The following is a 57,671-nucleotide window of genomic DNA, read 5'->3' on the forward strand; positions in this document are numbered from 1 at the left end:
ATGACGGGCTTGTCGACGACCGTCAGCATTTCCTTCGGAACGGCCTTTGTGGCCGGAAGAAAGCGGGTACCGAGACCCGCTACTGGAAAGACTGCCTTACGTATCTTCTTCTGTGCCACGCACACCTCCTGAAGCACAATTCATTGCGCCGATCACAATCCCGTCAACTAGGGCTGATTTACGACCTTACGAACACCGGTGACCTGCACGGGGCAGATATGGTAAAGAGTTTGTTGACCCCGTCCTGTTATCTAATCGTTAAGCCGGACACCACGCTCGGTGAAGTATGAAACTTGAAGAGCAACGGACACGACTGCCGATGACCATTTTCGCCACCAATCGCTTTCGCGGCCTCGCCCTCGCGCTGATCGCAGGGGCAGCCCTCGCGACCAATCCGATACATGCCCGTGCCGATGCGGGTTTCAAGTCTTGGGTTGCAAATTTCTACCCCACAGCCGCCAAGGCGGGCATCAGCCGCTCGACCTATGACAATGCCTTTGCCGGAGTGACGGCACCCGACAAGGAAGTGCTGGAAAAGGCGGCTTATCAGCCTGAATTCAAGTCGCAGATCTGGGACTATCTGGATTCGCGCGTGAACCCCTACACCGTCAAGATCGGCCAGGAGATGCTCCACAGGCATGGCCGCACGCTTGCCGCGCTGGAGAACCACTTCGGCGTCGACAAGCATGTCCTGTTGGCCATCTGGTCGATGGAATCGAACTACGGCGCCGTCTTGGAGAAGCCCGACCGGCTGCACCACATTCCCCAGGCGCTCGCAACGCTTGCTTGGGGAGACCCGAAGCGCGCCAAATTTGCGCGTACGCAGCTCATCTCGGCGCTGAAGATCCTGCAGTCGGGTGAAGTTGCGCCGACGCAGCTGACCGGCTCCTGGGCCGGCGCCATGGGCCACACGCAGTTCATTCCGTCGAGCTACCTCCTCTATAAGTTCGACGCCGACGGCAACGGACGAGCCGACATCTGGAACTCTATCCCGGATGCACTCGCAACCTCCGCCAACCTGCTGGCTAAGAACGGCTGGCAGACCGGCAAGACCTGGGGCTACGAGGCCGTCCTTCCTCGCGGGGCTGCCAAGTATGACGGCCAGACCAAGACACTGGAGCAATGGGCGGCACTTGGCTTCTCCCGGCCCAACGGCAAGCCCTTCCCGCGGGCCAGCGACCGTGCTGAATTGAAGCTGCTCGCTGGCGGCAATGGCCCGGCCTTCCTGATGACGCGCAACTTCTTCGTCATCAAGCGTTACAATGCCGCCGACAGCTACGCGCTCGCCGTTGGCTTGCTCGCCGACCAGATCGCCGGATATGGCGGCATGCATCAGCGCTGGCCGCGGCCAGACGGCACGCTGGACGTCGCCGAGAAGTTCGAGCTGCAGACGAAGCTCAAGCAGCTCGGCTATTACGATGGCGAGATTGACGGCAACTTCGGCTCCGGCTCGAAGGCTGCCATCACCGCGATCCAGCAGCGGCTCGGCATGGAAGCCAATGGCGAGCCCTCCCATCATCTCCTCAAGGCCCTGCGCTGAGTTGACATCGACAGTGTCTCGCCCCAGATCGCAGACTTGAACGCTGGGGCGAGAGCAGACGGCAAAAGCATGAAGGTTTTGCAGAACATGGGCGGCGGACGCATTCTGACCCGAGCGATGGTGGCTTTCCTCGCCCTGCTCCTCGCATGGCCCATGCAGTGGAGCGCCGCGTCCGCGCAAGAGCGGGTGCCGCGTCGCAATCTCCTGGATATGCTGTTTGGCGGCGGTCGCCGCTACATCGATCCCCCGCCTCCCGTTCGGGAAGTGGTTCCGCGGCGTGCGCGCCAAAGGGAACAGAGGCCGGCACGGCGCAACCGTGCTCCGGCAACGCGCGCCTCCGCCCCGCGCCCCGCACCGCCACCCGCCCCCGCAAAGCCCGAGCCGGTAAACAAGCTGGAAAATGCACGGCCCATCCTCGTGGTCGGTGACTTCCTCGCCGGCGGCCTGGGCGACGAGTTGAAGACCGCGTTCGAGCAGTCTCCCGGCGTTGTCGTGGACGAGCGGAGCAACGGCTCGTCCGGTCTCGTTCGCCAGGATTATTACGACTGGCCGCAGCAGCTCCCGGGCATGATCGAGGAGGTCAAGCCGGCGCTCGTCGTAGTGATGATCGGCGCCAACGACCGGCAGCAGATGAAGACCGAGAATGCGCGGCTCGAATTCCCGAGTGGTGCCTGGTTCAAGGAATACGAGGAGCGCGTGCGCGAGTTTGGCACCATCGTGACGAGCCGCAAGATCCCGCTCCTGTGGGTCGGCCTGCCGTCCTTCCAGTCGCCGTCATTCATGCGGGATGCGGTGAAGCTGAACGGCATCTACCGCGCCGAGGTCGCCAAGATCGGTGGCGAATTCGTCGATATCTGGGATGGCTTCGTCGACGAGGACGGCAAGTTCGTCGTCACCGGATCGGACATGAACGGCCAGCAGGCGCGCCTGCGCGGCTCCGACGGCATTAACTTCACCACCGCCGGCAAACGCAAGCTCGCCTTCTACGTGGAGAAATATGCGCGGAGACACTTGGGCGAGATGGCAAGCCCGGAACTCGTGAAGCTCGACGCCAGCAACCTGCCGGAGCTTCAGATCCTGCCGCCCTCGCCCACGTCGGCCGTCCCGGTCCAGCCGATCGGGATGACGGATCCTGCGCTCGACGGTGGCAGCGAGCTTCTCGGTGCTGCACCGCCGCCGCCGCCGACCGTGGAATCGCCCCGTGACATGCTCGTCAAGCGCGGCGAACTGCCATCACCGCCCAAGGGACGGATCGACGACTACGCGCTGCCGAGCATGCAGTAGGGAATGTGCTGGCGGTCAGACCGGCAGGACAGATGCTCCCATCAGAGCCTCGTCGATCGCGCGCGCCGCCTGGCGGCCTTCACGGATCGCCCACACCACCAGGGACTGGCCGCGGCGAACGTCGCCGGCAACCCAGAATTTGTCCACCGACGTCTTGTAGTCGCGGTCGTTGGCAACGACGTTGGCCGATCCGCGGCGATCGACGTTGAGCGTGAGCTTGCCTTCCAGCTCGTTCAGAACGCCTTCCTGCAGCGGCCCGGAAAAGCCGATCGCGATGAAGGCGAGATCTGCCTTGATGATGAACTCCGTGCCGGCAATCGGCTTGCGGCGCTCGTCAACCTCGCAGCACCGCACACCGGTGAGGTGCCCGTCCTCGCCGACGAATTCCAGCGTCGCGACCTGGAATTCGCGCGCTGCCCCTTCGGCCTGCGACGATGAAGTACGCATCTTCGTTGCCCAGAAGGGCCAGACGGCGAGCTTGTCTTCCTTTTCCGGCGGCTGCGGGCGGATGTCGAGCTGCGTCACCTTGACCGCGCCCTGGCGGAAGGCAGTGCCGACGCAGTCGGACGCCGTATCGCCGCCGCCGACGACCACCACATGCTTGGCACCGGCTAGAATCGGATCGGCAGGCCAGCCGACGCTGTCGATGTTCTCGCGTCCGACGCGACGGTTCTGCTGGACGAGATAAGGCATGGCATCATGCACGCCCTGCAGGTCGACGCCCGGAATACCCGCAGCGCGCGGCGTTTCGGAACCGCCGCAATAGAGAACCGCATCATGCTCGGCGATCAATTCCTCGACCGGCTTGTCGACACCGATGTTGACGCCGCAGTGGAAGGTGACGCCCTCGCCCTTCATCTGCTCGACGCGGCGGTCGATGAAATTCTTCTCCAGCTTGAAGTCGGGGATGCCGTAGCGAAGCAGCCCGCCGGGCTTCGTCTCCCGCTCGTAGACATGCACGTTGTGGCCAGCCCGGCCCAGCTGCTGGGCGGCTGCAAGGCCGGCAGGACCCGACCCGATGACCGCGACCTTCTTGCCGGTCTTCGTGGTGGCCGGCTGTGGCGCGACCAGACCGAGTTCATAAGCCTTGTCCGCAATCGCCTGCTCGATCGTCTTGATCGCAACCGGCGCATCCTCGAGGTTCAGCGTGCATGCTTCCTCGCAAGGCGCAGGGCAGACGCGGCCCGTAAACTCGGGGAAATTGTTGGTCGAATGCAGGTTGCGGATCGCCTCTTCCCACTTGCCGCTGTAGACGAGGTCGTTCCAGTCGGGGATCTGGTTGTGCACCGGACATCCAGTCGGACCGTGGCAATAGGGGATGCCGCAGTCCATGCAGCGCGCCGCCTGCTTCGTCACCTCCGCATCCGACATGGGAATGGTGAATTCGCGGAAATGGCGGATACGGTCCGATGCCGGCTGGTACTTCATCACCTGCCGGTCGATTTCGAGAAAACCCGTTACCTTGCCCATGTCTAAACCCTTGTCTCCGCTGCTACCGCAGCCAGTTCTCGATCTTCAATCCCGGCACCCGGGAAAACTCTCTTTCGTTGTCCGTCACCAGCACCGCGTCCAACGCAAGTGCGTGTGCCGCGATCAGCATGTCCATGTCGCCAATCGATTGTCTGCTGCGGCTCAGACTGTCTCTGACTGCAGCGTAGTGAATTTCTGCCGGCGCTTCCCAAGGCAGTACTTCGAAATCACCCAGAACCGCCTCAACCAGTGTCGCCAGACGCTCCGACCCCTTCTTCACAATCCCGTACCTCAATTCGGCGGCGACGATGATGCTCGTGACGAGATCGCCATCTTCGAGAGCTGCGATCCGCTCACCAAACTTGCCCCGTGGGTTGCGAATCAGATCGAAGATCACGTTGGTGTCGAAGAGGTAGCTCACTCAGGCACATCCAGATCCACCGGCCGGAGAGGAAGATCCTCGATCTCCGGAAACTCCTCTCCCAGTAGCTCCGCCTGCCGAAGATATGCCACCAACTCGCCCGGTGTTCGCTTCTGCTTTCCCGGGCGGATCGTGATGATGCCATCCACTTCCTGGCGGATGACGACCTCATTGCCGGAAAGTCCGAAATCGCTCGGAATCCGCACCGCCCGGCTTCGACCGTTCATGAAGATCCTTGCCTTCCGCTCCTTCGCTATCGGCTGCATCGCTACCTCCACCTTGTAATATGACAATGTCATATTACAAGACCTGACTTGTTTCAACTACTCCGCCGCAACCCCCATGCGCATGCGTTCCATCTCTTCCAGTGCACGACGGTATTCCACCGGCATGACCTTGCGGAACTTCGGCCGGAATTCGGTCCAGCGGTCGAGGATCTCCTTAGCCCGCTCCGAACCCGTATAGTGCAGGTGGTTGGAGATCATCTGGTAGAGGCGCTCCTCGTCGTGGCGGGTCATGTCTTCCGATACGTCGACGCGGCCCTTGTGCATGAGATCGCCGCCGTGATGGTGCAGCTTCTCCAGCATGTCGTCTTCTTCCGGAACCGGCTCGAGCTCGACCATCGCCATGTTGCAGCGCTTGGCGAATGTGCCTTCCTCGTCGAGCACATAGGCCACGCCGCCGGACATGCCCGCCGCAAAGTTGCGGCCCGTTTCGCCGAGCACCACCACGATGCCGCCCGTCATGTATTCGCAGCCGTGGTCGCCCACGCCCTCGACGACGGCGATCGCACCAGAGTTTCGCACGGCGAATCGCTCGCCGGCCACGCCGCGGAAATAGCACTCGCCGGTGATCGCGCCGTAAAGCACGGTGTTGCCGACGATGATCGCCTGCTCGGCCTTCAGCTTCGACGTCTCCGGCGGACGAACGATGATGCGGCCGCCGGACAAGCCCTTGCCGACATAGTCGTTGCCGTCCCCGACGAGATCGAAGGTGATGCCCCGGGCCAGGAAGGCGCCGAACGACTGGCCGGCGGTGCCGCGCAGCGTCACATGGATCGTGTCGTCCTTCAGCCCCTTGTGGCCCCAGCGCTTTGCAAGAGCTCCGGAAAGCATGGCACCGGCAGAGCGGTCGACGTTCTTGATCGGCACTTCGAAGACCACCGGCTCCTTGTTTTCCAGGGCCGGCATCGACTTCTCGATCAGCTTGCGGTCGAGGATACCGTCGATCGGGTGATTCTGGCGCTCCGTCCAGTAGGTCGCCTCCTTCGGAGCCTCCACCTTGTGGAAGATCTTCGTGAAGTCGAGACCCTCGGACTTCCAGTGGGCGATCACCTCGTCCTTGGACAGCAGTTCCGACATGCCGATGATGTCATCGAGCTTGGTGAAGCCCAGCGCCGCCAGCATCTCGCGCACTTCTTCGGCAACGAAGAAGAAGTAGTTGATGACGTGCTCCGGCGTGCCCTTGAAGCGCTTGCGCAGCACCGGATCCTGCGTCGCAACGCCCACCGGACAGGTGTTGAGGTGGCACTTGCGCATCATGATGCAGCCAGCCGCGATCAGCGGTGCGGTCGCGAAGCCAAACTCGTCGGCACCGAGCAACGCACCCACGATGACGTCGCGGCCGGTTTTCAGGCCGCCGTCGACCTGCAGCGCCACACGCGAGCGCAGACCGTTCAGCACCAGCGTCTGCTGGGTTTCGGCAAGACCGATCTCCCAGGGGCTGCCCGCATGCTTCAGCGAGGTAAGCGGCGACGCACCCGTGCCACCGTCGAAGCCGGCAACGGTGATGTGGTCCGCACGCGCCTTGGCGACACCGGCAGCAACCGTGCCGACACCGACTTCGGACACCAGCTTGACCGAGACATCCGCTTCCGGATTGACGTTCTTCAGGTCGTAGATCAGCTGTGCCAGATCTTCGATCGAATAGATGTCATGGTGCGGCGGGGGCGAAATCAGGCCGACGCCCGGCGTCGAATGCCGCGTCTTGGCAACGGTGGCATCCACCTTGTGGCCGGGCAGCTGGCCACCTTCGCCGGGCTTTGCGCCCTGCGCCACCTTGATCTGCAGCATGTCCGCATTGACCAGGTATTCCGTCGTGACACCGAAGCGGCCCGAGGCGATCTGCTTGATCGCCGAGCGCTCCGGATTCGGCGAGCCGTCCGCCAGCGGGAAGTAGCGATCGCTCTCCTCGCCGCCCTCGCCGGTGTTCGACTTGCCGCCGATGCGGTTCATCGCGATCGCCAGCGTCGTATGCGCCTCGCGGCTGATCGAGCCGAAGGACATGGCACCCGTGGAGAAGCGCTTGACGATGTCGACCGCAGGCTCGACCTCGTCGATCGACACGGGATTGCGGCCAACTTCTTCCGCCGACTTGATCTTGAACAGTCCGCGAATGGTGTTCATCCGCAGCGCCGTGTCGTTCACCATGGCCGAGAATTCGCGGTAACGATCCTGGCTGTTGCCGCGCACCGCATGCTGCAGCGAGGCAACAGCATCCGGCGTCCAGGCATGGGCCTCGCCGCGCATGCGATAGGCATACTCGCCGCCGATATCGAGCGTGCGGGCCAGAACGGGATCCGCGCCGAAAGCGGCCTGGTGGCGTGCCACGGTCTCTTCGGAAATCTCCTTGAGGCCGACGCCCTCGATCGTGGTCGCCGTTCCGAAGAAGTACTTGTTGACGAGCTCGGACGACAGGCCGACGGCGTCGAAGATCTGCGCGCCGCAATAGGACTGGTAGGTCGAGATGCCCATCTTGGACATGACCTTAAGAATGCCCTTGCCGACCGCCTTGATGTAGCGGCTTACCACTTCGCCGGCATCGACTTCCTTGGGGAACTCGCCGCGGGCGTGCATGTCGGTCAGCGTATCGAAGGCGAGATACGGGTTGATGGCCTCCGCGCCGAAGCCGGCGAGACAGCAGAAGTGGTGGATTTCGCGCGGCTCGCCGGACTCGAGGACGAGGCCAACCGAGGTGCGCAGACCCTTGCGGATCAGGTGGTGATGGACAGCCGCGGTCGCCAGCAAGGCCGGGATTGCGATCCGGTCCGGGCCGATCTGGCGATCGGAGAGAACGATGATGTTGTAGCCGCCGCGCACGGCCGCTTCCGCTCGCTCACAGAGCCGATCGAGCATTTCGGGCATGCCTTCGGCGCCGCGCTCAATCGCATAGGTGAAGTCGAGCGTCTTGGTGTCGAAGTGATCCTCCATGTGACCGATAGACCGGATCTTCTCCAGGTCGCCATTGGTGAGGATCGGCTGGCGCACTTCCATGCGCTTCGCCTTCGCCATGCCCTCATGGTCGAGGATGTTCGGACGCGGCCCGATGAAGGAGACGAGGCTCATGACGAGTTCCTCGCGGATCGGGTCGATCGGCGGGTTCGTCACCTGGGCGAAGTTCTGCTTGAAATAGGTGTAGAGCAGCTTCGACTTCGCCGACATGGCCGAAATCGGCGTGTCGGTCCCCATCGAACCGACCGCTTCCTGCCCGGTCGTCGCCATAGGCGACATCAGGATCTTCGTGTCTTCCGATGTGTAGCCGAAGGCCTGCTGGCGATCGAGCAGCGACACGTCGCGGCGCAGCGCGCGCGGCTCGACAGGACGCAGCTCTTCCAGGATGATCTGGGTGCGGTCCAGCCAGTTGCGGTAGGGATGCTTGGTGGCAAGCTCGCTCTTCACTTCCTCGTCGGAAATGATGCGGCCCTTCTCCATGTCGATCAGCAGCATCTTGCCCGGCTGCAGGCGCCACTTCTTGATGATGGTCTCTTCCGGCACGGGCAGAACGCCCGCTTCCGAGGCCATGATGACGCGGTCGTCGGAGGTGACGACATAGCGCGCCGGACGAAGACCGTTACGGTCGAGCGTGGCGCCGATCTGCTTGCCGTCGGTGAAGGCGACCGCTGCAGGTCCGTCCCACGGTTCCATCAGGGCAGCATGGTACTCGTAAAAGGCCTTCCGCTCCGGGCTCATAGACTGGTTGCCGGCCCAGGCTTCCGGGATCAGCATCATCACCGCATGCGCCAGCGAGTAGCCGCCGCGGGTCAGGAACTCGAGCGCGTTGTCGAAGCAGGCCGTGTCCGACTGGCCTTCGTAGGAGATCGGCCAGAGCTTGGAGATGTCTTCACCGAAGAGCGGCGACGAGACCGACGCCTGGCGCGCCGCCATCCAGTTGACGTTGCCGCGCAGCGTGTTGATCTCGCCGTTGTGGGCGACCATGCGGTACGGGTGCGCCAGCTTCCAGGAGGGGAAGGTGTTGGTCGAGAAGCGCTGGTGGACAAGCGCCACGGCAGATTCGAAGCGCGGGTCCGACAGGTCCTTGTAATAGGCGCCCACCTGGTAGGCCAGGAACATGCCCTTGTAGACGATCGTCGAGGACGACAGCGATACGGGGTAGAAGCCGGTCTCCTGGCCGCCGAACTGGTCGTAGATGCGGTTCGACATCACCTTGCGGACGAGGAAGAGCTTGCGCTCGAACTCATGGTTTGTCGTCGCATCCCGCCCCGCGCCGATGAAGACCTGCAGGTGATAGGGTTCGGTCGCGGCGATCTCCGGCGCCTTGGAAAGCGAGGAATTATCCACGGGCACGTCGCGGAAACCAAGGAACTGCTGCCCCTCCTCCGCGATCACATCGACGATGACCTTCTTGAAGTGCTCCACCTGTTCCGCGTCGCGTGGCAGGAAGAAGTGACCGACTGCATATTCCCCGGCCTTAGGGAGCGTCACGCCTTGCTTTGCCATCTCGTCCCGGAAGAAGCGGTCCGGGATCTGCACGAGAAGACCGGCGCCATCGCCCATCAGCGGGTCGGCGCCAACGGCGCCGCGATGGGTGAGGTTTTCCAGGATGAACAGGCCATCCTTGACGATCTGGTGCGACTTCTGGCCCTTCATGTGCGCGATGAAGCCGACGCCGCAGGCATCATGCTCATTGCGCGGATCATAAAGGCCCTGCGCGGACGGCGCGAACGGACGCGTGACTGCCATCTCGGCCTCTCGGGAACCCGCGCCGGCGGCATGCATGTCAACAATCTTCGTCATCGTCGTTCCTCCTTCGGTCCCGCAGGACAAGGTGGTTGAATTCCATCAGGCCGTCTGCCGCACCGACACCGCCGGCACCTTCGTCGCAGGAGCGTGAAAGCGGACGCAGGCCATAGAAATAGGACAGCACATATGACCTATTTCTCAAAGTTCTATGCCACACTTGAGCGGGCATCACAAGAGCGGGCGCCTTACAATCGAAGGAGCATCCGACAGAAGATTAGCGAGGCATCGACTTCCCTGTAACTTTATTGCCGCTGGACCCGGTTTCAGAGTCTCTTCTTGCCACCCACCGAACAGCCAGGACGCCGGATTGATCCGCGGAGCAAAATGGCTAAGGTCCACTCCTCCCAAGCCTTAAGGAATTTCCCACGATGTTTTTTGCTTCCGACAATTGGGCCGGCGCTCATACTGCGATCAATGAACGCCTGATGCGGGAATCGATCCGCTTTGCCGCCGCCTACGGCACGAGCGATCTCGACCGCGCCATCGAGCAGCGCTTCAACGAGATCTTCGAACGCGAAGTGGCGGTCTTCTTCGTCGCCACCGGCACCGCAGCCAACTCGCTGGCGCTCGCGAGCGTCGAGCGGCCGGGCGGCGTCGTCTTTGCCCACAGCGAAGCTCATGTGATCGAGGACGAGTGCGGCGCGCCCGACTTCTTCAGCGGCATGCGCATGATACCAGTCGAAGGCGCGGAAGGAAAGATCAACCCCTTGAATCTGAAGGCCCGTATGGCGCGCTACCCGCAGACTGCCGTCCACCACGGCCGCGCCGCGGCGATCACCATCACGCAGGCGACTGAAGTTGGCAGCATCTACAGCCTCGACGAAATCCAGGTAGTTTCCGACATCGCCAAGGCGGAAGGCCTGCCGCTGCACATGGATGGCGCCCGCTTTGCCAATGCCCTGGTGGCGCTCGATGCGACGCCGGCCGAGATGACCTGGAAGCGCGACGTCGACATCCTCTCCTTCGGCGGCACGAAGAACGGCTGCTGGTGCGCGGAGGCAATTGTCTTCTTCGATCCCGCAATGGCGAAGGAACTGCCCTTCATCCGCAAGCGCGCAGCGCAACTCTTCTCCAAGTCGCGCTTCATCGCCGCCCAGTTCGAGGCCTATCTGAAGGACGACCTTTGGCTCGAACTGGCCGGCCATGCGAATGCGATGGCGGACCGCCTCCGCGAAGGGCTTCGCGCCTCCAACACCGCCCGGCTTGCCTGGCCGACGCAATCGAACGAGGTCTTCACCGTTCTTCCGAAAGAGATGATGAAGGCGGCCCAAGAGAAGGGCGCCAAGTTCTACGATTGGCTGGAACCGCGCGATATGCCGGAGCCGGTCGGCGATGACGAAGCGCTGATCCGCCTCGTCACCAGCTTTGCCACCACAGCGGAGGATGTGGACGCGTTCTTGAGCGCGATCGCTTGAACCACTGGCGGCGGTTCGCAGGCCGCCGCCAACCTGCTGGCAGGAACACTGCTTTATTCCGCGCGGCTACCCCGGTTTCGAAAGGATTTTGGTCGCGATAGACCACGCATCTCGCCACTGAAAAAGAAGCATCGCCACTCGCCAAGTGCGTTGCCGAGAAGCCTCTCATTCGCCGCGATCACATCCATCGCGTCGATCAGGTCCTTGGGTGGCGCCATGGCGGCAGGCTGGCTTGCCCCAAGCTTTGATGCGACGAGGCGGCGGATCTTGCCCATGTCCAGCAGCGTTCCCGGACAGGTCTTGGAGGTACGGAACTCCTCCTCCACCTCTCCCCGATCGATCAACCGGTTCACTTCGCGCTGGCCGATGATGTTCTCGACCGGGACATCGTATCTCTGCGCCAACTGAGCCAGTAGATCAGTGAGCGTGTCCTTCTGCTTTACGGTAAAATCGCGCCGGTCGCCGTGGCCGACACAGCAGACTCCAATCGAAAAACGATTTAGCCCCGCCACATGCGCGCCAACCTCTTCTTCCGGACGCCCCTCCTGCAAAGCACCATCCGGCAGTGATCCGTGCCGGTCGTCGATGATGACATAGTGATAGCCGATGCCTTTCCAACCCCGTTTGCGGTGCCAGTCGTCGATCTCGCTGACATCGACGTTGGCTATGTCGGCGGCGGCCGTGTGCACCACGAGCTGACGGATCTTGCGCATCACGTTCTTCCCACCACTGCACTCCTTCAAGTAGCATAGATGAAGAATTCAATCAGCCAAGGCGGCGCGAGCAAAAAGAAAACGGCCCCTCAGCGAGGAGGAGCCGTCCGAAGGCCGTAAGGTGACGAGACGCTTAGTTCACTGTCTGGCGGTCGACCTGCGCTTCGATCGTCTTCGGCGCATCTGAAGCTTCGGCGGCGATCGCGATGCGGCGCGGCTTCATGGCTTCAGGGATGTTGCGCAGGAGATCGATGTGCAGCAGGCCGTTCTTCAGCGATGCTGCCTGAACCTCGACGTGGTCGGCGAGCTGGAAGCGGCGCTCAAAGGCGCGCTTGGCGATGCCGCGATAAAGATACTCGCTCTGCTCGGCCTTTTCGTCCTCGCTCTTTTCGCCCTTCACGGTCAGCACATGCGCGTGCGCTTCGATGCTGAGTTCGCTTTCATCAAAACCAGCAACCGCCATGGTGATGCGGTAGGTGTTCTCGCCGGTGCGCTCAATGTTGTAGGGCGGATAGCTCGGCGCCTGATCAGGCTGCCCGCGCGTATCGAGAAGGTTGAAGATGCGGTCGAAACCGACAGTGGAACGGTAAAGGGGGGAGAAGTCGACGTGACGCATGTGTGTCCTCCTGGGAAGCGACGTTTGCGATTTTTCTTCAGATCGCTCCGCACCCCGTAAAGGCGATGCGGCAGCGGTTCAACGGACCCTTTCGGCGCCCGCAAAAACTAGATGGGAATTGCCGTTTTCAGCTTCAAGAGGTCTTTCGCGTCGGCGCCGCGAACGCCTGAATGGCGGATGAATGCCAGGTTCGGCGAAGGTTCAGCCGCCTCTTGCTAAAGCCTTTGTGAGGGTGGCCAGAGCGCCACCGTCGACTGAAGCCAAGTCCCTTCTCTTCAGTCTGCTGCCGGAGCAGAGGCCATCACCTCGCTCCGGCTTTTTTCCTTGACCTTGCCGGACGAGAGCCTATCGCTGGGGGAACCTCGCCGAAAGCCCAGGACCGATGGACGACATCCTTCACCTCACGCCGGACAACCCGCCGCCTGCCAACTATTCCGCCGGCTACTTCAACGGCTACAAGGGCGTCCGCCTGCGCTATGCGATCTTCCGCTCGGAAATCTCCCCGTCCAAGGGCACCGTCGTCCTGATGCAGGGCCGCAACGAGTGCATCGAGAAGTATTTCGAGACGATCCGAGACCTGAACGCCATGGGGCTGTGGGTCGCGACCTTCGATCTTCGCGGCCAGGGTGGCTCGGACCGCCTGCTGAAGAAGAAGCGGAAGGGACACGTGGGGCGCCTTTCACATTACGAACGGGATCTGGAAATCTTCCTCGAGCAGATCGTCCTACCCGATACCCGACTGCCCTTCTTTCTGGTCGCCCATTCGACCGGTGCGCTGGTTGCGCTGTCGGCTGCCCCGAGGCTTTCCAACCGCATCAGCCGCATGGCGCTGGCTGCGCCCTATGTCGGTTTGCGCCACGAGCGCCTGCCGGTCGGCCTGATCCGTCCCATTGCGGCGCTGGCCTGCTGGACAGGCTTCGGGAGCGCCTCGACCGGCGGCGACCGCAGCCAGCGACCGTTCGAAGGAAACCCGCTCACCTCCTCCGCAGAGCGCTTTGCCCGCGCGGCACGCCTCATGGAGGCGCATCCGGAACTCACCATCGGCGCACCCACCTTCCGCTGGCTGCATGAAACCCTGAAGGGCGCGAGGCGCGTGTCGCAGCAGGAGCACCTGACGAACATCACCATCCCGACGCTGCTGCTGGCGCCCGTTCTCGACGGCGTCATCCCCTATGCGGCGCAGGAGGAGCTTTCGCGCAACTTCCGCGCCGGGCAGCTGGTAACGATCAATGGCGCCCGCCACGAGCTCTTCTTCGAGCGCGACATTTACCGGGCCCAGGCGCTTGCTGCGATCGAAGCCTTCATGCCGGGCCTGGACGGCGGCATGGATCTTTCGGAAACCGCCGCTTAAGGCCCCGTCAGCCGGCGAGGATCGCGATCGCCTGCTCGTGCAGATCGGCCGTCGCCGCCGCGATGATGTTGCCGCCCGCCTCCGGCCGGCCACCATCCCAGGTCGTGATGACGCCACCGGCATGTTCGATCAAGGGAATAAGCGCGCCGACATCATAGGGCTTCAGACTACTTTCGATCACCAGATCCACATGACCGGCGGCGAGCAGGGAATAGGCGTAGCAATCGGTGCCGTAGCGAAACAGCCGCACATGCCGTTCGACCGCATGATACCGCTCCGCCTCATGTTCGAGGAAGATATGCGGCGAGGTCGTAAACAGGATCGCATCCGAAAGCGCTCGGCAGTCGCGGGTGCGGATCTGCCGCTCCCCATCCGGTCCGCTATACCAGGATCGTTCCCCGTCGGCGAAATAGCGTTCTCCCGTGAACGGCTGGTCCATCAGCCCCATCACCGAACGGCCGCCGCTCTGGAAGCCGATCAGCGTCCCCCAGACCGGCACGCCGGAGATAAACGCGCGCGTGCCGTCGATCGGGTCGATGACCCAGATGTGCTCGCGGTCCAGCCCGATATTATCATGCTCCTCGCCGAGAATCCCGTGCTCCGGAAAGCGCTCCTCGATCAGCGCTCGAATCGCCGTCTCGGCCGCGCGGTCACCTGCGGTGACAGGATCGAAGCCCCCTTTCAGCTTGTTCGTCACATAGGCGCCGGTTCTGAAGCGTGGCAGAGTTTCCGCTTTTGCAGAATCAGCAAGGGCGTAGAAGAAGGCGCGATCGGGGAGCATGAAGACCTCGTGACGAAATTTGCTGCGCCGTTCTACCCGCCATCGGCTCGGATGCAATGTGGGCGAGATGCAACAGGTGCTGTCCAAATAATAGCCACAACAGCAATATGATTGACAATTGTGCAACGCAACAGTAGCGTGACATCACAGTCTTCGACTGTAATGCCCTCCTTGGGTGTTTCCTCCCTAGACTAGCCGCGCTTCGGCGCGGTTTTTTTTTGCCTGCTGCCGAATCAGCTTCCCTGCCTATTTCTGAATAGTTTAAGACGTCATTCGGCCGCCAGCGCCGTGGTGCTGCCGAATTCCTTGGCAAATTCCGCCATGCGGCGCATGAAGGTGAAGAGCTCCCCGGCGACCGTCTCGAAATCCGGCCCCTTTTCCAGCGTCAGCTCGTCCATGTAGAGCGCCCGGTTCACCTCGATCTGCAACGCGTGCAGCCCCCTCACGGGACGCCCATAGTGTTCGGTGATGAAGCCGCCCGCATAAGGCTTGTTGCGCACGGCGGAGAAACCGAGGTCGGTCAGGATCGCCACGGCCGCACGCGACAACTCGGCCGAAGCGCTGGTGCCATAGCGGTCGCCGATGATGATGTCCGGGCGGATGTCCGAGCCGGCGATGCGGATATTGCCCGGCATGGAATGGCAGTCGATCAGGATGCTGAAGCCGAAGCGGGCATGGGTGCGGGCGATCAGCTTGCGTAGCGCCGCATGGTAGGGCTTGTAGATCTCGTCGATCCGCGACAGCCCCTCTTCGACCGTCAGCCGCCGCCGATAGATCTCCATGTTCTCCGCGACGATCCGCGGGATGGTGCCAAGACCGCCGGCAACGCGAAGCGAGCCGATATTAGCATAGGGCGGCAGCGGCCCGTCGAACATCTTCGGGTCGAGCTCGTAGGGCTCGCGGTTCACATCGAGATAGGCACGGGGAAAATTGGCGGCCAGAAGCGGCGCACCAAGCTCCGGTGCTGCCGCGAAAAGCTCATCAACGAAGTGATCCGCAGAACGGCGGATGGCGACGGAATCAAGCCTGGCGTCGTGCAGAAAGGAAGGGGGATAGTGCCGTCCACTATGCGGGGAATTGTAGACGAAAGGAAGTGTCTGAGCGGTCGGTTCCGTGATCTCGAAATGGTCAAAACCGCCCGCTGCCCGATCCATCTAGCCTTTACCATGTCGCGAACTTCCCGATATGGCATGTTGCCAGTTGCCCCAGGTGAAGTCCATACTATCTATCTGTTCAAAAGATTGCGTCTGCCACCATTAAATGGGCGTTTACCCTGTCTTGGCTAGGCTGGATGCTCGAAATTTCTCGTGATGATGGACGACGGCCCAAGGATGATACAGAAAATTCTTCTCGCCGAAGATGACAACGATATGCGCCGCTTTTTGGTGAAGGCGCTGGAAAAGGCGGGGTACAAGGTCTCCTCCTTCGACAATGGCGCCAGCGCCTACGACCGGCTGCGCGAAGAGCCCTTCTCGCTGCTTTTGACCGACATCGTGATGCCGGAAATGGACGGGATCGAGCTTGCGCGCCGCGCCACCGAACTCGATCCCGACCTGAAGGTGATGTTCATCACCGGATTTGCCGCCGTCGCCCTCAACGCTGATTCGAAGGCCCCGAAGGACGCCAAGGTCCTGTCCAAGCCCTTCCACCTGCGCGACCTCGTCAACGAGGTCAACAAGATGCTCGCCGCCGCCTGAGCCACCAAACGAGGAGGTTCGAGGCCCGTCAAAAAAGCTTCGCATTCGCCAACAAAACCAGTTGACGGCCCGACCACCATATGGTCTATGCGCCGACATCGGATGGGCGTGTAGCTCAGCGGGAGAGCACTACGTTGACATCGTAGGGGTCACAAGTTCGATCCTTGTCACGCCCACCATCCAAGTTTCTGATCAAGGGCTTTCGGCATTTCCGGAGGCCCTTTTTCTTTGTCTGCAAGACGCCGCGTACGAGCTCGGAAGGCCCGCGAAAAGGTTACTGAATCCACCCTCGGCTGCGCCCTCGCCAGACGATCAAAGGTCGAGCATTCACCACCGGAATCGGTAGTCCGCCCGCAGCTTCGCCACTGCGCCCTCACCGCCCGTCTCGTCTCGTAGGGTGGCCTTCACCGTCAGCTGCTGCCCCAGCCTCTGTTCAACGGCCAGACCCCAGTTCACCTTCTCCAGAGAATCGGTGGTGGACGCCTCGGCAAGAACGCTGCTGCCGCTTCGAACACGCGTGACACGAATGGACTGGCTCGCGCGCAACCCGCCCCACGATCCGCCAGACCCGTCATAGCTGACGGCGTAGGCGCTGCGGCGCTCGATATTGAGCGTCGGCGTTGCGATGTGCTTTTTGTAGTAGTTGAGGGTCAGGCTGGCACTGCCACTCACCGCATCCAGCCGTCCGGTTGCAGTCTGCGTCACAGTCCCCGCCGGAGCGCTCTGCTCCTGCAGCTTGATGCTGCCCCACGCCGCCACGGGCGCATCGACCACCGCCCCGCCTTCCCCTGCAACGAGACCTCCATCAAGGCCGAGGGACGGCGCCAGCGTCAACGGCATCCGGACGCCTATGCGGGCAGAATAGGACGTGTCGGAGGCCTTGCTCGGCTGCCAGATCAGTGCATAGTCATCCGCCCGACCTGGCTGGGGCGCGAGCACCGCAATCAGGCATACAACAAACGGGATGGGCTTCATCCTTGGCCTCGATATCGAGTGCCCACACAAGAGAACATGGCATAGCCATCCTCTCTGTCAGACGTTGCAAATCAGGTTACTGCTCCCGAAAGCATAGCTGATTGTACCGCGACACCAATGCTGGAAATCGGAAACCGGAGAAAAGCCGCGCCGCTGTTGCTGCAATGCAGCACGGGTCCAGCGCATTAGTCGGTCTACAGCTTGCAGAGCCACCGACGCTATCATGTACCGACAAACAGCCGAGCGCGTTCCCGGCTTTGCGCCCGGTGGCCGTCAAACCTACAGCAGCGAAGGCCAGCCGCCCTTTCATCCGCCGGAAGTTGCGCCAGTGTGGCCTTGGAACAATTCCCATTACTGCTGCGTTCTCCCGGCCTCGAACGGAAGGGGTATTACCATGTTGAAATGGGCTCTGATTTTTCTCGTCATTTCTATTATCTCTGGCTTCCTCGGCTTCTCCGGCGTATCGGCTGCAACGGCCACCATTGCCAAGGTGCTGTTCTTCATCGCCCTCCTCGTCTTCCTGATCTTCCTCGTCCTCGCCTTCATGGCCGGCAGCCTGGCGTTTTGACGAGCGCCTATCGCTCCTCTCGCCATTCCGCATTGCGCTCCAGCAGCTCGATCTGGATCTGCTGGAGTTCGGCAAGCCTTTCCCACTGCCGTGCCATCTGGTGGTCGATCTTCTCGTGCAGCTGGCGGATCTCGAGTTCCGCCCGCAGGTTCACCATGTAGTCGTTCTGAGGCCGCTGGCGATCCTTATCCTCCTGCCGCTTCTGGTTCATCATGATGATCGGCGCCTGCAAGGCGGCAAGGCACGAGAGCACGAGATTGAGCAGGATGAAGGGATAGGGGTCGAAGGGGGCGGAGCAGGCGCGACACGTTTACTGCCGTCCAGGCGACGAGGATGAAGCAGAAGGTGCCGAGCCGCCCCATGACCCGCCGAAGGACCCCACCGCATCGGCGGCGCGTTCGCCGAAGGAGCGCGGCGGCTCCAGCGCCAGATCCGCGCTCGACTGCACCGTAAGGGCACCCTTCTCGAAACTGTCGAGCAACTGGCGGTCAAGTTCGGACAGCCGCCCCGCTCGTCATTGAGCAGCTTTTCTACATATCTCCGCCGATAGCGCAAGAGGTCCTCCTCGCAGATCAGCGCAGATCAGCGCATCACCGGAAAGACCGGGGACATCCTCAAAGACCATGGGCTGAAGAGACGGCCTGAGACCACCCAGCCGGCGTAGCTTCTGGTTTGGCAGGTTGCGGCAGCAGATCACGCAACGATGCTCGGCGCTGCCGCCACTGACAATGCTATTTTCACCAGGATTCTCAGCAATACCTGAACGTGCCCACGGATATTCTTCGGAGAGTGGAGAATAGTCACAAAAGATGCTCCACCACCTTGACGTTCCGGCGGTTCCATCGTTTCACTCCCTGCGCCGAAGCTCATGGCAAAGGGCCGTGCGGCAGCATAGAACGATCATCACTTGATTCCTTGAAGGCGGGCGAACAAGCATGACAAAGAAGATCATTCCCGTGATCATGGCGGGTGGCAAGGGCACGCGGCTGTGGCCGCTGTCGCGGGCAAGCGCGCCGAAGCAATTCATCCAGTTCGTCGGCGATCGCACGCTGTTCCAGGCAACCCTGTCGCGCGTCTCCGATCCGGATCTTTACGAGCCGCCGGTGGTTGTCACCAACGAGGATTTCCGCTTCCTCGTCGCCGAACAGGCGCGCGAACTGGGCGTCACGCTCGCCGGCACGCTGCTAGAGCCGATGGCGCGCAACACCGCAGCGGCCATCGCCGCCGCCGCCGCCTTCGTGGCAGACCGGTCAGGCGAGGATGCGGTGCTGCAGGTGCTTGCCTCCGATCACGAGATCGTCGCCGACGAACGCTATTTCCAGGCCATTCAGACCGCCCGCGATACGGCCCGCGCCGGCAAGCTCGTGACCTTCGGCATCGATCCCGCCGAACCTGCGACCGGCTACGGCTACATCGAGATCGGCCAGGCGCTGCCCGGTGGCGCCCATGCCGTGAAGGCCTTCGTGGAGAAACCCGTGCTGGCGGAAGCCGAGCGCATGCTGGCACAAGGCGGCTTCTACTGGAACTCCGGCATCTTCATGTTCACCGCAGGCCAAGTGCTGCAGGAGATGGAGGCCTATGCGTCCGAGGTTGCGGCTGCCGCCCGGGAGTCCGTCGAAAAGGCCGTGGCCGACCTCGACTTCATCCGGCTCGATGCCAGCGCCTTCGCCAGAAGCCCGGATATCTCGGTCGACTATGCGATCATGGAGAAGACCGGCAATGCTGCCGTCGTCCCCTCCTCCTTCACGTGGTCCGATCTCGGCAGCTGGGATGCGGTGTGGAAGCTTGGCGCACGCGACGAAGCTGGCAACGTCACCTCCGGCAACGCAACGCTCCTCGACACCAAGAACTCCTTGGTGATGTCGCGCACCAGCCATCTCGCCGTCCAGGGATTGGAAAATGTCGCGGTGATCGCGAGCGAGGATGCCGTCTATGTCGGCAGGCTGGAGAACAGCCAGAATGTCGGCAAGCTGGTCAAGCAGCTCGCCGCCGCCAAGGCCACCTCTGCACTGACCCAGTCGCATCCTACGTCCTATCGTCCCTGGGGCGGCTATACTTCGATCCTGAACGGCGACCGCTTCCAGGTAAAGCGCCTCTTCGTCCTGCCCGGCAAGAAGCTGTCGCTGCAGAAGCATCACCATCGCTCCGAACACTGGATCTGCGTCAAGGGCACCGCGGAAGTGACGGTCGGCGACGAGGTGAAGACGGTGCGCGAGAACGAATCCGTCTACATTCCCCAAGGCGAACTGCACCGGCTTGCCAACCCAGGCAAAATCCTGCTCGAGATGATCGAGGTGCAGACCGGCTCCTATCTTGGCGAAGACGACATCATCCGCATCGTCGACGAATTCGGCCGCAGCTGAGCCATACTCATTCACCTGATAAAATTTGAAACGTGCCGCCAGCGGCACCCTTGTCCCTTCACGCAGTTAATGCTAATGACTGTCCAGTCAGTCACCATATGGATTTGGTAGCGACCGTGCTGGAAAAGCCGAGACGGAAGATCGATCCCGAACAACGCCGGGCGGAGATAATGCAGGCTGCTTTCTCCTGCTTTGCCGAACGAGGCTTTGCTGGCACGCGCATGGAAGACGTCGCGGCGAAGGCGGGCATTGCCAAGGGCACGGTCTACCTGCACTTCCCGGACAAGGAGGCGCTGTTCATCTCGCTCGTTTCAGGTGTGGCGTCGCCCATTCTCGATCAGGTCGGTGCGGCCGTGGAGCAGCAGGCCATGCCACCGCGCCAAATGTTGGAGATGTTTTACCGGTTGTTTCAGCAAGAGGTTCTCGATACCGAGCGCCGCCACCTGCTTCGCCTCATCATCGGCGAGGGTTCATCCTTCCCGGCTGTCACGGAATACTACCACCGCGAGATCATCTCCAACGGCATCCGCATCCTGCGGATCCTGCTGGAGCGTGCCGCCAGCGCGGGCAGCCTCCGCAACCCAGCCATCGTCGAGACACCGCAGCTGATCATGGCGCCCGCTTTGATGACGATCATATGGCGAAGCCTCTTCGAGGCCTATGAACATCTCGATGCAGACCGGCTGTTTGCCAATTTTCTGGATACGCTGTTCCTGCCCGAGAAGGGAGAAACGCCATGAGGAAGATCGTCGCGGTGACGGTCCTCACCGTACTGGCCATTGCCGCGTTGCCGTTTCTGCTCCCGCACGAGGAAAGCCGCCCTTACCAGGGATGGGTGGAGGCCGACATGCGGATGATCGGTGCGGAAAGCGTCGGCCGCCTCACGTCCCTTGCCGTCGAGGAAGGGGCGACTATCACCGCCGGAGAGCCTCTGTTCGCACTCGATGACACCATCGAACGCGCCACACTGGCCGCCGCTGAAGCAAACCTTGCAGGCGCGCAAGCCGAGCTCAACCTTGCCCGCGTGGCGCAGAAGCGGCCGGAAGAGGTGGATGTGTTGCGCGCTGCCGAGCGGGAGGCGGATGCCCGGCTGGCGCTCTCCGTCCGGGAACTGGAGCGGATGCAGGCTCTGGTGCGCCAGGGTAGTGGTACGCGCGCCGACCTGGATGCGGCAACCGCCACCGAAGCGGCCAATCGCGCAGCATTGGACAGCGTGCGCAGCCAGATCACCCTTGCCACGCTTCCGGCACGCGATCAGGCCATCCAGCGCGCCGAAGAAGCCGTCCATGCGGCGGCCGCGCAGGTAAACTCGGCCAAGGCGTCGCTGTCGAAACGATCCATCGTCGCACCAGCACTAGGCACGGTGCAGACGATCTACTATCGACCCGGCGAAGTCGTTCCGGCGGGCCGCCCGGTGGTGGCGTTGCTTCCTCCCTCCGCCGTCCGCATCCGCTTCTTCGTGCCCCAAGACGTGCTGCCGGCGCTTGCTCTGGGCCAAATCGTCCGCGGCACCTGCGATGGCTGCGAGCCGTTCGAGGGCCGCATCAGCTTCATCGCCGACGAGGCCGAGTATACGCCCCCCGTCATCTTCAGCAGAGAAGAGCGTGCCAAGCTCGTCTATGGCATTGAAGCGCTCCCGGCTCGGCCGAAAGCGCTTCGGGTCGGTCAGCCGGTGGATGTGGTGCCGGGGACACTTCGGTGATGCAGCCTGCGGCCGTGGAAAACGTCATTGACGTCCAGCATCTCACCAAGAGCTTTGATGGGCGCAAGGTGGTGGACGACCTAACGATGTCTGTCCGCAAGGGCCGCATCCACGGCTTCCTCGGGCCGAACGGGTCGGGCAAGACGACGACGATCCGCATGCTCTGCGGGCTGCTGACGCCGGACAGTGGATCCGGCACTTGCCTCGGCCTCGACATCCTGACCGAGGCAGAGCGAATACGCCGCCGCGTCGGCTATATGACGCAGCGCTTCTCGCTCTACCAGGACCTCTCGATCCGGGAGAACCTCGAATTCGTCGCCCGCGTCTACCAACTTCCTGCTCCGCGTCAGAAGGCCTCCGAAGCGATCGGGCGGCTCGGCCTCAAGGGACGCGAGAACCAGCTCGCCGGCGAGCTCTCAGGCGGCTGGAAACAGCGTCTTGCGCTTGGCGCCTGCATTCTTCCTGAACCCGCACTCCTGCTTCTCGACGAACCAACCGCCGGGGTCGACCCGAAGGCGCGGCGCGACTTCTGGAACGAGATACACGCGCTTGCCGCCGACGGGCTCTCGGTGCTGGTCTCCACCCATTACATGGACGAGGCCGAGCGCTGCCACGAGATCGCCTATATCGCCTACGGCAAGCTTCTGGCGAAGGGTACGGTGGAGGAGGTCATCGCCGGAACCGGGCTTCGCACCTGGACCGTCTCCGGCCCGGAAGTTCACGCCCTTCAGGCCGAACTGGAGACGCTACCGGCTATCGACATGATCGCCCCCTTCGGTGCAAGCCTGCACGTGGCCGGGCGCGATGAGGAAGCTCTCGCACAGGCGATCCACCCCTTCCGAAGCCGCCCCAGCCTGCACTGGAAGCGCGGCCAGCCAACGCTGGAGGATGCCTTTATCGATCTCATGCGCCAGTCTCAGGACAATTTCCAATGACGGCGGGAAACGGCAGAAACCTCTCCCTTCACCGCTTCTGGGCGATGATGGTGAAGGAATCCATCCAGATGACCCGCGACCGCATCACGCTCGCGACCATGATCATCATTCCGGTCATGCAGCTCCTGCTCTTCGGTTTTGCGATCAACACGACGCCGCACAACCTGCCGACGGCGATCCTGATGCGGGAGAACAGCGATGTCGGGCGCTCAATCCTAGCCGCTCTGCAGAACACCGACTTCTTCGAGATCCGCTCCGTCGTCACCCGTTCCGAGGAGATGGATGAACTCTTGCAATCCGGCGAGGCTCTCTTCGTCGTGGAGATTCCCGAGGGGTTTGAACGCGCAGTCCGGCGGGGCGAGACGCCGTCATTGCTCGTCGCGGCCGACGCCACCGATCCCGTCGCGTCAAGCTCTGCACTGGGCGCTCTGTCCGGCGTCGTCTCGACTGCCCTCTCCCACGACCGCCAGATCACCTTTGCCGAACCGTCGCAGCCGCCGTTCGAGATCGTCCAGCACCGCCGCTATAATCCCGCCGGCTCGTCCACGCTCAACATCGTGCCCGGTCTGCTGGGAACGATCCTCACGATGACGCTCCTGATCTTCACCGCGCTTGCCGTCACCCGCGAGATTGAACGCGGCACGATGGAAAACCTGCTCTCGATGCCGATCACGCCGCTGGAAATCATGCTCGGCAAGATCGCCCCTTACGTGATCATCGGTCTCATTCAGGCGCTGATCATCATCGGCGCCGGGATCTTTGTCTTTGAGGTCCCGGTGTTAGGCGATCCGCTATCGCTGACTGCGATCACGCTGATCTTCGTCGTCGCAAACCTGTCGATCGGCTACACGTTTTCCACCATCGCCTCAAACCAGTTGCAGGCGGTCCAGATGGCGATGATGTTCTTCCTGCCCAACATCCTCCTGTCCGGATTCATGTTCCCCTTTGCTGGCATGCCGAACTGGGCCCAATGGATCGGCGAAGCGCTGCCCCTCACCCACTATATCCGCGTGGTTCGAGCCATCATGTTGAAGGGCGCTGGTATTGCTGAACTTGGCCCGGACACCGCCGCCCTCGCCGGCCTGACCTTCCTTGCGATGCTAATCGCCGTACGCCGCTTCCGGCGCACGCTTGATTAGCCACAGGATTCGAGGCGGTGACGCGAAGCTCACCTTGCTTTCCCTTGTCGCATTGCACACACTCGAATTCAATCTGAACGCGCCGGCCCTTGGGAGCCTGAACAACATATGGCAAAGGCACCGGCAGCGGATGTGGATCGGCAGCGCCGCGAGCCCGGTCTCGACTACATGCCCCTGCCCGGCATCGCCGATGAGATGATGGATGGCGATGGCGGCGTCCGTTCCGTCTGGCAACAATTCACTGCCGCCCTAGCCGGTATGTCGCAGCACCAGCTGCACGAGCGTTTTGCCCGCGCCGATCGCTATCTCCGCGACGCGGGCGTCTTTTATCATTCCTATGCTTCCCAACCGAATGCCGAGCGCCACTGGCCGCTTTCGCACATCCCGGTCCTGATTGATGACCGCGAATGGGCCACCGTCTCGGAGGGGCTGATCCAGCGCGCCGAACTGATGGAGCATGTGCTCGCCGATATCTACGGCGAGAGTCGTCTCGTCCGGGAGGGTTCCCTGCCGCCGTCCCTCATCGGCTCCAATCCTGAATTCCTCCGGCCGATGGTTGGCGTCGAACCCGCGGGCGGCCACTACCTGCATTTCTGCGCCTTCGAGATCGGCCGCGGCCCCGACGGCAAGTGGTGGGTGCTGTCGGACCGGACACAGGCGCCCTCGGGAGCGGGCTTCGCGCTAGAGAACCGCGTTGCCACGACGCGTTCGTTCTCCGACCTCTATGCGGAGATGCATGTCCACCGGCTCGCCTCCTTCTTCGGCAGTTTCCGGGACACGCTCCAGGCGCAACGCTCCTCGCCCGATCATCGCATTGCCGTGTTAACCTCCGGCTCGGCCAACGAGACCTATTTCGAGCATGCCTACATCGCCCGTTATCTCGGCTTCATGCTGCTGGAGGGGGAGGATCTGGCGGTCGTCAACCGGCAGCTTATGGTCCGCACGGTGGCGGGCCTGAAGCCGATCGGTGTCCTGTGGCGCCGGCTCGATGCCTCCTATGCGGACCCGCTGGAGCTCGACCAGACCTCGCATATCGGCACGCCGGGAATGGTCGAGGCGCTGCGATCCGGCTCTTCCATGATGATCAATGCCCTCGGCTCGGGAATCCTGGAGACGCGGGCGCTGCTCGCCTTCACGCCAGCGATCGCGCGCCGTCTGCTGGGCGAGGACCTCAGGCTGCCGTCGATCGCCACCTGGTGGTGCGGCCAGGCGGATGAGCGCGAGCACGTTGCCAAAAACATCGAGCGGATGGTGATCGGTCCCGCCTTCTCCACCCGCCCCTTCTTTGACGACCAGGGACAATCGGTACTAGGCCGCTCCCTGCGCGAGACCGCGCGGGAGAGAGTCGCTTCATGGCTCGCCTCCGATGGAGCAAAGCTCGTCGGCCAGGAAGTCGTGACGCTGTCGACGACGCCGGCCTGCCAAGATGGAAAACTCACCCCGCGGCCGATGTCGCTGCGGGTGTTCGCTGCACGCACTGAGAAAGGTTGGCAGATCATGCCAGGTGGTTTTGCCCGCATCGGCGCGGGAGACGACGTCGCGGCGATCGCAATGCAAGCAGGCGGAACGGCAGCCGATGTGTGGATTGTCAGCGAGAGGCCGGTGGCGACACCGACCCTTTTGGCGCGTGAAGCAAGCGTCGAACGCGCCGCCCCCGGAAGCCTGCCAAGCCGCGCCGCCGACAACCTCTTCTGGCTCGGCCGCTATACCGAACGGGCGGAAGGCTCCTTACGCATCCTGCGCGCCTGGCACCAGCGATTTGCCGAAGCGGCCGATCCGCGCCAGCCGCTTCTGGCAGACGTTGTATGCTATCTCCAAGCGGAGGGCATCGATGCGGGATCGAGCGGTGTACCTGCGTCGCTCCTGCACAGCATCGAAAGCGCAAGCTACGCCGCGGGCAATATCCGCGACCGCTTCTCGCCCGATGGCTGGCTCGCCCTCACCGACCTTGCCCGCACCGCGCGCCGCTTCCACGAAACTGTCGGCCCCGGCGACGATGCAGCCCATGCGATGACCGTGCTCCTACGCAAGCTCGCGGGCTTTGCGGGGCTCGTTCACGAGAACATGTACCGCTTCACCGGCTGGCGCTTCCTGTCCATCGGGCGTTACCTGGAGCGTGGGCTGCACATGAGCCGGCTTCTCGGCCATATGTCTGGTCCGAACGCGCCAGACGGCGCCTTCGATATGCTGCTCGAGATCGGCGACAACGTGATGACCCATCGCCGCCGCTACAACGTCAGCACGACGTGCCTCACTGTTACCGACCTTCTGGCGCTCGATCCGGTCAATCCGCGCTCGATCCTGTTCCAGCTGAACGAGCTGCGCACGGAGATCGAGCAACTGCCGAACGCCTATGTCGACGGCCAGATGTCGCCGGTCTTCCGCGAGATCATGCGCCTGCATTCCGGGCTTGCAGTGATGACGGCAGAGGACATGACGAAGGATGTCTACCTGAAGCTCGAGCGGGATATGGAGCAGCTGTCTGAAACTCTTGCCCGAACCTATCTGGCTTGAGGCACCGATGCGCTACGACCTTTCGCTTCACATGAGCTATGCCTACGACGTACCGGCCTCCAATGCCCGGCATATGATCCGGCTGCTGCCCCTGGAGATTCCGGGTCGCCAGACGCTGCTGGACGGGTCGATCGACGTCTCCCCCTCGCCGGAAGATCGCACGACCTTCACCGACTTCTTCGGCCAGCCCGCCACCTCGATTCTCCTACGGGCTCCTCACGGCCGCCTCGATATCCGCATGCAGGCCCAGGTGCTGGTCGAGGATCTTCCCGCCCCCGCCGAAGTCTCCACGTCCTTGCAGGATCTCCCCAAGGAGCTGGCTGCTATCTGGTCGCTTGACCCGGCCTCCCCGCACCACCTGGCCGCACCGAGCGCCCGCACCCCAGATGTGCCGGAGATCTCTGCCTTCGCCAAGGAGATGGCGCGGCCGGAGCACACGATCCGGGAGGTGGCGGTTACGCTCTGCGACCGGATCCACCGCGAGTTCGTCTACGACGGCAACGCCACCACGGTGGAGACCATGCCGCAGGAAGCCTTCCGGCTGCGGCGTGGCGTCTGCCAGGACTTCGCCCACGTGATGATCGTCGCCCTGCGCAGCCTCGGCATTCCGGCAGGCTATGTCAGCGGCTTCCTGCGCACGATTCCGCCGCCGGGCCAGGAGCGCCTGGAGGGAGCCGACGCCATGCATGCCTGGGTGCGGGTCTGGTGCGGCGAGCCGGCGGGTTACCTGGAACTCGACCCCACCAACAACATTCCCGCCGGCACGGATCACATCGTCGTCGCCTATGGCCGCGACTATGCCGACATCGCGCCCGTCGTCGGTGTTCTGAAGGGCTACGGAACCCAGAAGATCGAACAGGCGGTGGACGTCGTGCCGCTCGACTAGCCGCTCTCCGCCGATCGCTAAAATGCGACGCAATGGCTTAGCCGCTCCTCCATCACTTCTTGCTAATGCTGCGCCGACGTTCAGCTGGATGGACAGGAAGATGGCGATGACACCGTGGCAAGAGATCTCGCGGCTCCTCAAGGACCGCAGCGGCAACTTCGGCATGATGACGGCGATCCTCCTGCCGGTGCTGCTTGGCGCCGGCGGCGTCGCGCTCGACCTCACCAACATGATGATGTCGAAGACGCAGATGCAGGAAGCAGCCGATTCCGCCGCCCTTGCCGCCTCCACGGCACTCGCCACAGGGAAGGCTGAGGACGAGACTGCCGCCAAGAAGCTGGCCAAGGATTTCTTCATCGCCCAGATGGGCAACTACATGGGGTCCGAGGCGGCAAGCGCGCTGGTGAGCACCACGAATGTCGACATCAACACGACGACCAACGGCGGCGGCAAGACATTCGAGGTCGCCGTCGGCTCCACCTACAATCTGGCCCTGACTCCGCTGATGGGCGTCCTCGGCTACCAGACGATGAACATCGCGACGAGCAGTATATCGACGAGCGGGACCAAGCAGGAGCGCTCTGCGCTCTCGATGTATCTCGCGTTGGACCGTTCGGGGTCCATGTCGTTCATCACGGATCAGACGAAGCCCGGCACTTGCGATAACTATACCTCGGGATCCTGGCCTCAGCCGATCAATTCGAAAGATCCTTGCTACGTTCGCAAAATCGAAGCGCTCAAGGCGGCGGCGGCAGTCTTGTTCGCCACCCTGCAACAGGCCGATCCCGACAAAACCCTGGTCCGCCTCGGCGCCACCTCGTACACAGATGCAACGCAAGATGCCCGAGCCATGGAATGGGGCGTGGACGGCGTAGCGGAATACGTAAACAACCTACCCTCCCTTCCGACCGGCGGAACTGATGCCAATGGTGCACTCAAGGATGCGTTCAAGGCGCTGAAAACCAAGAATGACACCGAACGCAACGCCCACAAGGACAAAAAGAACGATAAGTTCGAGCGTTTCATCCTCTTGATGACCGATGGCGAAATGACGGGCGATAGCAACAAATGGAATTCTGGGCTGGACCAGTCTGTACGGAACAAATGCGAAAAGGCCAAGGATGACGGCATTACGATCTTCTCTGTTGCCTTCATGGCACCAGAGAAGGGCAAGGAGCTCTTGACCTATTGCGCAAGCGGTAACGAGAACTACTTCCAGCCGAACACGATGAACGATCTTGTCGCCGCCTTCGAGGCGATCGGCAAGAAGGCCGCCAAGTCCGCGACCCGCCTCACCAACTGAACCACCTCAGGCCTCCCGAAAACCCGCCGCCTCGGCGGGTTTTTCTTTTCCGTGATATCCACCGCCATCCCTCCTCCCCGCCTTTTTTCTGCCGTCTCCATCCGTTTGTTGCCAGCATCCCGCAACGATGCGTAAACTTGGCGCAAGACAAATCAGGACCGATGGACCGAGCGGGACACTCCCATCCTGCTCCACCAGAAGAGTTAGCAACCCTATGGACAACACCCTCTCCACCATCAACATCCCGCAGCCGACGCCGCGCAGCACCAAGCCGGAGATCCTCGCCGAGGAGATCATCGAGCGCCTGACCTACCGCATCGGCAAGGATGTGAAGGTTGCAAAGCCGCATGACTGGCTGACGGCCTCCATCCTCGTGGTGCGCGACCGCATCATCGACCGCTGGATGGAATCCACCCGCCGGGTCTACCGCTCGGGCGACAAGCGGGTCTACTATCTCTCGCTGGAGTTCCTGATCGGCCGCCTGTTGCGCGATGCCGTTTCCAATCTTGGGGTGATGTCGGAACTCAAGGATGCGCTCGCCTCGCTTGGGGTCGACATCAACGTCGTTGCCGGGCTTGAGCCGGATGCAGCGCTCGGTAATGGCGGTCTCGGCCGTCTCGCCGCCTGCTTCATGGAATCCATGGCAACCGTGGACATTCCCGCCTATGGCTACGGCATTCGCTATGTCCACGGCCTCTTCCGCCAGCAGATGGCCGAAGGCTGGCAGGTGGAACTGCCGGAAACCTGGCTTGCCCACGGCAATCCCTGGGAATTCGAGCGCCGGGAAAGTTCTTACGAGATCGGCTTCGGCGGCGCCGTCGAGACGATCGGCGGTTATGACGAGCCGCCGCGCTACGTCTGGAAGCCGGCTGAGCGCGTCATCGCGACCGCCTATGACACGCCCGTCGTCGGCTGGCGCGCCCAGAGAGTAAACACGCTGCGCCTCTGGTCGGCGCAGCCGATCGACCCGATCCTGCTCGACGCCTTCAACGCCGGCGATCATATCGGCGCCCTGCGCGAAAGCAACAAGGCGGAAGCGCTGACGCGGGTTCTCTATCCGGCCGACGCCACCGCCGCCGGCCAGGAGCTGCGCCTGCGCCAGGAATACTTCTTCTCGTCTGCCTCGCTGCAGGACATCCTGCGCCGCCATCTCCAGCAATATCCGGACTTCACCAATCTGCCGGACAAGGTGGCGATCCAGCTGAACGACACCCACCCCGCCGTCTCGATCGGCGAGATGATGCGTCTGCTGATCGATGTCCATGGGATCGATTTCGATCAGGCGTGGGAACTGACGCGCGGCACCTTCTCCTACACCAACCACACCCTTCTGCCAGAAGCGCTGGAAAGCTGGCCGGTGCCGCTCTTCGAAAGGCTGCTGCCGCGTCACATGCAGCTGGTCTACGCGATCAATGCCAAGATCCTGCTCGAAGCGCGCAAGGAAAAGGGCTTCAGCGACGCCCAAATCCGCTCGATCTCGCTGATCGACGAGAACGGCGACCGCCGTGTGCGCATGGGCAACCTCGCCTTCGTCGGCTCGCATTCCATCAACGGCGTGTCGTCACTGCACACGGACCTGATGAAGGTCACGGTCTTCTCCGATCTCCACACGCTCTACCCGATGCGGATCAACAACAAGACCAACGGCATCACGCCGCGCCGCTGGCTGATGCAGTGCAACCCCGGCCTCACCTCCCTAATCCGTGAAGCAATCGGCGATAAGTTCCTAGACGACACGGATGCGCTGCAGGAGCTCGACGCCTTCGCCGATGATCCGACCTTCCAGGAGAAGTTCGCCGACGTTAAGCGGGCAAACAAGGTGCAGCTTGCCAACCTCGTCGGCAGCCGCATGGGCATCCGCCTTGATGCCTCTGCCATGTTCGACATCCAGATCAAGCGCATCCACGAATACAAGCGCCAGCTTCTCAACATCATCGAGGCGGTGGCGCTCTACGACCAGATCCGCTCGCATCCGGAGCTCGAATGGGTCCCGCGCGTAAAGCTCTTTGCCGGCAAGGCGGCGCCGAGCTACCACAACGCCAAGCTGATCATCAAACTGGCAAACGACGTGGCCCGCGTGATCAACAACGATCCGGCTGTTCGCGGCCTGCTGAAGGTCGTCTTCGTGCCGAACTACAACGTCTCGCTGGCCGAGGTGATGGTCCCGGCCGCCGATCTCTCTGAGCAGATCTCGACTGCCGGCATGGAGGCATCCGGCACGGGGAACATGAAGTTTGCCCTGAACGGCGCGCTGACGATCGGCACGCTCGACGGCGCCAATGTCGAGATGCGCGACCATGTGGGCGAGGACAACATCGTCATCTTCGGCATGACGGCGGAAGAGGTCGTCAAGGTTCGCGCCGACACCTACGAACCGCGGGCGCTGATCGAACAGTCGAAGGAACTTTCGCAGGCGCTCGATGCGATCGCCACCGGCGTCTTCTCCCCCGACGACCGCTCGCGTTTCACCGGCCTGATCGACGGCATCTACAACCACGATTGGTTCATGGTCGCCGCCGACTTCGATGCCTATGCTGCCGCACAGCGTACCGTTGACCAAATCTGGACCGACCCTAAATCATGGCATTCAAAGACAATTCGCAATACCGCCCGCATGGGATGGTTCTCCTCTGACAGAACTATTCGCCAATACGCGTCGGAAATCTGGAGAGCCTGATGACGACATCGCCGAAGTCGGTCGACGACGGAAGAGCCCCTGGCGAAATTCCGATGTCGGAGATCGAGGCGATCCTGCAAGGGCGGCATAGCAATCCCTTTGCCGCTCTTGGCATCCACAAGCTCTCCTCCGGCTACCATGTCCGTGCTTTCATTCCGGGCGCGGAAGTCGTGGCCGTCTTTGCGCTCGACGGCACGCGGCTGGGGGAACTGAAGCAACGCCACGAGGCGGGCTTCTTCGAAGGGCCGGTGGAGGCGGAGAACCTCCGCCCCATCCGCTACCGCGCCCGCCGCGGCGACGACGAATGGGCCGTCACCGATCCCTATAGCTTCGGACCCGTGCTCGGTCCGATGGACGACTACTTCGTCCGCGAAGGCTCGCATCTGCGGCTCTTCGACAAGATGGGGGCCCACCCGATCCGCCACGAGGGCGTCGACGGCTTCCACTTCGCGGTATGGGCCCCGAACGCGCGGCGCGTATCCGTCGTCGGCGAGTTCAACAAATGGGACGGCCGCCGCCACGTCATGCGCCTCAGGGTGGACACCGGCATCTGGGAAATCTTCGCACCCGACGTCCAGCCGGGCTCATCCTACAAGTTCGAGATCATCGGCAAGGACGGCGAATTGCTACCGTTGAAGGCCGACCCTTATGCCCGTCGCGCCGAGCTGCGGCCGAAGACGGCCTCCGTTACGGCGGCAGAGCTGAAGCAGGACTGGGAAGACCAGGCGCATCAGGCCCACTGGGAAAAGGTCGATCATCGCCGCCAGCCGATCTCGATCTACGAGGTGCACTCGGGCTCCTGGCAGCGACGCGAGGATGGCTCCTTCCTCAGCTGGGACGAGCTTGCCTCACGGCTCATCCCCTATGTGACCGATATGGGCTTCACGCATATCGAGTTCCTGCCGGTCACCGAGCATCCTTATGATCCATCCTGGGGCTATCAGACCACCGGGCTTTACGCGCCCTCCGCCCGCTTCGGCGATCCGGAAGGCTTTGCCCGTTTCGTCAACGGCTGCCACAAGGTCGGCATCGGCGTCATCCTCGATTGGGTGCCGGCGCATTTCCCGACAGACGAACATGGCCTCAGCCACTTCGACGGCACCGCGCTTTACGAGCATGAGGATCCGCGTAAGGGCTTCCACCCGGACTGGAACACGGCGATCTACAATTTCGGCCGCATCGAGGTCTTGTCCTACCTGATCAACAACGCCCTCTACTGGGCCGAGAAATTCCACCTCGACGGCCTGAGGGTCGATGCGGTGGCTTCGATGCTTTACCTCGATTATTCCCGCAAGGATGGCGAGTGGATCCCGAACGAATATGGCGGACGCGAAAACCTGGAGGCAGTCCGCTTCCTCCAGAAGCTAAACACCCATTCCTATGGCAGCCATCCTGGCGTCATGACGATCGCGGAGGAATCCACCTCCTGGCCGAAGGTCTCGCATCCGGTGCATGAAGGCGGGCTTGGCTTCGGCTTCAAGTGGAACATGGGCTTCATGCACGACACGCTGAGCTACATGAGCCGCGAGCCGGTGCACCGCAAGCACCACCACAACGAGATCACCTTCGGCCTGATCTACGCCTTTTCCGAGAACTTCGTCCTGCCGCTCAGCCACGACGAGGTCGTACATGGCAAGGGGTCGTTGATCGCCAAGATGGCCGGCGACGACTGGCAGAAGTTCGCCAACCTGCGCGCCTACTACGCCTTCATGTGGGGCTACCCGGGCAAGAAGCTGCTCTTCATGGGGCAGGAGTTTGCTCAGTGGAGCGAGTGGAGCGAAGCCAAGGCTCTCGACTGGAACCTTCTGCACTACCACCAGCACGAAGGCATGCGCCGCCTCGTGCGGGATCTCAACTTCTGCTACCGCGCAAAGCCCGCGCTCCACGCCCGCGATTGCGAACCGGAAGGCTTCCGCTGGTTGGTTGCCGATGATGACGACAACTCCGTCTTTGCCTGGCTGCGCCTTGCGCCGGGCGAGAAGCCGGTCGCCGTCATCACCAATTTCACCCCGGTCTTGCGGGAAAATCATCGCATTCCGTTGCCAACGGCTGGCCGGTGGCGTGAAATCCTCAACACCGACGCGGAAATCTACGGCGGCAGCGGCAAGGGCAATGGAGGGCGTGTTCTCGCCGTCGATGCCGGAGGAACCGTTGCCGCAACAATGACATTGCCGCCGCTGGCGACGATCATGCTCGAACTGGAACAGGCATAAGAAGGGGAGGAACGATGGACGACAAGCGATACCAACCACTGGCCCGTGACGCCATGGCTTATGTCCTGGCCGGAGGCCGCGGCAGCCGCCTGAAGGAACTGACCGACCGGCGCGCGAAGCCCGCCGTCTATTTCGGCGGCAAGGCCCGCATCATCGACTTCGCCCTGTCGAACGCGCTGAATTCCGGCATCCGCCGCATCGGCGTCGCCACCCAATACAAGGCCCATTCGCTGATCCGCCACATGCAGCGCGGCTGGGGCTTCCTGCGGCCCGAGCGCAATGAAAGCTTCGACATCCTGCCGGCCTCCCAGCGCGTTTCGGAAACGCAGTGGTATGAGGGCACTGCGGACGCGGTCTACCAGAACATCGACATCATCGAGGCCTACAACCCCGAATACATGGTGATCCTGGCGGGCGACCACGTCTACAAGATGGACTATGAGTACATGCTCCAGCAGCATGTGGATACCGGCGCGGACGTCACCGTCGGCTGCCTGGAAGTTCCGCGCATGGAAGCGACCGGTTTCGGCGTCATGCATGTCGACGGGAAAGACGAGATCGTCGATTTCGTCGAGAAGCCGGCCGATCCGCCGGGCATCCCCGACAAGCCCGATTTCGCGCTCGCCTCGATGGGCATCTACGTCTTCCACACGAAGTTCCTGATCGAGGCTCTGAAGCGCGATGCGGCCGATCCCGCCTCCAACCGCGACTTCGGCAAGGACATCATCCCGTGGATCGTCAAGAACGGCACGGCTGTCGCCCACCGCTTCAACAAATCCTGCGTCCGCTCCGATTTCGAGCGGGAATCTTACTGGCGCGACGTCGGCACGATCGAGGCCTATTGGCAGGCGAACATCGACCTGACGGCGATCCTTCCGGAACTCGACATCTACGACAAGTCCTGGCCGATCTGGACCTATGCGGAGATCACCCCGCCCGCAAAGTTCGTCCATGATGACGAAGACCGCCGTGGTTCGGCGATTTCCTCGGTTGTCTCAGGCGACTGCATAATTTCCGGCTCTACGCTCCACAGGAGCCTGCTCTTCACCGGCGTGCGCGCCAACTCTTATTCCAGGCTCGATGGTGCCGTTGTTCTGCCCAATGTCCGGGTGGGGCGCCGTGCGCAGCTTCGTAACGTCGTCATCGATTCCAATGTAACCATTCCGGAAGGCCTGGTGGTCGGTGAAGATCCCGAACTCGATGCGAAGCGCTTCCGCCGCACCGAGAACGGCATCTGCCTGATCACCCAGCCGATGATCGACAAACTGGATCTGTAGCGCCGCATGAACGTCCTTTCGGTTGCCTCCGAAATCTATCCGCTGATCAAGACCGGAGGGCTTGCCGACGTGGTCGGCGCCCTGCCGCTGGCGCTGAAGGAGCACGGCGTGCATACCCGCACGCTCATCCCCGGCTACCCGGCGGTCATGCGGGCAGTGCGCGACACCTCGGCTTGCCTGCACTACGAGGACCTTCTGGGGCATGTGGCAACGATCCTGGAGGCCCACCACGAGGGCCTCGATCTCCTCATCCTCGACGCACCCTCGCTCTTCGATCGGCCGGGTGGGCCCTATCTCGATTCGAACGGACAGGAATACGGTGATAACTGGCGCCGCTTTGCCGCTCTTTCCCGCGCCGGCGCCGACATCGCGTTGGGTGCGATCGAAACCTGGCGTCCCGATCTCGTGCATGTGCACGACTGGCAGACCGGACTGCTGCCGGCCTATCTGCGTTATTCAGGAAAGCCGGCACCGCCGAGCCTGATGACAATCCACAATATCGCCTTTCAGGGGCGCTTCGGCGTCGACATCTTTCCCCATCTCGACCTGCCGCCGGACGCCTATTCGATCGAAGGCATCGAGTACTGGGGCGGCATCGGCTATCTTAAGGCCGGGGTGCAGGCGGCAACCGCCGTCAGCACGGTCAGCCCCACCTATGCCGACGAAATCCTCACCGGCGAATTCGGCATGGGCATGGAAGGCGTGCTCGCATCTCGCGCAGGTGATCTGCACGGCATCGTCAACGGCATTGACGCCGAGGTCTGGAACCCGGAACGCGACCCGCTGATCAAAGCCAACTATGGTGCAACCAGCCTCAAGAGCCGCGGAAAGAACAAGCAAGCGGTCGTCGAGCGCTTCGGCCTCGAGCAGGACAATGGCCTGCTGTTCTGCGTCGTTTCGCGACTGACCGGCCAGAAGGGCATGGACCTCCTGGCGGAGTGCGCAGATGGCATTGTTGCCCAGGGCGGGCGGCTCGCCGTTCTCGGTACGGGCGAGCCCTGGCTGGAAGACGCCTTCCGCCATGCAGCCGCGCACCATCCCGGCCGCATTGCCATCATCACCGGCTATGACGAGCCGCTGTCGCATCTGATGCAGGCGGGCTCAGACGCGATCCTCATCCCGTCGCGCTTCGAGCCCTGCGGCCTGACCCAGCTCTACGGCCTGCGCTACGGCTGCATTCCCGTCGTCACCCGCACCGGCGGCTTGAACGACACGATCATCGATGCGAATCCCGCAGCCCTTGCCGCCAAGGTGGCAACCGGCGTCAGCTTCGCCCCGACCACGACCGACGGTCTGCGCCGCGCAATTGCGCGAACCTTCCGCCTCTATGCCAACCAGAAGGCTTGGCTCGGCATGCAGAAGCAGGGCATGAAATCCGATGTCTCCTGGGACAAGAGCGCCAGCCTCTACGCCCAGCTCTATTCAATGCTGAAAACGAAAGATCGCTAAGACTATGATCAGGACCGTTCCGACCGCCCCCTACAAGGATCAGAAGCCCGGCACCTCCGGCCTGCGCAAGAAGGTGCCCGTCTTTGCCCAGGAGAACTATGCGGAGAACTTCATCCAGTCGATCTTCGATTCACTGGAAGGTTTCGAAGGCAAGACGCTGGTGATCGGCGGCGACGGCCGATACTACAACCGCGAGGTCATCCAGAAGGCGCTGAAGATGGCCGCCGCCGCAGGCCTCGGCAAGGTCATGGTCGGCCAGGGCGGGATTCTTTCCACCCCGGCCGCATCAAACATCATCCGCAAGTACAAGGCCTTCGGCGGCATCATCCTTTCGGCTAGCCACAACCCCGGCGGCCCGACCGAAGACTTCGGCATCAAGTACAATATCGGCAATGGCGGCCCTGCGCCGGAGAAGATCACCGAAGCGATCTTCGAGCGCTCGAAGGTCATTGAGGAGTACAGGATAGTCGATGCGCCCGATGTCGATCTCGACACCGTCGGCAGCTTCGATCTCGCCGGCATGATCGTCGAGGTGGTCGACCCGGTCGCCGATTACGCGGCGCTTATGGAAGAGCTGTTCGACTTCGGCGCCATCCGCGAGCTGATCTCCGGCGGCTTCCGTGTGGTCATGGATTCCATGGGCGCCGTGACCGGGCCTTACGCCAAGGAGATCATCGAGAAGCGCCTCAGCGCACCAGCAGGCTCCGTTCGCAATGCAACGCCGCTGCCGGATTTCGGCGGACACCATCCGGACCCCAACCTCGTCCACGCCAAGGAGCTCTATGATGACGTGATGAGCGCCGACGGCCCGGATTTCGGCGCGGCCTCCGATGGCGACGGCGACCGCAACATGGTGGTCGGTAAGCAGATGTTCGTCACCCCATCCGACAGCCTCGCCATCATCGCTGCAAATGCCGAGTGCGCGCCCGGCTATGCCGGCGGCATCGCCGGCATAGCCCGCTCCATGCCGACCAGTGCCGCCGCGGATCGCGTTGCCGAGAAGCTCGGTATCGGCATGTACGAGACGCCGACCGGATGGAAGTACTTCGGCAACCTGATGGATGCCGGCAAGGTCACCGTCTGCGGCGAGGAAAGCTTCGGCACCGGCTCGGCACACGTGCGGGAAAAGGACGGCCTCTGGGCCATCCTCTTCTGGCTGAACATCGTCGCCGCCCGAAAGGAAAGCGTTGCCGAGATCGTCCGCAAGCACTGGGCCGAATACGGCCGCAACTATTATTCCCGCCACGACTACGAAGAGGTCGACACCGACGCCGCTAAAGCCCTGATGGACGCGTTGCGCGAGAAGCTGCCATCGCTCCCCGGCCAGAGCTTCGGCGCCCTGAAGGTTGAGACGGCGGACGACTTCTCCTACACCGACCCGATCGACGGCTCCGTCAGCACCAAGCAAGGCATTCGCATCCTGTTCGAAGGCGGCAGCCGCGTCGTCTTCCGCCTGTCCGGCACCGGCACCTCCGGCGCGACGCTGCGCGTCTATGTCGAACGCTACGAGCCGGATGCTTCAAAGCACGGCATCGAAACGCAGGCGGCACTTGCAGACCTGATCGCCGTTGCCGATGAGATCGCCGGCATCAAGACGCGCACCGGCCGTAGCGGACCAACGGTCATCACCTGATCCAGGCTGCGAAGGCGGAAGGTCAAGCATTGGCGACGAGAACGGCATCCTGCAGTTGCGGCCAGCTTCGAATCGAGGTGTTTGGCGAGCCGCGCGGCGTCGGCGTCTGCCATTGCCTTGCCTGTCAGCAGAGGACCGGCAGCGTCTTTGCGACGCTGGCGGTCTTTCGCGCACCCTACAAGGTGACAGGAGAAGCGCGGGAGTATCTGCGGACGGGTGATCAAGGCGGCAGCTTCCGCTTTCGCTTCTGCCCGGTCTGCGGCACCAATCTCTTCCATACAGAGGAAGGCGTGGGCGACAACTCGGTCGCCGTCGCCGTCGGCGGCTTCGCCGATCCCTCCTTCCCGCCTCCCGAGGTTTCCGTCTACGACTGCCGCCGGCATGGCTGGATCCAGATGCCTGACGGCGTGACAGCCTACGAGAAGGATCCGGAATGACACTTGGCACGGCACTGACGCCAAACGGCGCCGACTTTGCGGTGTGGTCCAGGAGCGCAGAAAAGATCGATCTCTGCCTGTTCGACGAGAACGGCGTGGAGAGCCGCCTGCCAATGAAGCGTGGCGAGGATGACATCCACCGCCTCTCCGTGCCGAAGGCGGTTGCAGGCGCCCGCTACGGCTACCGCGCCCATGGCACCTACGATCGGGACCGCGGCCTGTGGTTCGATCCCTCGAAGCTGCTGCTCGACCCCTACGCCACCGAAATCGACAGGCCATTCGTCTACGACCGGCGACTCGGGCTTGAGGGGGCCGATACCGCCACCCTGATGCCAAAGGCAATCCTTCGCCAGCATGATGAGGTCGAAGCCGTCAAGCCGCTCTTCCGCACCGGCGGGCTGATCTACGAGATTGCCGTCCGCCCCTTCACCATCCTCCACCCGGACGTGCCGGAACATCAGCGCGGCACCATCGCGGCCCTCGCCCATCCGTCGGTCATCGCCCACCTGAAGCGCATCGGCGTCGACGCAGTGGAACTGATGCCGATCACCGCCTGGATCGACGAACGCCACCTGCCACCGCTGGGACTGAGCAATGGCTGGGGCTACAATCCGGTCGGCTTCATGGCGCTCGACCCGCGCCTCTGCCCGGGCGGCGTTACTGAGTTGCGCGAAACCGTCGCCACGCTTCACGAGGCTGGCATTGGCGTCATCCTCGACCTCGTCTTCAACCATACCGGCGAAAGCGACCGTGCCGGGCCGACGCTGTCGCTCCGCGGCCTCGACAACCTCGCCTGCTTCCGCCACCTGGAAGGCCAACCGGGCACGCTGATCAACGACACCGGCACTGGCAACACGGTCGCCTGCGACCATCCCTTCGTCCGGCAGTTGATCCTCGACAGCCTTCGCCACTTCGTCCTGCACGCCGGGATCGACGGCTTCCGCTTCGATCTGGCACCGATCCTGGGCCGCGGCCCGAAGGGTTTCTCCGCCGAAAGCGAAACGTTGCAGGCGATGGTGAACGATCCTGTTCTGTCCGACCGCATCCTGATCGCCGAGCCCTGGGACATCGGCTCCGGCGGCTATCAGCTCGCCAACTTCCCGCCGCAGTTCCTCGAGTGGAACGACCGCGCCCGCGATGACATCCGCCGCTTCTGGCGGGGCGACCACTGGACCCTCGGCGAGCTTGCCACCCGGCTTGCCGGCTCGCAGGACATCTTCGCCCGCCACGGCCATCACCACACCCGCAGCGTCAACTTCATCGCAGCCCACGACGGCTTTACGCTGATGGACATGGTTTCCCACGAGGAGCGTCACAACCAGGCCAATGGCGAGGAAAACCGCGACGGCCACCACGACAATTTCTCCTGGAACAACGGCGTGGAAGGGGCGACGGATGACCCGACAATTTGCGAAAAGCGCCGCCGCGATGTAAAAGCGCTGCTTTCCACCCTCTTTTCAAGCCGCGGCGCCATCATGCTGACCATGGGCGACGAAGCCGGACGCAGCCAACAGGGCAACAACAACGCCTATTGCCAGGACAATGAGATCACCTGGGTGGACTGGAACGCCCTTGATCAGGAGCTCATCTCGCATACGGCGGCGCTCTCGGCCCTCCGCAAACGCTTCTCGGTCTTTTCGGGAACCGGCTTCTTTATCGATGCGGGCGACGACATCGACTGGTTTGCTCCGTCCGGTGTACCAATGACCCCGGAAGACTGGCACAAGCAGGATGCTTCTCTGCTGGCGATGACGCTGAAGACGCTCGACAGGACGACGGAGCAGCAGACACGGCTTGCCATCATCTTCAACCGCACTTCGGAAGAGCAGACCGTCGCGTTGCCGGGAGAATGGCTGAGCCTGCCGGATCGAGCACCCTGGCAAGGCATTGCTCCGCCCCGCAGCGTAACCTTCTGCGCTACAGCCTGACGCTGCAATGCACGCGCATGCTACCCATTGGGCGCAAAGTCTGTAAATTGCAGTGCAGGGCGACTGAATCAGAGAGGGAAAATGGCGCAGGAAATATCGCTGGCCGATGTGCCTAGTCTGGTGGGGCAAGTTCTGGGCATCTCGAACTGGATCACCGTCGACCAGCAGATGATCGACAAGTTTGCCGATGCAACACTCGATCATCAATTCATTCATGTCGATCCCGAACGCGCCGCCGCCGAAAGCCCCTTCGGCGGCACGATCGCGCACGGCTTCCTGACGCTCTCGCTCCTGTCTGCCATGAACTTCGATTGCCTGCCGAAGATCCGCGAGCAGACCATGGGGCTGAACTACGGTTTCGACAAGATCCGCTTCATGTCGCCGGTGCGCTGCGGCACCCGGGTCAGGGGGCATTTCACGCTGAGCGGCTGTCGCTTCCGCGGCGCCGGCATGCTGATGACGACTTACGACGTCTCGGTGGAGGTGGAGAACGAGAAGAAGCCAGCACTGACGGCAAACTGGATCACGATCGTACAATTCGACCCGAAGGACCGGCCGCCGGAGGTCTGAGCCGAAACTGAAGCATACGCAGACCGTCCTATCGTCCACAACCGATATGCGAGGTACGAATGTTTCCGCTTTCCCACATGATGAAGTCCTTCATCCGCAAGGGACGCCTGACCGTCATCGATGCCGATGGCAAGCGTCACGTCTTCGGAGGGAAGGTGCCCGGGCCGGAGGTGACGATGCGCCTCACCGACAGGCGGCTCTACCGGACGCTGGTGTTTAACCCCGAGCTTTCCGCCGGCGAGGCCTACATGGACGGGACGATGCGCTTCGAGGAGGGCTCGACGCTTCGCGACTTCCTGACCCTCTTCTCCATCAACCGCTTGTCGCTCGGCTCATATCCGCTGCAGAAGGCGCTCCGCTCGATCAAGATGCGCTTTCGCAAGCGCCAGCAGTCGAACAAGAAGGGTGAGGCACAGCAGAACGTCGCGCACCATTACGACCTCGGCAATGACTTCTACCGGCTCTTCCTCGACGACAACATGCTGTACTCCTGCGCCTATTTCCGCGAACCGGAGGAAACGCTGGAGCAGGCGCAGCGCAACAAGCTGCGGCTTCTCGCATCCAAGCTCTGCCTGAGGGACGGCATGACGGTGCTCGACATCGGCTGCGGCTGGGGCGACCTTGCTCTGTACCTGGCCCAGATCGAAAACGTCCGCGTCACCGGCGTCACCCTGTCTCGTGAGCAGCAGAAGCTCGCCTCGGAGCGGGCACAGCAGGAGGGTCTCGCCGATCGGGTGAAGTTCGAGCTGCGCGATTACCGCGACGTCGACGACAAGTTCGATCGTATCGTCTCCGTCGGCATGTTCGAGCATGTCGGCGTGCAGCACTATGACGAGTTCTTCTCCCACCTGAACGACCTGATGCCGGACGACGGCATCGCCGTCCTCCACTCCATCGGCCACATGAGTCCGCCCGGCATGGCAAGCCCCTGGCTCAGGAAATACATCTTCCCCGGCGCCTATTCGCCCGCCCTGTCGGAAGTGTTCGAAAGCGTCGAGAAGAACAGCCTCTGGGTCATGGATCTCGAGTTCCTGCGCGTTCACTACGCCATCACGCTCTCCCACTGGGCAGAGCGGTTCGAGCGGAATCGCGAGCAGGTGATCGCCATGTATGACGAGCGCTTCGCCCGCATGTGGGAGTTCTACCTCATCAGCGCCGAGATGATGTTCCGCACCGGCAGCCAGCTCGTCTTCCATATGCAGATGTCGCGCAAGCGCGACGCCGCCCCGATCACCCGCGACTACATCACCGACAGGCAGCGGGACTACATCGAGCGGGAAAAGACGCTGAACCTCTCCCCTTGACAGATAACGGAGCGAAACGTGGACAGGCAGGACATGATCCGGCAGGCCTTCGAACGACAGGCTGTCGCCTGCCAAAACCTCGGCTCGCCTTTCACCGCCAGGCTTTTCCGGCTGGCCGCCTGATGGATTTCTGGTTCTTCTACTCGATCGTCCTACCGTCGATTATCGTGATGCTTGGTTATCTCGCCCTTCGCCTCCACGAATGGGATCTCGACCGCAAGAACAAGCACCGCCAGCTGGGCAATTAGCTGCCCGGCGGCCGCGTCAGAAAGTGGCGTCGAGTGCCCCTTCGGCGAGCAAGGCATAGGCATAGTCCGAAAACGACCGCCACACCTCCACCCGAAAGCTTTCTTCACCGGTCCGCAGCAGCACGATCTCTACCTTGCCGAAGATCGTGCGCGTGCAGGCGCCCACGGGAAAAGCCTTGAGCGAGAGATCCAGGGGACATCCGGCGTTGATCGCCGCCGCCGCCCCGGCCCCCTCCACCCATATCGCAGTGTTGCGATGGGATACATCGACGGCCGAACACAGCACGCCGGAGGCCGCGCAGGCGGCCATCAGGCCGCTTTCCCCCTCACCATCGCCAATGACCAGCCATTCGTCCGGCCCGAGCCAGAGCGCCGTTCGCATGTTGTTGGTGGCGGAGGTCTTCGGCTTAGTAGGCAATTCCAGTTCAAGCGCCGAGGAGAGGGCTGTAACATCCTCCGGTCGTGCCCTTAGCGATACACGTTCCGCAGGTGCGGCGGGGATGATGGACACGGAAGCGGCGCGTCCGCGAATGCCTGAAAGCGCCAGAGTACGGGCGGCTTTGCTTGACGAAACCTCAGCCATGGATGCGGCCTCCTTCCTTGTCGAAGAACCCCGTATCGGTCACTTCGACGGCAATCGTCCTATCCTTCATCGGCACGTAGAGCGTTTGGCCGATCCGTGATCGCCCGCCGGCAACAAGGGCCATCGCGATCGACCGGCCGCAGTTCTCCGACCAGTAGGCCGAGGTGACGTGGCCGAGCATGGTCATCGGCTTCGGCTGGTTGGGATCGCCGACGATCTGCGCCCCCTCCTCCAGCACGTCGCTCGGACGGTTGGTCAGCAGCCCCACCAACTGCTTGCGGCCGTCGCGCACCAGATCCGGCCGCTTCAGCCCACGGATGCCGACGAAGTCGGTTTTCTTCTTGGAGACCGCCCACCCGAGCCCTGCATCCTCTGGCGTCACCGTCCCGTCGGTGTCCTGCCCGACGATGATGTAGCCCTTCTCGGCGCGCAGCACGTGCATGGTCTCGGTGCCGTAAAGGCAGGCGCCCATGCCCTTCGCCCGTTCCCAGATCGCCATCCACACCGCTGAACCGTAATCCGCCGGCACATTGACCTCGAAACCCAGCTCGCCGGTAAAAGACATGCGGAAGAGCCGCGCCGGCACGCCCATCACTGTGCACTCCGCCACGCTCATATGCGGGAAGGCCTCGCGCGAGATGTCGAGCCCATCGACGAACGGCTGGATGATCTCCCTCGCCTTCGGCCCCTGCACGGCGATTACCGCCCACTGTTCCGTGGTCGAGGTCAGCCACACCTTCAGATGCGGGAACTCGGTCTGGAGATAGTCTTCCATGTGGTGCAGCACCCGCGGCGCGCCGCCGGTCGTCGTCGTGACGTGGAAGCGATCCTCCGCCAGCCGACCGACGACGCCGTCGTCGTAAACGAAACCATCCTCGCGGGTCATGATGCCGTAGCGGCATTTGCCGGGCTTCAGCGTGTCCCAGGCGTTCGTATAAAGCAGGTTGAGGAACTGCGCCGCATCCGGCCCCACCACCTCGATCTTGCCGAGGGTCGAGGCATCGAAGACACCGGCGACGTCGCGCACCGTGCGGCATTCCCGGTTGACCGCGGAGCTCAAGTTCTCGCCGCGCTTGGGGAAATACCAGGCGCGCTTCCAGTTGCCGACATCCTCAAACTCGGCGCCTTCAGCGGCTTCGAGATCGTGCATCGGCGTCTTGCGTGCCGGGTCGAACAGCTCACCCCGCGAATGCGCCACCAGGGTCCCATAGGTCACTGGTGTATAGGGAGCACGGAAGGTGGTGAGCCCCACCTGCGGGATCGGCCGGTCCAGCATCTCGGCCGCGATCGCCAGCCCGTGCATGTTGGAGAGCTTACCTTGGTCGGATGCCATGCCGTTGGTAGTGAAGCGCTTGATGTGTTCGATCGAGTGCATGCCTTCGCGCACGGCAAGGCGAATGTCCTTTGCCGTCACGTCATGCTGGAAGTCGACGAAGGCTTTGACCCGCGTATCGGGCCCCGCCCCTTCCGCCGCGCCGATCATGCCGCCGCTCCAGCCGAAGCGGCTCTCGGCGCTGACCGACGCAGCACCGCCGCCGGCCGCAATGGCCTCGTGAACCAGCGAAGACGCTTCGTCGGTGCCATTGCAGGCGCCGACCGAAACGCAGTCCTGCGCGTAGATGTCCGGCAGGAAGCGCTGGCTGGCCTCATCCCAACGCAGCTTGCCGCGCGACTGGGAGAACAGGTGCACGGACGGCGTCCACCCGGCAGACACGATCAGAGCATCGATCGGCATCTTGCGGATGTCCATGTTGCCGTTACGGGCGACCGTCATCGACTTGATGCGCAGGCGGCCGCTGGTGTCGGTCACTGAATGGCCGGTCAGCACGTTGATGCCGAGCGCACGCGCCTCCGCCAGAACCGCCTCGCCCGGCCGCTCGCGGCAGTCGACGATCGCGGCGATCGAGACGCCGGCGCGCTTCAGGTCGAAGGCCGCTTCATAGGCGCTGTCATGGGCGGTGTAGACGCCGACATTGCGGCCGACGGCAACGCCATAGTGGTTGAGGAAGGTCCGTGCCGCGGACGCCAGCAAGATTCCCGGCCGGTCGTTGTTCGGGAACACCATATGCCGTTCGATCGCACCGGCGGCGAGGACGACCCGCTTGGCGCGCACCTGCCACAGCCGCTCACGCGGCGTCTCCCGCCCCGGTCGATTGAGATGATCGCTCACCCGCTCGGCCAATCCGAGAAAGCCATGGTTATAGTAGCCGAAAACTGTGGTGCGGGTCAGGATGCGCACGTTTGGCATGGCGGCAAGCTTCGCCGCCGTCTCCTGTGCCCATTCGAATCCGTTCTTCCCGTCGACCGTCGTGGAGGTGTCGAAATGCAGCGCCCCGCCAACCTCAGGCTGCTCGTCGACGAGGATTACCTCAGCTCCCGTCGCAGCCGCGGATAGGGCTGCCGTCAACCCGGCCAGCCCAGCGCCCGCAATCAGCACATCGCAATGGGCGAAGCGGTTGGCATAGCGATCCGGATCCTCTTCCTTCGGCGCCACGCCGAGGCCGGCTGCACGACGGATGATCGGCTCGTAGACCTTCTCCCAGGCCTCCTGCGGCCATTTGAACGTCTTATAGTAGAAGCCCGCGGGGAAGAAGGGTGACAGCAGGTTGTTGACCGAACCCACATCGAAGGCAAGCGAGGGCCAGCGGTTCTGCGAGGCGATCTTTGCGCCATCGAACACCTCCTGCACGGTCGCCCTGACGTTCGGCTGTCTGCGGGCGCTGTCACGCGCAACGTCGAGGAGCGCATTGGGCTCCTCCGGTCCGGCAGACAGGACCCCGCGCGGGCGGTGGTACTTGAACGAGCGGCCGACGAGATGCACGCCGTGCGCCAGAAGCGCAGAGGCGACCGTATCGCCTTCAATCGCCGTATAGCTCTTGCCGTCGAAGCTGAAGCGCGACGTACGCGCCGGGGTCAGCCGCCCTACACCCTTGATGCGAAACGCGCCGAGGTTCTTGGTCGAGCCGTGGGAAGAGCCGCTCATCGCGCGTCTCCTTCCGTCTGCTCATAGGTCTCGACGGTCTTTTCCGTTGCCGACACGCCGGGCACCGGCTGTTTCGGCAACCCGGCCTTGTAGGTCATCAGGAACCGGTCGCTCACCGTATCACGCGCTGCATTGAAGAAACGGCCGCAGCCATGGATATGGCGCCAGCGCTCGTAGGTCAGACCCTTCTCGTTGTTGCGCAGGAAGAAGTATTCGGCGAACTCTTCGTCGGTGATGTCGGCAATTGCGTCGGGCCGCGCGATATGCGCTTCGCCGGCCCAGCGGAATTCCAGTTCCGAGCGATCTTCCTCGCAATAGGGGCAGTGGATCAGAAGCATCTGGGGATCCTTGGAAAAATCAATGCGCCACGGCGGCCGCCGCCGCTTCGTCGATCAGGCGGCCGGTGCGGAAACGGTCGAGCGTCAAGCCTGCCGCGAGCTTGTGCGGCTCGCCCTTCGCAATCAGATGGGCAAAGAGGTTTGCTGAACCCGGCGTCGCCTTGAAGCCGCCCGTTCCCCAGCCGCAGTTGACGAAAAGACCCGGCACCGGCGTGACGCTCTGGATCGCGGAGCGATCCGGCGTATTGTCGGTAATGCCGCCCCATTGGCGCATCATCTTGACGCGCCGGAACATCGGGAAGAGCTCGCAGATTGCATCCAGCGTATGCGTGATGATCTGCAGGCCTCCCGTCTGGCTGTAGGAATTGTACTGGTCGGTCCCGGCGCCGATCACGAGCTCGCCTTTGTCCGACTGGGAGATGTAGGCATGCACGGTGTTCGACATGACGACGCAGGGGAAAATGGGCTTTAGCGGCTCCGACACGAGCGCCTGCAGCGGATTGGAATGCAGTGGCACCCGAACACCCGCCATCTCCATCACCACGGAGGAATGTCCTGCGGCCGACACGCCGATCTTCTTGGCGCCGATGAAGCCGCGATTGGTCTCCACCCCCGTCACCTCGCCGTTCAGCCCGCGACGGATTCCGGTGACTTCGGTGTTCTGGATGATATGCACGCCGCGGTCGGACGCAGCGCGGGCATAGCCCCAGGCGACTGCGTCGTGGCGCGCCGTGCCGCCCCGCTTCTGCAAGGCCGCCCCGTTGATCGGGTAGCGTGCGGTCTTGGAGATATCGAGCGGCGGACAGTAGGCCTTCGCCTGCTCCGGCGTCAGCCATTCGTTGTCGATGCCGTAGAGCCGGTTGGCATTGATGTGCCGCTTGAAGCTCTGCATGTCATGCGTGTTGTGCGACAGCATCATCACGCCGCGCGGCGAATACATGACGTTGTAGTTCAGATCCTGGCTCAAGCCTTCCCAGAGCTTCAGGGAATGCTCGTAGATGTCCATGCTCTCTTCGTAGAGATAGTTGGAGCGGATGATGGTGGTGTTGCGGCCGGTATTGCCGCCGCCGAGCCAGCCCTTTTCCAGCACCGCCACATTGGTGATGCCGTGCTCTTTCGCCAGATAATAGGCGGCTCCGAGCCCGTGCCCTCCACCGCCGACGATGATTACGTCATAGCTCGAGCGCGGCTCTGGCGACGACCATTGCGCCTCCCAGCCTTTATGGGCCCGCAGCGCCTCGCGAGCCAGAGCGAAGACCGAATATTTGCGCATGTCGCCCTTTCAATTCCTCAAAGAACGGAGGTGCCTGAAGGACATACCCATCGCAAATCGACAGGAGCCGCAATAGCGTTTTTGCGACTCCTCACGGATTTGTTTCGACACGAGGTGGTGACAATCTGCCTCTCCGGGTGCGTCCGCCGGCACCAGGCTGTGCTGCCACTTATCCGCGCTGCGACGAGAGGCTATCGCCCTGCCTCCAAAAGAAACCCGCCGAAAACAGGGGCAGCCAGACGAGCACCGGCTGAAACGGCAGACGCAAGCAGTGATAGAGCCCCTGCCACGCGGCGGCATCGCCAGTTCCCAAGGCATCTATTGCTTGCTTCACGTTCGCTGGAAAGACGCAGACGGCGTAGAGCGCGAGGCCGATGCCCGCATATGTCTTCAAAGCAGGAAAGAGCAGGCCGACCGCACCCGCGATCTACGCAAGCCCGGTCAGGAAGATGAGTGCCTTGGGCTCGGGAACCCAGGACGGAGTGATGCTGAGGAACGGATCAGGGAAGGCAACGTGGAGGATGCCGGCCAGGCCATAGAAGCAGGCAAGCAGTACGCGTCAACGGCTGCGCCAGAGCTCTTTTCGCGCCGTCTGCCGAGACACGCCGTCTCCCCTGCCAACCATCAACAACGCTCGCCCTTCGTGGCCGGCCGATCAACACTGCTCATGCCTTCAGCAGCACCTTGCCCTTTCGGCCCGGCTCTGCTGCCGCCGCGGCAGCGCGGTTGATCTCGGAAAGCGGAAAGACCTCCGACACCGTCAACCGCACATCGCCAGCCGCTACCGCCTGGACGATCTCGGAGATGAGGCTCGCCAGCTTTTCCGCACCGAGCCTCGGAGCGATCTTTGCGAGCCAGAAACCCTTCACCTCTGCTTCCTTGAAGATCAGGTCGCTCGCCGACAATTCCAGCGGTCGTCCGGACATGAGGCCGAAGGAAATCAGCACCCCCTTCTGGCCCAGCAGCGACAACAACTGGCCTGCAGCCGGACCACCGACGCCGTCGACGGCCGCCGCAATGGGAGCGCCCTGCGTGATTGCCGTCACGTGATCCCTCCAGCCTTCGTCGGAGGTGGAAACGATGTTGCCGATGCCCAGTGCCGCCAGTTCCTCCACCGCTGCGTGGCGGCGGACAAGGCCCAGCACATTGATCCCCCGTGGGACTGCGAACTTCGCCAGTGCCTTGCCGACGGCACCGTTGGCGGCGTTCTGCACGATCCACCCGCCGCGCTCCACGCCGGCAAAGGCTAGAAGTGTCAGTGCACTCAATGGCATGGAAACCAGCTGAGCGGCGGCTTCGTCGGAGATCTCGTCCGGCACGGGAACCGCCGAAGCGCCCGGCGCAATGTAATAATCCGCCCAGCTCCCTCGGCCCGATGCCGCCACGCGTTGCCCCACTTGAAGATGCGTCACGCCTTCTCCTAAAGCATCGACGGTCCCCACCGCCTCTGTTCCAGCCGGAGCCGGAAGCTCCGGCTTGAACCCGTAATCGCCGCTGACGGTCAGCAAGTCGTGATTGTGGATCGACGCCATCACCATCTTCACCCGGATCTGGCCGGCTGCGGGAGTGGGTAATTCGCTGTCGACGAGTTCCAGAACCTTGGCAGGATCGCCGAATCGGGAATGAGACGCGCTGCGCATTGTTTCCTCCGCTCCAGTGGCGCTGACGAGAAAAAAGCCTTGTGGCTTTCCCTCACCGATATAGAGGCGCAAAGACATCTGGCGACGCTGTCGCTCAACTTTTGATTTTCATCGGCTGCAGCCCCTATGCCATATGGACTTCCGCCGATCTTTCTGATATCTGCCTGTCCCAATCGCACGGCTTGTCGCCGGGCTTACATATTTTTTCGCCTCGAATCGGCAGATCCTGGCGATCAACCAACCAAAGGAACGGGATTACACGTGCAGGTACTTGTCCGCGACAACAACGTTGATCAGGCTCTCCGCGCTCTCAAGAAGAAGATGCAGCGCGAAGGCATCTTCCGTGAAATGAAGATGCGCGACTACTACGAAAAGCCTTCCCAGAAGCGTGCGCGTGAAAAGGCCGAGGCTGTTCGCCGCGTCCGCAAGCTGGCCCGCAAGCGCATGCAGCGCGAAGGCCTAATTGCCGCTCCGCGTGCTGGTCGTTAATCGGCCGCTTTTTCGACGTTTTTGACGTGCTTATGAGGCGGGGGCGACAGGGTCGCCACCGCCTTTACTTTTATCGGACCAAGCATCCGCTTCTGCAAGAGACGAGGAACCGCGCCTGATGGCCTTCAAGACTGCTGCTCCTTCTTCCGCAACAATCGGCTTTTCGGCTATCACCGCATCTTCCCGTGGCAAAACCGCCCTTTCAGCCCTGGCGCTGGCCTCGGCCGTTCTGCTTGCCGGCTGCTCGACCACCTCCCAGACCAGCGATCTGATCACCGTCGACCGCGCACAGGGCTCCGAGCAGAATATTGCCTCGCTGACCTCGGTCATTGCCTCCAACCCGCAGGATCCTGAAGGCTACAACGTCCGTGGCTCCGCTTACGGCCGCGCCGGCGAGTTCAACCGCGCCCTGGACGACTTCAACCAGGCGATCCAGCTGAACCCGCAGTTCTACCAGGCCTATGCCAATCGGGCGCTGGTCTACCGCAACATGGGCAAGCCCGTGGAAGCGGCCAACGATTATAATCGCGCCCTGCAGATCAACCCGAACTACGACGTCGCCTATATCGGCCGCGGCAATATCTATCGGCAGGCCGGCCGCACCGACGAAGCCTTCAACGACTTTAACCGCGCCATTCAGCTCGACACGACGGACGGCCGCGCCTACCACAACCGCGGGCTGATCTACCAGCTGCGCGGCCAGCACGCCCAGGCGATCGAGGATTTCTCCAAGGCGATCTCGCTCTCGTCCACGGCACCTGAGCCCTATAACGGTCGTGCCGTCTCCTACCTGGCGCTGGGTGATGACGAGAATGCCTTCGCCGACATCAACCATGCGATCGAGCTGAACGACAAGCTGGCCGAATCCTGGACCAACCAGGGCCTCGTCTACGAGCGCCGCGGCGATACCCAGCGCGCTGCGCGTTCCTATTCGCATGCCGCCCAGCTCGACCCCAACTACCAGCCGGCCAAGGATGGTCTGGCGCGCACGCGCGGCAGCTAGCCTTCTCCCCTTTCGCAAGAAGGGAAGGCTAGCCGCATAGCTGATGTGTCAGCGCCAGCCAAGTGCCGGCGCGACATGCTTCAGGATCGCCTCGATCACATGCGCATTGTATTCAACGCCGAGCTGGTTGGGCACCGTCAACAACAGCGTGTCTGCTTCCGCAACCGCCTCGTCCTGCCGCAACTCCTCGATCAGCACCTCCGGCTCCGCCGCATAGGAGCGTCCGAAGATGGCACGTGTATTAGCGTCGATATAGCCGATCGAATCCTGATCCCCGCTCCTGCCGAAATAGGCACGGTCCATGTCGTTGACGATGGCGAAGATGGAGCGTGAGACCGAGACGCGCGGTGTGCGCGTATGGCCGGCCTCCCTCCAGGCATCGCGATAGGCGCGGATCTGCTTGGCCTGCTGGATGTGGAAGGCCTCACCCGTCTCGTCGTCCTTCAACGTCGACGACTGCAGGTTCATGCCGAGCTTTGCGGCCCAGACCGCCGTGGCGTTCGAGCCAGCCCCCCACCAGATGCGCTCACGCAGGCCTTCGGAGAAGGGCTCCAGGCGCAGCATGCCCGGCGGGTTGGGGAACATCGGCCGTGGATTCGGCTTGGCGAAACCTTCGCCCTTCAGCACATCCAGGAAGACCTCCGCATGCCGGCGTCCCATGTCGGCCTCGCTCTGACCGTCCTGCGGCTCGTAGCCGAAATAGCGCCAGCCATCGATCACCTGCTCCGGCGACCCGCGGCTGATGCCGAGCTGCAGGCGTCCGCCCGAGATCAGGTCGGCGGCACCGGCATCCTCGGCCATGTAAAGCGGGTTCTCATAGCGCATGTCGATCACGCCCGTGCCGATCTCGATCTTGCTCGTCTTCGCCCCAACGGCGGCGAGCAGCGGAAACGGCGACGCAAGCTGGCGGGCGAAATGGTGGACGCGGAAGTAGGCGCCGTCGGCGCCGAGCTCTTCAGCCGCAACGGACAGATCGATCGACTGCAGCAGTGCATCGCTTGCCGAGCGCGTGCCCGATTGCGGTGAAGGCGACCAGTGGCCGAAGGAAAGAAAGCCGATTTTCTTCATGGGCTGCTCCTTGTGAAGCGCGAACTCAGTTGCAACCTATATGGCACGGCACCACGCGCTTCGTCAGGGCCGAGGGAGGAGCGGGACCACGACGGATTGTTCGATGATTTTGAACGAGAACCGGCGGATTCGTTTCAGTCCGTCAGCTTCAGCGGATTGATCACCGTCAGCCCCGCCACGGACATTCCATTCTGGAGATCTTCCGAATACACACTATCGCAGCCGCTCTCCAAGGCTGCTGCGTCGATCATCGCCTGGTAGGTCGACAACTGGTGACGCCCCGCCAACTGCAAGCCGCGATCATGAATAGCAACCGTCAGTGGCACGACGTCGAGCAACCGCGGATGGCTCTTAGCAACATGGTGAGCTCATCCCAGGAGAAGTTAAGCTTGCGACGCGCAACATGCGAAAATTCATTGAGAACTTGAATGCTGATGGTGCCGCCCTTCCGCACCTCCTCTTCCGCAGCGTTCGCTTTTTCTTCGTTTCCCGATGCCAGATAGATCAGAATGTTCGTGTCGATGAAGCTACCGGCCATTCGCCTCGTCCCGGTCGAACACGAAATCTTCTGTAACCCGTCCCCGATACTGTCTCAGACGCTCGATCAAGGCCTGCCGCGTCGGCTTGCGTGCGACCTCGAATTCATCGGCGTCAACCGCGCGGATCTGAATCTCGTCGCCCTCTTTTAGATTGAGTGCTTCCACCACCGAAGCGGGGAGCCGCACCGCGAGGCTATTGCCCCATTTGGACACCTGCATGATGCACCTGCGGATATACAAGATGGTGTTTGTATATCTACTCGCGCACGCCGTAAAAGAAAAGCCCGGCACCGGGCCAGGCTCTCTTACTATTCGCTACTCACTACTCGCAAGCAATAGCTCAGTGCTTCATCGCCTTGACGATATCTTCCGTCATCTTCTTCGCGTCGGCGAGCAGCATCATCGTACCGTCCTTGTAGAACAGCGTGTTGTCTATGCCGGCATAGCCGGAGCCGAGCGAGCGCTTGACGAAGAGGCAGGTCTTCGCCTTGTCGACATCAAGGATCGGCATGCCGTAGATCGGCGAGGCCTTGTCGTCTCGCGCCGCCGGATTGGTAACATCGTTGGCGCCGATGACATAGGCGACATCGGCTTGCGCGAACTCCGCATTGATGTCTTCCAGCTCGAAAACCTCGTCATAGGGCACGTTCGCTTCAGCGAGCAGCACGTTCATGTGGCCCGGCATACGCCCCGCCACCGGGTGGATCGCGTACTTCACCTCGACGCCGTGCTCTTTTAGCGTGTCTGCAAGCTCGCGCAGAGCATGCTGTGCCTGGGCAACCGCCATGCCGTAGCCCGGCACGATGATGACCTTCTGGGCGTTCTGCATCAGGAAGGCCGCGTCGTCGGCCGAACCCTGCTTCACGGTGCGCTGCACGCCGTCGTCCGCCCCAGCCGAGGCGGTCTCGCCGCCGAAGCCGCCGAGGATCACGGAGATGAAGGAGCGGTTCATGCCCTTGCACATGATGTAGGAGAGGATCGCCCCCGACGAACCGACCAGCGCCCCGGTGATGATCAGCGCCAGATTGCCGAGCGTAAAGCCGATGCCTGCCGCCGCCCAGCCCGAATAGGAGTTCAGCATCGAGACGACGACAGGCATGTCGGCGCCGCCGATCGGCACGATGATCAACACGCCGAGCACCAGCGACAGGCCGACGATCAGCCAGAACTGCGTGTGACTTTCCGTCTGCGTCAGCCCGATGATGAACACCAGGATGGCGATGACGAGGCCGATGTTGATCCAGTGCCGGTAGGGCAGCAGGATCGGCTTGCCGGACATACGCCCGTCGAGCTTCAGGAAGGCGATGACCGAGCCGGTGAAGGTGATCGCACCGATCGCCGCACCCAATGCCATCTCCACCAGCGCCTGACCATGGATGGTTCCGATTTCGCCGATGCCGAAGGAAAGCGGATCGTAGAGGGCCGCGGCTGCGACCATGACGGCGGCAAGGCCCACCAGTGAGTGAAAGCCGGCGACCAGCTGCGGCATCGCCGTCATCGGGATGGTACGGGCGATATAGGCGCCAGCCCCGCCACCGATCGCGAGTGCGACCAGGATCAGGAGAAAACCGCCAAAGCTGGGCGTCGCCAAAAGCAGCGTCGTGACGATTGCGATCGCCATGCCGATCATGCCGTAGACATTGCCCTTGCGGCTGGAGGTCGGGTGCGAGAGACCCCGCAGTGCCATGATGAACAGCACCCCGGAGACGAGATAGAGGAAGGCTGCGAAGTTCTGTGACATATCCGCAGGACCCTCAGCGATCTTTTTTCTTGTACATGGCCAGCATCCGGCTGGTCACCAGGAAGCCGCCGAAGATGTTGACCGAAACGAGCACCAGCGCCACGAAACCGAAGCCCGTGGCATAACCGCTGGCCGAGATGCCGACCGCAAGCAGCGCACCGACGACGATGACCGAGGAGATGGCGTTCGTAACGGCCATCAGCGGCGTGTGCAGCGCGGGCGTAACCGACCAGACGACGTAATAGCCGACGAACATCGCCAGCACGAAGATCGCCAGCCGGAAGACGAAGGGATCGATCGCGCCGCCGGAAACGCCGTGGGCGGCTTGAGCCACCGCATCGGGCGCCTGCTCGGCGGCAACCCGGACCGCGTCCACAGCCTGGTCGAGCCTCTTCAGCGCCGAATTCATCATGTCGCTTGCCATCAGAGCCCCTCCTTCTCGCCTGGCGTCGCCGTATCAAGCTTCTTGCGCACCCGCTTCGGCTTCTCAGTACCTTCGCCCGCCGTTGCAGCATTGCTGGGCTTGCGTGCCGCGGGCTTCTTGGGCGCTGGCGTATCGGATGCCGCGACCGGCGCCGGATCCACGGCGGCGGCTGGCGCGACCGTTTCGCGAGCCGCATTGGCGGCCTCAACAAAATTTGGGTGCACCACCTTGCCCCCATGCGTCAGCATCGTCGCCTTGACCAGCTCATCCTCGGGATCGATCCGGACTTCCTTGCTCTCCTTGTCGACCATCGTCTCCAGGAACGCATAGAGGTTCTTGGCATAGAGAGCAGAGGCAGATGCTGCGACCCGGCCGGGCACATTGGCGTGACCGAGGATCTTGACGTCCTCGACCGTAACGATCTCGCCCTTCACCGACCCCTCGATATTGCCGCCCCGCTCCACCGCAAGGTCGACAGCAACGGAGCCCGGCTTCATCGAGGCGAGCATCGCCCGCGTCACGAGGCGGGGGGCCGGCCTTCCGGGGATGAGGGCGGTGGTGATGACGATGTCCTGCTTGGCGATGTGATCGGCAACCAGCGCCGCCTGCTTTGCCTGGTAGTCAGCAGACATCTGCTTGGCGTAGCCGCCGGCGGTCTCGGCCGCCTTGAACTCGTCGTCTTCGACCGCAATGAACTTCGCGCCGAGCGACGCGACCTGCTCCTTCGCCGCCGGACGCACATCGGTGGCGGAAACAACGGCGCCAAGACGTCGTGCCGTGGCGATCGCCTGAAGGCCGGCAACGCCTGCGCCCATGACGAAGACCTTGGCGGCCGGAACCGTGCCGGCGGCCGTCATCATCATCGGCAGCGCCCGGCCATATTCGTGGGCCGCGTCAATAACAGCGCGGTAGCCGGCTAGGTTCGCCTGCGAGGACAGGACGTCCATCGACTGCGCGCGCGTGATCCGCGGCATCAGTTCCATGGCGAAACTGGTGAGCCCGGCCTCCGCCATCCGGGCAATATCGGCTTCGTTGCCGTAGGGGTCCATGCTGGCAAACACCGCCGCGCCGGACCTGTAAGAGGCTATCTCCTCGGGCTCGGGGCGATTCACCTTGAGGACGATGTCGGCAGAGGCGGCATCACCGGAACCGCCGATACGCGCCCCTGCCGCCTGGTAATCCGCATCCGGAATCCCGGATGCGATGCCGGCACCCGCTTCGATCACCACATCGAAGCCGAGCCCGGCAAGACGCTTCACCGTCTCCGCCGAGGCCGCAACCCGCTCTTCCCCCGCCCTCTCGCGAGGTACGAAAACCAACTTAGCCAAGACACGCCCCTCCCCGTCTCTGCCCTCACAGGCACAACCGCGGTTGTGCCTGCCCTAATCGACTTAACCCGGCGCGCTGGTTAGCGAAGCAGGTAAATGCCGGCGGCGGAAAGGACGAGGAAGATGATCAGCGCGCCGAAGAAGCCGGCACCGCCGAAGAAACCGGCAGCCATCGCGATCATCAGCACCACGAGGTGCATCGTGCCCCACTTGGTGAGCGTCAGGAAGCCCTTATAGGTCTTCTCGTGCTCGGCGTAGTCCATCTGGGCGCCTGTTTCGACGGGGCCGCTGCTGTGGTTATCCATGTATCGTCTCCCTTGCACGGCGCTGAGCCGCCGATCAAGCGCAGCAACGGCCGTCAAATACCTGATCTTGCCCGTCCCAAACCGTTCACCACGGCCGCTGAGGCATTGCTTCAGGCCTTACACAAAGCGGCCACAAAGCGCAATGGCGCCAAATGGCACAGGTGTTCGGTGCGGCCGGAACGTCTTAGGCTACGGCTCGCCTCTCCGTCGCCTGCGCAAAGCGCGCCGTCGGCAGAATCGTCAGCGGCGCCATGCCGGCCATCGGCGACCGATCGAACATCAGCCGGCGCTCGTAGGACTCGGAATCGAAAAAGGCGTAACGCTTCATCAGTTTTGGACGCACCTCCCTCGGACGCGAGGCCAGAAGGGTGAGTTCGAAGCCGTAGGTCTCGGTCATCGTCGGCGGCACGACCGTATCGGCATTGAAGACCCGACGATAGAAAGCGGCATGTGCGGGACGAATGTGCTGAAGCACGCGGTCGGTGTCGAAATAGATGGCTGCCATGATGCTCGGCCGAAGTGTGAGATAGGAGATCGACGGAAGTTCGCTGACCACATCGGGATCCGCCGCAAAGCGTGCAGGATCGATCAACGTCATACCGGCATCGAGAAACGCATTCACGGCCTCAGGGAAAATCCCGCTGGACTGGCATACCCGGTGATCTGGCGTCACGTGGTGAACACGCAACGTGCTGATCAGCTCTTCGTAGTAGTAGACACCGAAGACATAGGCCTGCCGATCAAAGTCAACCTCCTCCAGCATACTTACGGCAGACACGGGCAGCACGTCCCTGGCCTTGTAAGCTTTGTACCGGAGGGCCGCGATCGCTTCGAAATCTTCTTGATCTTCTATTCTGCGATACTCGATGTGATCGAGCACGTTGAGGAGCTTTTGGCTGAAGGTGCCTTCGGAAAGAATCTGATCCATATCAACGCAATACCTGTGATGTTTACCAGGTATTAACGCTGATCGAGCCAGCCCAGGCAACGCTTGAAGTCTAGATTACCGAACTTCTAAAAGACATGGTTAACGGCAGAGAACGCGCGGAGCACTCTTCTTCTAGCGACCTCGTCAGGCGTACGCCCTCAGCCGGCGCCCCCAACTGCCTCCTTGCGCACCGAATTTTCAGATAGCAGTGTCACCAGTTCGGTGGGAGAGACGGGAGCTGAAAAGACATAACCTTGGATGACGTCAGCCAGGCCATACTTGTTGATGAGCGCAAGCTGCTGCTTTGTCTCGACGCCCTCCAGCACAACGGTGAGGCCAAGTTCCCGCGTCAATTGAACAATGCCGCGCAGAAGCTTCATCCGCTTCGACTGCATACCGATGTCTCTTACAAATGCGCGGTCGATCTTGACGATATCTAGCGGAAGCGAGTCGAGATAGCTGAGGCTTGAAAAGCCGGTGCCGAAGTCGTCAATTGAGATCGTTACGCCGATGCTCCGCAGCCGCTCCAGGATGGTGCAGACCGCCGCCGGATCATCCATGAAGAAGCTTTCGGTAACTTC

The 57,671-nt window shown here is 62.5% G+C and carries 52 protein-coding genes, 1 tRNA gene and 1 pseudogene (1 of these 54 running past the window's edge); 27 read left to right on the top strand and 27 right to left on the bottom strand.

Annotation, left to right across the window (positions count from 1 at the left end):
• Nucleotides 1–119: pseudogene (locus MUU54_RS21275) on the bottom strand (UTP--glucose-1-phosphate uridylyltransferase); the annotation flags it as partial.
• Nucleotides 120–319: 200 nt separating this feature from the next.
• Between MUU54_RS21275 and MUU54_RS21280 the strand changes: the two are divergent.
• The gene (locus tag MUU54_RS21280; RefSeq protein ID WP_247245967.1) at nt 320–1,540 is read left to right on the top strand and encodes a lytic murein transglycosylase; all 1,221 of its coding nucleotides are present in this window, start codon (nt 320–322) and stop codon (nt 1,538–1,540) included.
• Nucleotides 1,541–1,609: 69 nt separating this feature from the next.
• The gene (locus MUU54_RS21285; protein ID WP_376742233.1) at nt 1,610–2,824 is read left to right on the top strand and encodes an SGNH/GDSL hydrolase family protein; all 1,215 of its coding nucleotides are present in this window, start codon (nt 1,610–1,612) and stop codon (nt 2,822–2,824) included.
• A 15-nt stretch (nt 2,825–2,839) separates the two neighbouring features.
• Here MUU54_RS21285 and MUU54_RS21290 read toward each other — a convergent pair whose 3' ends face one another.
• From MUU54_RS21290 to gltB, 4 genes are read right to left on the bottom strand one after another with little or no spacing between them, the layout of a single operon-like run.
• A complete protein-coding gene (locus tag MUU54_RS21290; RefSeq protein WP_247245968.1) occupies nt 2,840–4,294 on the bottom strand; it encodes a glutamate synthase subunit beta in 1,455 nt (484 codons plus the stop codon).
• 22 nt (nt 4,295–4,316) lie between these two features.
• Nucleotides 4,317–4,715, bottom strand: a complete 399-nt coding sequence (locus MUU54_RS21295) for a type II toxin-antitoxin system VapC family toxin (protein WP_247245969.1) — start codon at nt 4,713–4,715, stop codon at nt 4,317–4,319.
• Nucleotides 4,712–4,981 carry an antitoxin gene (locus MUU54_RS21300; RefSeq protein WP_247245970.1) on the bottom strand — a complete coding sequence of 90 codons (270 nt, stop codon included), beginning with the start codon at nt 4,979–4,981 and terminating at the stop codon, nt 4,712–4,714. The genes MUU54_RS21295 and MUU54_RS21300 overlap by 4 nt, the downstream gene beginning before the upstream one ends.
• A 57-nt stretch (nt 4,982–5,038) precedes the next feature.
• Nucleotides 5,039–9,730, bottom strand: a complete 4,692-nt coding sequence (gltB, locus tag MUU54_RS21305) for a glutamate synthase large subunit (protein ID WP_376742237.1) — start codon at nt 9,728–9,730, stop codon at nt 5,039–5,041.
• Between the two features lie 392 nt (nt 9,731–10,122).
• Here gltB and MUU54_RS21310 point away from each other — a divergent pair, with 392 nt between their 5' ends.
• Entirely contained in the window at nt 10,123–11,169 is a 1,047-nt protein-coding gene (locus MUU54_RS21310; RefSeq protein ID WP_247245971.1) for a threonine aldolase family protein, read from the top strand.
• A gap of 53 nt (nt 11,170–11,222) precedes the next feature.
• On the opposite strand, the gene MUU54_RS21315 is transcribed toward MUU54_RS21310, so the two are convergent.
• Nucleotides 11,223–11,882, bottom strand: coding sequence for an N-acetylmuramoyl-L-alanine amidase (locus MUU54_RS21315; RefSeq protein ID WP_247245972.1), 660 nt, complete (start codon nt 11,880–11,882; stop codon nt 11,223–11,225).
• A gap of 133 nt (nt 11,883–12,015) precedes the next feature.
• Nucleotides 12,016–12,498 carry an Hsp20 family protein gene (locus MUU54_RS21320; RefSeq protein ID WP_247245973.1) on the bottom strand — a complete coding sequence of 161 codons (483 nt, stop codon included), beginning with the start codon at nt 12,496–12,498 and terminating at the stop codon, nt 12,016–12,018.
• A 382-nt stretch (nt 12,499–12,880) separates the two neighbouring features.
• Here MUU54_RS21320 and MUU54_RS21325 point away from each other — a divergent pair, with 382 nt between their 5' ends.
• A complete protein-coding gene (locus MUU54_RS21325; RefSeq protein ID WP_247245974.1) occupies nt 12,881–13,849 on the top strand; it encodes an alpha/beta fold hydrolase in 969 nt (322 codons plus the stop codon).
• A 7-nt stretch (nt 13,850–13,856) separates the two neighbouring features.
• On the opposite strand, the gene hisN is transcribed toward MUU54_RS21325, so the two are convergent.
• Nucleotides 13,857–14,630, bottom strand: coding sequence for a histidinol-phosphatase (hisN, locus tag MUU54_RS21330; protein WP_247245975.1), 774 nt, complete (start codon nt 14,628–14,630; stop codon nt 13,857–13,859).
• 269 nt (nt 14,631–14,899) lie between these two features.
• Complete coding sequence (locus MUU54_RS21335) at nt 14,900–15,784, bottom strand: N-formylglutamate amidohydrolase (RefSeq protein ID WP_247245976.1); 885 nt, start codon at nt 15,782–15,784, stop codon at nt 14,900–14,902.
• A 177-nt stretch (nt 15,785–15,961) separates the two neighbouring features.
• Between MUU54_RS21335 and cpdR1 the strand changes: the two genes are divergently transcribed.
• Together cpdR1 and MUU54_RS21345 are read left to right on the top strand one after the other, a co-directional pair.
• Nucleotides 15,962–16,327, top strand: coding sequence for a response regulator CpdR1 (gene cpdR1 / locus MUU54_RS21340; protein ID WP_247245977.1), 366 nt, complete (start codon nt 15,962–15,964; stop codon nt 16,325–16,327).
• 104 nt (nt 16,328–16,431) lie between these two features.
• Nucleotides 16,432–16,506 (top strand) — tRNA-Val (locus MUU54_RS21345).
• Between the two features lie 148 nt (nt 16,507–16,654).
• Here the strand turns inward: MUU54_RS21345 and MUU54_RS21350 are convergent.
• Nucleotides 16,655–17,302, bottom strand: a complete 648-nt coding sequence (locus MUU54_RS21350) for a hypothetical protein (protein WP_247245978.1) — start codon at nt 17,300–17,302, stop codon at nt 16,655–16,657.
• 394 nt (nt 17,303–17,696) lie between these two features.
• Between MUU54_RS21350 and MUU54_RS21355 the strand changes: the two genes are divergently transcribed.
• Nucleotides 17,697–17,870, top strand: a complete 174-nt coding sequence (locus MUU54_RS21355) for a DUF1328 domain-containing protein (RefSeq protein WP_247245979.1) — start codon at nt 17,697–17,699, stop codon at nt 17,868–17,870.
• Between the two features lie 7 nt (nt 17,871–17,877).
• Here the strand turns inward: MUU54_RS21355 and MUU54_RS21360 are convergent, their stop codons facing one another.
• A complete protein-coding gene (locus tag MUU54_RS21360; RefSeq protein WP_247245980.1) occupies nt 17,878–18,123 on the bottom strand; it encodes a DUF1003 domain-containing protein in 246 nt (81 codons plus the stop codon).
• 682 nt (nt 18,124–18,805) lie between these two features.
• Here MUU54_RS21360 and MUU54_RS21365 point away from each other — a divergent pair.
• The 18 genes from MUU54_RS21365 to MUU54_RS24670 all read left to right on the top strand — a co-directional run bounded on the left by MUU54_RS21365 (nt 18,806) and on the right by MUU54_RS24670 (nt 42,448).
• Nucleotides 18,806–20,233, top strand: coding sequence for a mannose-1-phosphate guanylyltransferase/mannose-6-phosphate isomerase (locus tag MUU54_RS21365; protein WP_247245981.1), 1,428 nt, complete (start codon nt 18,806–18,808; stop codon nt 20,231–20,233).
• A gap of 98 nt (nt 20,234–20,331) precedes the next feature.
• Entirely contained in the window at nt 20,332–20,973 is a 642-nt protein-coding gene (locus MUU54_RS21370) for a TetR/AcrR family transcriptional regulator (RefSeq protein ID WP_247245982.1), read from the top strand.
• A complete protein-coding gene (locus MUU54_RS21375; RefSeq protein ID WP_247245983.1) occupies nt 20,970–21,935 on the top strand; it encodes an HlyD family secretion protein in 966 nt (321 codons plus the stop codon). Before MUU54_RS21370 ends, MUU54_RS21375 begins: the two co-directional genes overlap by 4 nt.
• The gene (locus tag MUU54_RS21380) at nt 21,935–22,870 is read left to right on the top strand and encodes an ABC transporter ATP-binding protein (RefSeq protein WP_247246016.1); all 936 of its coding nucleotides are present in this window, start codon (nt 21,935–21,937) and stop codon (nt 22,868–22,870) included. Before MUU54_RS21375 ends, MUU54_RS21380 begins: the two co-directional genes overlap by 1 nt.
• On the top strand, nt 22,867–24,009 hold the full coding sequence (locus MUU54_RS21385) for an ABC transporter permease (protein WP_247245984.1): 1,143 nt from the start codon (nt 22,867–22,869) through the stop codon (nt 24,007–24,009). The genes MUU54_RS21380 and MUU54_RS21385 overlap by 4 nt, the downstream gene beginning before the upstream one ends.
• Before the next feature lie 108 nt (nt 24,010–24,117).
• Nucleotides 24,118–26,523, top strand: a complete 2,406-nt coding sequence (locus MUU54_RS21390) for a circularly permuted type 2 ATP-grasp protein (protein ID WP_376742235.1) — start codon at nt 24,118–24,120, stop codon at nt 26,521–26,523.
• 7 nt (nt 26,524–26,530) lie between these two features.
• A complete protein-coding gene (locus MUU54_RS21395; protein ID WP_247245985.1) occupies nt 26,531–27,409 on the top strand; it encodes a transglutaminase family protein in 879 nt (292 codons plus the stop codon).
• Between the two features lie 106 nt (nt 27,410–27,515).
• Nucleotides 27,516–28,712: a vWA domain-containing protein gene (locus MUU54_RS21400; protein ID WP_247245986.1), complete on the top strand. Its 1,197-nt coding sequence runs from the start codon at nt 27,516–27,518 to the stop codon at nt 28,710–28,712.
• Between the two features lie 214 nt (nt 28,713–28,926).
• Complete coding sequence (locus MUU54_RS21405) at nt 28,927–31,389, top strand: glycogen/starch/alpha-glucan phosphorylase (RefSeq protein WP_247245987.1); 2,463 nt, start codon at nt 28,927–28,929, stop codon at nt 31,387–31,389.
• Complete coding sequence (glgB, locus tag MUU54_RS21410; protein WP_247245988.1) at nt 31,389–33,602, top strand: 1,4-alpha-glucan branching protein GlgB; 2,214 nt, start codon at nt 31,389–31,391, stop codon at nt 33,600–33,602. Before MUU54_RS21405 ends, glgB begins: the two co-directional genes overlap by 1 nt.
• Before the next feature lie 14 nt (nt 33,603–33,616).
• Complete coding sequence (glgC, locus tag MUU54_RS21415) at nt 33,617–34,879, top strand: glucose-1-phosphate adenylyltransferase (protein ID WP_247245989.1); 1,263 nt, start codon at nt 33,617–33,619, stop codon at nt 34,877–34,879.
• Between the two features lie 6 nt (nt 34,880–34,885).
• Entirely contained in the window at nt 34,886–36,328 is a 1,443-nt protein-coding gene (gene glgA / locus MUU54_RS21420; protein ID WP_247245990.1) for a glycogen synthase GlgA, read from the top strand.
• A gap of 4 nt (nt 36,329–36,332) precedes the next feature.
• Nucleotides 36,333–37,961, top strand: coding sequence for an alpha-D-glucose phosphate-specific phosphoglucomutase (locus MUU54_RS21425; protein ID WP_247245991.1), 1,629 nt, complete (start codon nt 36,333–36,335; stop codon nt 37,959–37,961).
• A gap of 29 nt (nt 37,962–37,990) precedes the next feature.
• Nucleotides 37,991–38,398: a GFA family protein gene (locus MUU54_RS21430; RefSeq protein ID WP_247245992.1), complete on the top strand. Its 408-nt coding sequence runs from the start codon at nt 37,991–37,993 to the stop codon at nt 38,396–38,398.
• Complete coding sequence (gene glgX / locus MUU54_RS21435) at nt 38,395–40,326, top strand: glycogen debranching protein GlgX (RefSeq protein ID WP_247245993.1); 1,932 nt, start codon at nt 38,395–38,397, stop codon at nt 40,324–40,326. Before MUU54_RS21430 ends, glgX begins: the two co-directional genes overlap by 4 nt.
• Nucleotides 40,327–40,407: 81 nt before the next feature.
• On the top strand, nt 40,408–40,896 hold the full coding sequence (locus tag MUU54_RS21440) for a MaoC family dehydratase (RefSeq protein ID WP_247245994.1): 489 nt from the start codon (nt 40,408–40,410) through the stop codon (nt 40,894–40,896).
• A gap of 59 nt (nt 40,897–40,955) precedes the next feature.
• Nucleotides 40,956–42,200 (top strand): SAM-dependent methyltransferase, encoded by a 1,245-nt coding sequence (locus MUU54_RS21445; RefSeq protein ID WP_247245995.1) that lies wholly within the window; start codon nt 40,956–40,958, stop codon nt 42,198–42,200.
• Nucleotides 42,201–42,322: 122 nt separating this feature from the next.
• Nucleotides 42,323–42,448: a hypothetical protein gene (locus tag MUU54_RS24670; RefSeq protein ID WP_281433427.1), complete on the top strand. Its 126-nt coding sequence runs from the start codon at nt 42,323–42,325 to the stop codon at nt 42,446–42,448.
• Nucleotides 42,449–42,464: 16 nt separating this feature from the next.
• Here MUU54_RS24670 and MUU54_RS21450 read toward each other — a convergent pair whose 3' ends face one another.
• From MUU54_RS21450 to MUU54_RS21475, 6 genes are all read right to left on the bottom strand, one after another.
• Entirely contained in the window at nt 42,465–43,031 is a 567-nt protein-coding gene (locus tag MUU54_RS21450; RefSeq protein ID WP_247245996.1) for a sarcosine oxidase subunit gamma, read from the bottom strand.
• Nucleotides 43,024–46,014, bottom strand: coding sequence for a sarcosine oxidase subunit alpha (locus tag MUU54_RS21455; protein WP_247245997.1), 2,991 nt, complete (start codon nt 46,012–46,014; stop codon nt 43,024–43,026). The genes MUU54_RS21450 and MUU54_RS21455 overlap by 8 nt, the downstream gene beginning before the upstream one ends.
• Entirely contained in the window at nt 46,011–46,352 is a 342-nt protein-coding gene (locus MUU54_RS21460; protein WP_247245998.1) for a sarcosine oxidase subunit delta, read from the bottom strand. The genes MUU54_RS21455 and MUU54_RS21460 overlap by 4 nt, the downstream gene beginning before the upstream one ends.
• A gap of 19 nt (nt 46,353–46,371) precedes the next feature.
• Entirely contained in the window at nt 46,372–47,625 is a 1,254-nt protein-coding gene (locus MUU54_RS21465; RefSeq protein ID WP_247245999.1) for a sarcosine oxidase subunit beta family protein, read from the bottom strand.
• Between the two features lie 169 nt (nt 47,626–47,794).
• Nucleotides 47,795–48,052, bottom strand: a complete 258-nt coding sequence (locus MUU54_RS25260) for a DoxX family protein (RefSeq protein WP_494338239.1) — start codon at nt 48,050–48,052, stop codon at nt 47,795–47,797.
• 238 nt (nt 48,053–48,290) lie between these two features.
• Complete coding sequence (locus tag MUU54_RS21475) at nt 48,291–49,265, bottom strand: zinc-binding dehydrogenase (protein WP_247246000.1); 975 nt, start codon at nt 49,263–49,265, stop codon at nt 48,291–48,293.
• A gap of 261 nt (nt 49,266–49,526) precedes the next feature.
• On the opposite strand from MUU54_RS21475, the gene rpsU reads away from it, so the two are divergent.
• Nucleotides 49,527–49,754, top strand: coding sequence for a 30S ribosomal protein S21 (gene rpsU, locus MUU54_RS21480; protein WP_077549705.1), 228 nt, complete (start codon nt 49,527–49,529; stop codon nt 49,752–49,754).
• Nucleotides 49,755–49,872: 118 nt separating this feature from the next.
• Nucleotides 49,873–50,757 (top strand): tetratricopeptide repeat protein, encoded by an 885-nt coding sequence (locus MUU54_RS21485; RefSeq protein WP_247246001.1) that lies wholly within the window; start codon nt 49,873–49,875, stop codon nt 50,755–50,757.
• A gap of 48 nt (nt 50,758–50,805) precedes the next feature.
• Here the strand turns inward: MUU54_RS21485 and MUU54_RS21490 are convergent, their stop codons facing one another.
• From MUU54_RS21490 to MUU54_RS21535, 10 genes are all read right to left on the bottom strand, one after another.
• The gene (locus MUU54_RS21490; RefSeq protein WP_247246002.1) at nt 50,806–51,825 is read right to left on the bottom strand and encodes an LLM class flavin-dependent oxidoreductase; all 1,020 of its coding nucleotides are present in this window, start codon (nt 51,823–51,825) and stop codon (nt 50,806–50,808) included.
• A 134-nt stretch (nt 51,826–51,959) separates the two neighbouring features.
• Nucleotides 51,960–52,163, bottom strand: a complete 204-nt coding sequence (locus MUU54_RS21495) for a PIN domain-containing protein (RefSeq protein WP_247246003.1) — start codon at nt 52,161–52,163, stop codon at nt 51,960–51,962.
• Complete coding sequence (locus tag MUU54_RS21500) at nt 52,142–52,363, bottom strand: PIN domain-containing protein (protein ID WP_247246004.1); 222 nt, start codon at nt 52,361–52,363, stop codon at nt 52,142–52,144. The genes MUU54_RS21495 and MUU54_RS21500 overlap by 22 nt, the downstream gene beginning before the upstream one ends.
• Nucleotides 52,353–52,583, bottom strand: coding sequence for an AbrB/MazE/SpoVT family DNA-binding domain-containing protein (locus MUU54_RS21505; RefSeq protein WP_247246005.1), 231 nt, complete (start codon nt 52,581–52,583; stop codon nt 52,353–52,355). Before MUU54_RS21505 ends, MUU54_RS21500 begins: the two co-directional genes overlap by 11 nt.
• 121 nt (nt 52,584–52,704) lie before the next feature.
• Nucleotides 52,705–54,105: an NAD(P)(+) transhydrogenase (Re/Si-specific) subunit beta gene (locus MUU54_RS21510; protein WP_247246006.1), complete on the bottom strand. Its 1,401-nt coding sequence runs from the start codon at nt 54,103–54,105 to the stop codon at nt 52,705–52,707.
• Between the two features lie 13 nt (nt 54,106–54,118).
• Nucleotides 54,119–54,529: an NAD(P) transhydrogenase subunit alpha part 2 gene (locus tag MUU54_RS21515; protein ID WP_247246007.1), complete on the bottom strand. Its 411-nt coding sequence runs from the start codon at nt 54,527–54,529 to the stop codon at nt 54,119–54,121.
• Nucleotides 54,529–55,857: a Re/Si-specific NAD(P)(+) transhydrogenase subunit alpha gene (locus MUU54_RS21520; protein ID WP_247246008.1), complete on the bottom strand. Its 1,329-nt coding sequence runs from the start codon at nt 55,855–55,857 to the stop codon at nt 54,529–54,531. The genes MUU54_RS21515 and MUU54_RS21520 overlap by 1 nt, the downstream gene beginning before the upstream one ends.
• An 80-nt stretch (nt 55,858–55,937) precedes the next feature.
• On the bottom strand, nt 55,938–56,162 hold the full coding sequence (locus MUU54_RS21525) for an aa3-type cytochrome c oxidase subunit IV (RefSeq protein ID WP_247246009.1): 225 nt from the start codon (nt 56,160–56,162) through the stop codon (nt 55,938–55,940).
• 184 nt (nt 56,163–56,346) lie between these two features.
• The gene (locus MUU54_RS21530) at nt 56,347–57,090 is read right to left on the bottom strand and encodes an N-acyl amino acid synthase FeeM domain-containing protein (protein WP_247246010.1); all 744 of its coding nucleotides are present in this window, start codon (nt 57,088–57,090) and stop codon (nt 56,347–56,349) included.
• Between the two features lie 158 nt (nt 57,091–57,248).
• Nucleotides 57,249–57,671: the end of a putative bifunctional diguanylate cyclase/phosphodiesterase gene (locus tag MUU54_RS21535; protein WP_247246011.1), read on the bottom strand. It continues 1,848 nt past the right edge of the window; the window shows 423 of its 2,271 coding nt (coding positions 1,849–2,271); the start codon falls outside the window, past its right edge — the gene reads right to left on this strand; it ends in the stop codon at nt 57,249–57,251.

This window comes from Pseudorhizobium tarimense, assembly GCF_022968135.1.
GTDB classification, from domain to species: domain Bacteria; phylum Pseudomonadota; class Alphaproteobacteria; order Rhizobiales; family Rhizobiaceae; genus Neorhizobium; species Neorhizobium tarimense.

Coding starts and splice junctions, on each gene's coding strand:
- MUU54_RS21395 (WP_247245985.1), top strand. CDS start 26,531: ATGCGCTACGACCTTTCGCTTCACATGAGCTATGCCTACGACGTACCG.
- MUU54_RS21475 (WP_247246000.1), bottom strand. CDS start 49,265: ATGCGCAGCGCGTCTCATTCCCGATTCGGCGATCCTGCCAAGGTTCTG.
- MUU54_RS21405 (WP_247245987.1), top strand. CDS start 28,927: ATGGACAACACCCTCTCCACCATCAACATCCCGCAGCCGACGCCGCGC.
- MUU54_RS21335 (WP_247245976.1), bottom strand. CDS start 15,784: ATGGATCGGGCAGCGGGCGGTTTTGACCATTTCGAGATCACGGAACCG.
- MUU54_RS21460 (WP_247245998.1), bottom strand. CDS start 46,352: ATGCTTCTGATCCACTGCCCCTATTGCGAGGAAGATCGCTCGGAACTG.
- MUU54_RS21455 (WP_247245997.1), bottom strand. CDS start 46,014: ATGAGCGGCTCTTCCCACGGCTCGACCAAGAACCTCGGCGCGTTTCGC.
- MUU54_RS21505 (WP_247246005.1), bottom strand. CDS start 52,583: ATGCAGGTGTCCAAATGGGGCAATAGCCTCGCGGTGCGGCTCCCCGCT.
- MUU54_RS21500 (WP_247246004.1), bottom strand. CDS start 52,363: ATGGCCGGTAGCTTCATCGACACGAACATTCTGATCTATCTGGCATCG.
- MUU54_RS21445 (WP_247245995.1), top strand. CDS start 40,956: ATGTTTCCGCTTTCCCACATGATGAAGTCCTTCATCCGCAAGGGACGC.
- glgC (WP_247245989.1), top strand. CDS start 33,617: ATGGACGACAAGCGATACCAACCACTGGCCCGTGACGCCATGGCTTAT.
- MUU54_RS21320 (WP_247245973.1), bottom strand. CDS start 12,498: ATGCGTCACGTCGACTTCTCCCCCCTTTACCGTTCCACTGTCGGTTTC.
- hisN (WP_247245975.1), bottom strand. CDS start 14,630: ATGCTCCCCGATCGCGCCTTCTTCTACGCCCTTGCTGATTCTGCAAAA.
- MUU54_RS21315 (WP_247245972.1), bottom strand. CDS start 11,882: ATGCGCAAGATCCGTCAGCTCGTGGTGCACACGGCCGCCGCCGACATA.
- MUU54_RS21355 (WP_247245979.1), top strand. CDS start 17,697: ATGTTGAAATGGGCTCTGATTTTTCTCGTCATTTCTATTATCTCTGGC.
- MUU54_RS21465 (WP_247245999.1), bottom strand. CDS start 47,625: ATGCGCAAATATTCGGTCTTCGCTCTGGCTCGCGAGGCGCTGCGGGCC.
- MUU54_RS21390 (WP_376742235.1), top strand. CDS start 24,118: ATGGCAAAGGCACCGGCAGCGGATGTGGATCGGCAGCGCCGCGAGCCC.
- MUU54_RS21290 (WP_247245968.1), bottom strand. CDS start 4,294: ATGGGCAAGGTAACGGGTTTTCTCGAAATCGACCGGCAGGTGATGAAG.
- MUU54_RS21485 (WP_247246001.1), top strand. CDS start 49,873: ATGGCCTTCAAGACTGCTGCTCCTTCTTCCGCAACAATCGGCTTTTCG.
- MUU54_RS21425 (WP_247245991.1), top strand. CDS start 36,333: ATGATCAGGACCGTTCCGACCGCCCCCTACAAGGATCAGAAGCCCGGC.
- MUU54_RS21440 (WP_247245994.1), top strand. CDS start 40,408: ATGGCGCAGGAAATATCGCTGGCCGATGTGCCTAGTCTGGTGGGGCAA.
- MUU54_RS21280 (WP_247245967.1), top strand. CDS start 320: ATGACCATTTTCGCCACCAATCGCTTTCGCGGCCTCGCCCTCGCGCTG.
- MUU54_RS24670 (WP_281433427.1), top strand. CDS start 42,323: ATGGATTTCTGGTTCTTCTACTCGATCGTCCTACCGTCGATTATCGTG.
- MUU54_RS21375 (WP_247245983.1), top strand. CDS start 20,970: ATGAGGAAGATCGTCGCGGTGACGGTCCTCACCGTACTGGCCATTGCC.
- MUU54_RS21525 (WP_247246009.1), bottom strand. CDS start 56,162: ATGGATAACCACAGCAGCGGCCCCGTCGAAACAGGCGCCCAGATGGAC.
- MUU54_RS21365 (WP_247245981.1), top strand. CDS start 18,806: ATGACAAAGAAGATCATTCCCGTGATCATGGCGGGTGGCAAGGGCACG.
- MUU54_RS21385 (WP_247245984.1), top strand. CDS start 22,867: ATGACGGCGGGAAACGGCAGAAACCTCTCCCTTCACCGCTTCTGGGCG.
- MUU54_RS21285 (WP_376742233.1), top strand. CDS start 1,610: ATGAAGGTTTTGCAGAACATGGGCGGCGGACGCATTCTGACCCGAGCG.
- MUU54_RS21325 (WP_247245974.1), top strand. CDS start 12,881: ATGGACGACATCCTTCACCTCACGCCGGACAACCCGCCGCCTGCCAAC.
- MUU54_RS21490 (WP_247246002.1), bottom strand. CDS start 51,825: ATGAAGAAAATCGGCTTTCTTTCCTTCGGCCACTGGTCGCCTTCACCG.
- MUU54_RS21300 (WP_247245970.1), bottom strand. CDS start 4,981: ATGCAGCCGATAGCGAAGGAGCGGAAGGCAAGGATCTTCATGAACGGT.
- glgX (WP_247245993.1), top strand. CDS start 38,395: ATGACACTTGGCACGGCACTGACGCCAAACGGCGCCGACTTTGCGGTG.
- MUU54_RS21370 (WP_247245982.1), top strand. CDS start 20,332: ATGGATTTGGTAGCGACCGTGCTGGAAAAGCCGAGACGGAAGATCGAT.
- glgB (WP_247245988.1), top strand. CDS start 31,389: ATGACGACATCGCCGAAGTCGGTCGACGACGGAAGAGCCCCTGGCGAA.
- MUU54_RS21510 (WP_247246006.1), bottom strand. CDS start 54,105: ATGTCACAGAACTTCGCAGCCTTCCTCTATCTCGTCTCCGGGGTGCTG.
- MUU54_RS21515 (WP_247246007.1), bottom strand. CDS start 54,529: ATGGCAAGCGACATGATGAATTCGGCGCTGAAGAGGCTCGACCAGGCT.
- MUU54_RS21400 (WP_247245986.1), top strand. CDS start 27,516: ATGACACCGTGGCAAGAGATCTCGCGGCTCCTCAAGGACCGCAGCGGC.
- cpdR1 (WP_247245977.1), top strand. CDS start 15,962: ATGATACAGAAAATTCTTCTCGCCGAAGATGACAACGATATGCGCCGC.
- MUU54_RS21380 (WP_247246016.1), top strand. CDS start 21,935: ATGCAGCCTGCGGCCGTGGAAAACGTCATTGACGTCCAGCATCTCACC.
- MUU54_RS21350 (WP_247245978.1), bottom strand. CDS start 17,302: ATGAAGCCCATCCCGTTTGTTGTATGCCTGATTGCGGTGCTCGCGCCC.
- MUU54_RS21450 (WP_247245996.1), bottom strand. CDS start 43,031: ATGGCTGAGGTTTCGTCAAGCAAAGCCGCCCGTACTCTGGCGCTTTCA.
- glgA (WP_247245990.1), top strand. CDS start 34,886: ATGAACGTCCTTTCGGTTGCCTCCGAAATCTATCCGCTGATCAAGACC.
- MUU54_RS21310 (WP_247245971.1), top strand. CDS start 10,123: ATGTTTTTTGCTTCCGACAATTGGGCCGGCGCTCATACTGCGATCAAT.
- gltB (WP_376742237.1), bottom strand. CDS start 9,730: ATGCATGCCGCCGGCGCGGGTTCCCGAGAGGCCGAGATGGCAGTCACG.
- MUU54_RS21530 (WP_247246010.1), bottom strand. CDS start 57,090: ATGGATCAGATTCTTTCCGAAGGCACCTTCAGCCAAAAGCTCCTCAAC.